Annotated in this window: 53 protein-coding genes, 1 tRNA gene, 1 other RNA gene and 1 pseudogene (2 of these 56 cut by a window edge); 34 read left to right on the top strand and 22 right to left on the bottom strand. The window is 39.7% G+C overall.

Translation table 11 applies throughout. From position 1 onward, the window contains the following. The 3 genes in view from EHQ59_RS08140 to EHQ59_RS08130 are tightly spaced (at most 6 nt apart) and all read left to right on the top strand, a layout consistent with a single transcriptional unit that may run on beyond the window. Window positions 1-428, top strand: the 3' portion of a protein-coding gene (locus EHQ59_RS08140) for a phosphoadenylyl-sulfate reductase (RefSeq protein WP_135619120.1). Its footprint begins 298 nt before the window's first position; only the last 428 of its 726 coding nucleotides appear in the window; its start codon lies beyond the left edge, outside the window; its stop codon occupies window positions 426-428. Between the two features lie 6 nt (window positions 429-434). Beyond that, a complete protein-coding gene (gene cysD, locus EHQ59_RS08135) occupies window positions 435-1,343 on the top strand; it encodes a sulfate adenylyltransferase subunit CysD (protein ID WP_135619117.1) in 909 nt (302 codons plus the stop codon). Continuing rightward, a complete protein-coding gene (locus tag EHQ59_RS08130) occupies window positions 1,343-2,575 on the top strand; it encodes a sulfate adenylyltransferase subunit 1 (protein ID WP_135619115.1) in 1,233 nt (410 codons plus the stop codon). The genes cysD and EHQ59_RS08130 overlap by 1 nt, the downstream gene beginning before the upstream one ends. A gap of 452 nt (window positions 2,576-3,027) precedes the next feature. Here the strand turns inward: EHQ59_RS08130 and EHQ59_RS08125 are convergent, their stop codons facing one another. Both EHQ59_RS08125 and EHQ59_RS08120 read right to left on the bottom strand, forming a co-directional pair. Beyond that, a complete protein-coding gene (locus tag EHQ59_RS08125) occupies window positions 3,028-4,695 on the bottom strand; it encodes an NADPH-dependent assimilatory sulfite reductase hemoprotein subunit (protein WP_135619113.1) in 1,668 nt (555 codons plus the stop codon). 7 nt (window positions 4,696-4,702) lie between these two features. Further along, a complete protein-coding gene (locus tag EHQ59_RS08120) occupies window positions 4,703-6,466 on the bottom strand; it encodes a diflavin oxidoreductase (RefSeq protein WP_135619111.1) in 1,764 nt (587 codons plus the stop codon). Between the two features lie 164 nt (window positions 6,467-6,630). On the opposite strand from EHQ59_RS08120, the gene cobA reads away from it, so the two are divergent. Then, entirely contained in the window at window positions 6,631-7,434 is an 804-nt protein-coding gene (cobA, locus tag EHQ59_RS08115; protein ID WP_135619109.1) for a uroporphyrinogen-III C-methyltransferase, read from the top strand. Next, window positions 7,431-8,018: a precorrin-2 dehydrogenase/sirohydrochlorin ferrochelatase family protein gene (locus tag EHQ59_RS08110; RefSeq protein WP_135619108.1), complete on the top strand. Its 588-nt coding sequence runs from the start codon at window positions 7,431-7,433 to the stop codon at window positions 8,016-8,018. Before cobA ends, EHQ59_RS08110 begins: the two co-directional genes overlap by 4 nt. 3 nt (window positions 8,019-8,021) lie before the next feature. Here the strand turns inward: EHQ59_RS08110 and EHQ59_RS08105 are convergent, their stop codons facing one another. Beyond that, window positions 8,022-8,621, bottom strand: a complete 600-nt coding sequence (locus tag EHQ59_RS08105) for an LBF_1134 family protein (RefSeq protein ID WP_208652341.1) — start codon at window positions 8,619-8,621, stop codon at window positions 8,022-8,024. A gap of 44 nt (window positions 8,622-8,665) precedes the next feature. On the opposite strand from EHQ59_RS08105, the pseudogene EHQ59_RS17995 reads away from it, so the two are divergent. Beyond that, window positions 8,666-9,055, top strand: a pseudogene (locus EHQ59_RS17995) (nuclease-related domain-containing protein); the annotation flags it as partial. 1,151 nt (window positions 9,056-10,206) lie between these two features. On the opposite strand, the gene rnpB reads toward EHQ59_RS17995, so the two are convergent. Further along, window positions 10,207-10,558: RNase P RNA component class A (gene rnpB, locus EHQ59_RS08095), an RNA gene on the bottom strand. 105 nt (window positions 10,559-10,663) lie between these two features. On the opposite strand from rnpB, the gene EHQ59_RS08090 reads away from it, so the two are divergent. Continuing rightward, the gene (locus EHQ59_RS08090) at window positions 10,664-11,110 is read left to right on the top strand and encodes an LEPBI_I1174 family sigma 54-regulated protein (protein WP_135619107.1); all 447 of its coding nucleotides are present in this window, start codon (window positions 10,664-10,666) and stop codon (window positions 11,108-11,110) included. Window positions 11,111-11,162: 52 nt separating this feature from the next. On the opposite strand, the gene msrB is transcribed toward EHQ59_RS08090, so the two are convergent. Beyond that, the gene (msrB, locus tag EHQ59_RS08085; RefSeq protein ID WP_135619106.1) at window positions 11,163-11,543 is read right to left on the bottom strand and encodes a peptide-methionine (R)-S-oxide reductase MsrB; all 381 of its coding nucleotides are present in this window, start codon (window positions 11,541-11,543) and stop codon (window positions 11,163-11,165) included. 108 nt (window positions 11,544-11,651) lie between these two features. Here msrB and EHQ59_RS08080 point away from each other — a divergent pair, with 108 nt between their 5' ends. The 7 genes from EHQ59_RS08080 to EHQ59_RS08050 are packed head-to-tail and all read left to right on the top strand — an operon-like array spanning window position 11,652 to window position 19,867. Then, on the top strand, window positions 11,652-12,530 hold the full coding sequence (locus EHQ59_RS08080; RefSeq protein ID WP_135619104.1) for a glutamyl-tRNA reductase: 879 nt from the start codon (window positions 11,652-11,654) through the stop codon (window positions 12,528-12,530). Beyond that, entirely contained in the window at window positions 12,523-14,058 is a 1,536-nt protein-coding gene (hemC, locus tag EHQ59_RS08075) for a hydroxymethylbilane synthase (protein ID WP_135619102.1), read from the top strand. The genes EHQ59_RS08080 and hemC overlap by 8 nt, the downstream gene beginning before the upstream one ends. Then, complete coding sequence (hemB, locus tag EHQ59_RS08070; protein ID WP_135619101.1) at window positions 14,055-15,008, top strand: porphobilinogen synthase; 954 nt, start codon at window positions 14,055-14,057, stop codon at window positions 15,006-15,008. The genes hemC and hemB overlap by 4 nt, the downstream gene beginning before the upstream one ends. Continuing rightward, complete coding sequence (gene hemL, locus EHQ59_RS08065; RefSeq protein WP_135619100.1) at window positions 15,005-16,282, top strand: glutamate-1-semialdehyde 2,1-aminomutase; 1,278 nt, start codon at window positions 15,005-15,007, stop codon at window positions 16,280-16,282. Before hemB ends, hemL begins: the two co-directional genes overlap by 4 nt. A gap of 2 nt (window positions 16,283-16,284) precedes the next feature. Next, window positions 16,285-17,328, top strand: coding sequence for a uroporphyrinogen decarboxylase family protein (locus EHQ59_RS08060; RefSeq protein WP_135619097.1), 1,044 nt, complete (start codon window positions 16,285-16,287; stop codon window positions 17,326-17,328). Further along, entirely contained in the window at window positions 17,325-18,665 is a 1,341-nt protein-coding gene (gene hemN / locus EHQ59_RS08055; RefSeq protein WP_135619095.1) for an oxygen-independent coproporphyrinogen III oxidase, read from the top strand. The genes EHQ59_RS08060 and hemN overlap by 4 nt, the downstream gene beginning before the upstream one ends. Beyond that, window positions 18,662-19,867 carry a protoporphyrinogen/coproporphyrinogen oxidase gene (locus EHQ59_RS08050; protein ID WP_135619093.1) on the top strand — a complete coding sequence of 402 codons (1,206 nt, stop codon included), beginning with the start codon at window positions 18,662-18,664 and terminating at the stop codon, window positions 19,865-19,867. The genes hemN and EHQ59_RS08050 overlap by 4 nt, the downstream gene beginning before the upstream one ends. Here EHQ59_RS08050 and hemH read toward each other — a convergent pair. From hemH to EHQ59_RS08025, 5 genes are all read right to left on the bottom strand, one after another. Then, window positions 19,844-20,929 (bottom strand): ferrochelatase, encoded by a 1,086-nt coding sequence (gene hemH, locus EHQ59_RS08045; RefSeq protein WP_135619163.1) that lies wholly within the window; start codon window positions 20,927-20,929, stop codon window positions 19,844-19,846. The genes EHQ59_RS08050 and hemH overlap by 24 nt on opposite strands. Then, the gene (gene topA / locus EHQ59_RS08040) at window positions 20,919-22,835 is read right to left on the bottom strand and encodes a type I DNA topoisomerase (RefSeq protein ID WP_244245445.1); all 1,917 of its coding nucleotides are present in this window, start codon (window positions 22,833-22,835) and stop codon (window positions 20,919-20,921) included. The genes hemH and topA overlap by 11 nt, the downstream gene beginning before the upstream one ends. A 68-nt stretch (window positions 22,836-22,903) precedes the next feature. Further along, window positions 22,904-23,818: a cysteine synthase A gene (gene cysK / locus EHQ59_RS08035; RefSeq protein WP_015677941.1), complete on the bottom strand. Its 915-nt coding sequence runs from the start codon at window positions 23,816-23,818 to the stop codon at window positions 22,904-22,906. A 66-nt stretch (window positions 23,819-23,884) separates the two neighbouring features. Next, a complete protein-coding gene (locus tag EHQ59_RS08030; RefSeq protein WP_135619089.1) occupies window positions 23,885-24,769 on the bottom strand; it encodes a HEAT repeat domain-containing protein in 885 nt (294 codons plus the stop codon). A gap of 42 nt (window positions 24,770-24,811) precedes the next feature. After that, a complete protein-coding gene (locus tag EHQ59_RS08025; protein WP_135619087.1) occupies window positions 24,812-25,360 on the bottom strand; it encodes a polyhydroxyalkanoate synthesis regulator DNA-binding domain-containing protein in 549 nt (182 codons plus the stop codon). A 57-nt stretch (window positions 25,361-25,417) separates the two neighbouring features. Here EHQ59_RS08025 and EHQ59_RS08020 point away from each other — a divergent pair, with 57 nt between their 5' ends. Then, window positions 25,418-26,287, top strand: a complete 870-nt coding sequence (locus EHQ59_RS08020) for a hypothetical protein (protein WP_135619085.1) — start codon at window positions 25,418-25,420, stop codon at window positions 26,285-26,287. 61 nt (window positions 26,288-26,348) lie between these two features. On the opposite strand, the gene EHQ59_RS08015 is transcribed toward EHQ59_RS08020, so the two are convergent. From EHQ59_RS08015 to EHQ59_RS07995, 5 genes are read right to left on the bottom strand one after another with little or no spacing between them, the layout of a single operon-like run. Further along, window positions 26,349-27,122, bottom strand: coding sequence for a hypothetical protein (locus EHQ59_RS08015; RefSeq protein ID WP_135619083.1), 774 nt, complete (start codon window positions 27,120-27,122; stop codon window positions 26,349-26,351). A 17-nt stretch (window positions 27,123-27,139) separates the two neighbouring features. Beyond that, on the bottom strand, window positions 27,140-27,649 hold the full coding sequence (locus tag EHQ59_RS08010) for a TlpA family protein disulfide reductase (RefSeq protein ID WP_135619080.1): 510 nt from the start codon (window positions 27,647-27,649) through the stop codon (window positions 27,140-27,142). A gap of 5 nt (window positions 27,650-27,654) precedes the next feature. Continuing rightward, on the bottom strand, window positions 27,655-28,554 hold the full coding sequence (locus tag EHQ59_RS08005; RefSeq protein WP_135619078.1) for a decaprenyl-phosphate phosphoribosyltransferase: 900 nt from the start codon (window positions 28,552-28,554) through the stop codon (window positions 27,655-27,657). Further along, window positions 28,551-29,564: a hypothetical protein gene (locus tag EHQ59_RS08000; RefSeq protein WP_135619161.1), complete on the bottom strand. Its 1,014-nt coding sequence runs from the start codon at window positions 29,562-29,564 to the stop codon at window positions 28,551-28,553. Before EHQ59_RS08000 ends, EHQ59_RS08005 begins: the two co-directional genes overlap by 4 nt. A 60-nt stretch (window positions 29,565-29,624) precedes the next feature. Further along, entirely contained in the window at window positions 29,625-31,151 is a 1,527-nt protein-coding gene (locus tag EHQ59_RS07995; protein ID WP_135619076.1) for a TrkH family potassium uptake protein, read from the bottom strand. A 126-nt stretch (window positions 31,152-31,277) separates the two neighbouring features. Here EHQ59_RS07995 and fusA point away from each other — a divergent pair, with 126 nt between their 5' ends. From fusA to prmC, 7 genes are all read left to right on the top strand, one after another. Then, window positions 31,278-33,395 carry an elongation factor G gene (fusA, locus tag EHQ59_RS07990; protein ID WP_135619074.1) on the top strand — a complete coding sequence of 706 codons (2,118 nt, stop codon included), beginning with the start codon at window positions 31,278-31,280 and terminating at the stop codon, window positions 33,393-33,395. A gap of 101 nt (window positions 33,396-33,496) precedes the next feature. Further along, window positions 33,497-34,138, top strand: coding sequence for an LIC_10271 family cell wall hydrolase (locus EHQ59_RS07985; RefSeq protein ID WP_135619071.1), 642 nt, complete (start codon window positions 33,497-33,499; stop codon window positions 34,136-34,138). Continuing rightward, entirely contained in the window at window positions 34,135-35,364 is a 1,230-nt protein-coding gene (locus EHQ59_RS07980; RefSeq protein WP_135619069.1) for an amidohydrolase family protein, read from the top strand. Before EHQ59_RS07985 ends, EHQ59_RS07980 begins: the two co-directional genes overlap by 4 nt. 25 nt (window positions 35,365-35,389) lie before the next feature. Continuing rightward, window positions 35,390-36,442 carry a tetratricopeptide repeat protein gene (locus EHQ59_RS07975; RefSeq protein WP_135619067.1) on the top strand — a complete coding sequence of 351 codons (1,053 nt, stop codon included), beginning with the start codon at window positions 35,390-35,392 and terminating at the stop codon, window positions 36,440-36,442. Window positions 36,443-36,453: 11 nt separating this feature from the next. Then, window positions 36,454-37,086, top strand: coding sequence for a Crp/Fnr family transcriptional regulator (locus EHQ59_RS07970; protein WP_039928954.1), 633 nt, complete (start codon window positions 36,454-36,456; stop codon window positions 37,084-37,086). Between the two features lie 2 nt (window positions 37,087-37,088). Then, window positions 37,089-37,161: transfer RNA gene (locus EHQ59_RS07965), tRNA-Arg, on the top strand. Between the two features lie 6 nt (window positions 37,162-37,167). Further along, window positions 37,168-38,055, top strand: a complete 888-nt coding sequence (gene prmC, locus EHQ59_RS07960) for a peptide chain release factor N(5)-glutamine methyltransferase (RefSeq protein ID WP_135619065.1) — start codon at window positions 37,168-37,170, stop codon at window positions 38,053-38,055. Here prmC and EHQ59_RS07955 read toward each other — a convergent pair. Beyond that, window positions 38,003-38,458, bottom strand: a complete 456-nt coding sequence (locus EHQ59_RS07955; protein WP_135619063.1) for a MarR family winged helix-turn-helix transcriptional regulator — start codon at window positions 38,456-38,458, stop codon at window positions 38,003-38,005. The genes prmC and EHQ59_RS07955 overlap by 53 nt on opposite strands. 135 nt (window positions 38,459-38,593) lie before the next feature. On the opposite strand from EHQ59_RS07955, the gene EHQ59_RS07950 reads away from it, so the two are divergent. Then, a complete protein-coding gene (locus EHQ59_RS07950) occupies window positions 38,594-39,448 on the top strand; it encodes an alpha/beta fold hydrolase (protein ID WP_135619061.1) in 855 nt (284 codons plus the stop codon). 156 nt (window positions 39,449-39,604) lie between these two features. Here EHQ59_RS07950 and EHQ59_RS07945 read toward each other — a convergent pair whose 3' ends face one another. Both EHQ59_RS07945 and EHQ59_RS07940 read right to left on the bottom strand, forming a co-directional pair. Then, complete coding sequence (locus EHQ59_RS07945; RefSeq protein ID WP_135619058.1) at window positions 39,605-40,588, bottom strand: malate dehydrogenase; 984 nt, start codon at window positions 40,586-40,588, stop codon at window positions 39,605-39,607. 31 nt (window positions 40,589-40,619) lie between these two features. Beyond that, on the bottom strand, window positions 40,620-41,669 hold the full coding sequence (locus EHQ59_RS07940; RefSeq protein ID WP_135619056.1) for a DsbA family protein: 1,050 nt from the start codon (window positions 41,667-41,669) through the stop codon (window positions 40,620-40,622). A 165-nt stretch (window positions 41,670-41,834) separates the two neighbouring features. Between EHQ59_RS07940 and EHQ59_RS07935 the strand changes: the two genes are divergently transcribed. Together EHQ59_RS07935 and EHQ59_RS07930 are read left to right on the top strand one after the other, a co-directional pair. Further along, window positions 41,835-42,146, top strand: a complete 312-nt coding sequence (locus EHQ59_RS07935; RefSeq protein ID WP_135619054.1) for a hypothetical protein — start codon at window positions 41,835-41,837, stop codon at window positions 42,144-42,146. Between the two features lie 2 nt (window positions 42,147-42,148). Further along, window positions 42,149-42,787 (top strand): hypothetical protein, encoded by a 639-nt coding sequence (locus EHQ59_RS07930; RefSeq protein WP_135619052.1) that lies wholly within the window; start codon window positions 42,149-42,151, stop codon window positions 42,785-42,787. Between the two features lie 51 nt (window positions 42,788-42,838). Here EHQ59_RS07930 and thrB read toward each other — a convergent pair whose 3' ends face one another. The 3 genes from thrB to EHQ59_RS07915 all read right to left on the bottom strand — a co-directional run bounded on the left by thrB (window position 42,839) and on the right by EHQ59_RS07915 (window position 46,583). Then, window positions 42,839-43,792, bottom strand: coding sequence for a homoserine kinase (thrB, locus tag EHQ59_RS07925; RefSeq protein ID WP_135619050.1), 954 nt, complete (start codon window positions 43,790-43,792; stop codon window positions 42,839-42,841). Between the two features lie 34 nt (window positions 43,793-43,826). Further along, a complete protein-coding gene (locus EHQ59_RS07920; RefSeq protein ID WP_135619048.1) occupies window positions 43,827-45,335 on the bottom strand; it encodes a phytoene desaturase family protein in 1,509 nt (502 codons plus the stop codon). A 63-nt stretch (window positions 45,336-45,398) separates the two neighbouring features. Next, complete coding sequence (locus EHQ59_RS07915) at window positions 45,399-46,583, bottom strand: acyl-CoA dehydrogenase family protein (protein WP_135619045.1); 1,185 nt, start codon at window positions 46,581-46,583, stop codon at window positions 45,399-45,401. 373 nt (window positions 46,584-46,956) lie between these two features. On the opposite strand from EHQ59_RS07915, the gene EHQ59_RS07910 reads away from it, so the two are divergent. Further along, window positions 46,957-48,429: an HD domain-containing phosphohydrolase gene (locus tag EHQ59_RS07910; RefSeq protein ID WP_135619043.1), complete on the top strand. Its 1,473-nt coding sequence runs from the start codon at window positions 46,957-46,959 to the stop codon at window positions 48,427-48,429. Between the two features lies 1 nt (window position 48,430). Here the strand turns inward: EHQ59_RS07910 and EHQ59_RS07905 are convergent, their stop codons facing one another. Then, a complete protein-coding gene (locus tag EHQ59_RS07905) occupies window positions 48,431-49,780 on the bottom strand; it encodes an adenylate/guanylate cyclase domain-containing protein (RefSeq protein WP_208652342.1) in 1,350 nt (449 codons plus the stop codon). 84 nt (window positions 49,781-49,864) lie between these two features. Between EHQ59_RS07905 and EHQ59_RS07900 the strand changes: the two genes are divergently transcribed. From EHQ59_RS07900 to EHQ59_RS07865, 8 genes are all read left to right on the top strand, one after another. After that, window positions 49,865-50,701, top strand: a complete 837-nt coding sequence (locus EHQ59_RS07900; protein ID WP_135619041.1) for a prenyltransferase — start codon at window positions 49,865-49,867, stop codon at window positions 50,699-50,701. Between the two features lie 17 nt (window positions 50,702-50,718). Continuing rightward, complete coding sequence (locus EHQ59_RS07895; RefSeq protein ID WP_135619039.1) at window positions 50,719-51,018, top strand: LIC10362 family protein; 300 nt, start codon at window positions 50,719-50,721, stop codon at window positions 51,016-51,018. Window positions 51,019-51,085: 67 nt separating this feature from the next. Next, window positions 51,086-51,847 carry an electron transfer flavoprotein subunit beta/FixA family protein gene (locus tag EHQ59_RS07890; RefSeq protein ID WP_100727621.1) on the top strand — a complete coding sequence of 254 codons (762 nt, stop codon included), beginning with the start codon at window positions 51,086-51,088 and terminating at the stop codon, window positions 51,845-51,847. A gap of 10 nt (window positions 51,848-51,857) precedes the next feature. Next, window positions 51,858-52,817, top strand: a complete 960-nt coding sequence (locus EHQ59_RS07885; protein ID WP_135619037.1) for an electron transfer flavoprotein subunit alpha/FixB family protein — start codon at window positions 51,858-51,860, stop codon at window positions 52,815-52,817. A gap of 74 nt (window positions 52,818-52,891) precedes the next feature. Then, window positions 52,892-53,422 carry a LolA family protein gene (locus tag EHQ59_RS07880; RefSeq protein ID WP_425270134.1) on the top strand — a complete coding sequence of 177 codons (531 nt, stop codon included), beginning with the start codon at window positions 52,892-52,894 and terminating at the stop codon, window positions 53,420-53,422. A 2-nt stretch (window positions 53,423-53,424) separates the two neighbouring features. Further along, entirely contained in the window at window positions 53,425-55,383 is a 1,959-nt protein-coding gene (locus EHQ59_RS07875; RefSeq protein WP_135619033.1) for a hypothetical protein, read from the top strand. Beyond that, window positions 55,380-56,348 carry a tryptophan--tRNA ligase gene (trpS, locus tag EHQ59_RS07870; protein ID WP_135619031.1) on the top strand — a complete coding sequence of 323 codons (969 nt, stop codon included), beginning with the start codon at window positions 55,380-55,382 and terminating at the stop codon, window positions 56,346-56,348. The genes EHQ59_RS07875 and trpS overlap by 4 nt, the downstream gene beginning before the upstream one ends. Window positions 56,349-56,396: 48 nt before the next feature. Next, on the top strand, window positions 56,397-57,671 hold the 5' portion of the coding sequence (locus EHQ59_RS07865) for a ComEC/Rec2 family competence protein (protein ID WP_244245442.1). It continues 549 nt past the right edge of the window; the window shows 1,275 of its 1,824 coding nt (coding positions 1-1,275); it begins with the start codon at window positions 56,397-56,399; its stop codon lies beyond the right edge, outside the window.

The following is a 57,671-nucleotide window of genomic DNA, read 5'->3' as shown; positions in this document are numbered from 1 at the left end:
CCTATGGTCCCAATGCATTTTATGATTCACAAGAATTACGAAAGGAATGTTGCCGAATCAGAAAACTGGTCCCACTGGATTCCATATTACACGGGATGGAAGTTTGGGTGACTGGACTTCGGAAAGAACAATCCGGATTTCGAACGGAGATGTCTTTGTTTGAATCGGACCCTAGCAGAAATTTAATCAAATACCAACCACTCCTCCATTGGAGTTTTGAAGATACTTGGAAATACATTCGCGAACACAATGTCCCCTATAATGTGTTACACGACAAAGGATTTCCAAGCATTGGTTGTGCTCCTTGTACAAGAGCCATAGAACCAGGTGAGGACTTTCGCGCTGGCAGATGGTGGTGGGAAGAGGAAACAAAGAAAGAATGTGGGTTACATTGGGTAGATGGAAAACTCACACCAAAAAAAGGATAAGAAATTATGACTAGTACCCATCGACTTTCTCATTTAGACCAATTAGAATCAGAAGCCATTTATATCTTACGAGAAGTGGCAGCTCAGTTCGAAAGACCAGCTTTATTATTTTCAGGTGGTAAAGATTCCATTTGTCTTGTCCACCTGGCTCTAAAAGCCTTTCGCCCAGGAAAGTTTCCTTTTCCACTCGTCCACATTGACACAGGGCATAACTTTGATGAGGCGCTAGAGTTTCGTGATGCACTCGCAGAACGAATTGGAGAAAAATTAATTGTACGTTATGTACAAGATTCCATCGACCAAGGAAAAGCCGTTGAAGAAAAAGGAAAGTTTCCAAGTCGAAATGCCATCCAAGCGGTGACCTTACTCGATACGATCGCTGAGTTTAAATTTGATGCCTGTATCGGTGGAGCTCGTCGCGATGAAGAAAAGGCAAGAGCGAAAGAACGCATTTTTTCTGTCAGAGATGAATTTGGATCTTGGGATCCCAAACTCCAACGCCCTGAACTTTGGAATATCTATAATGGAAAAATCCATGTAGGGGAAAACGTTCGTGTATTTCCCATCAGTAACTGGACAGAACTTGATGTTTGGGAATACATCCGAAAAGAAAACATTGATTTACCTTCTTTATACTTTTCGCACCAACGAGAAATTGTTTGGCGAGAGGAATTGGTATTTCCTGTCTCTAAATTTATCAGTTTAGACAATTCCGATAAAGTAGAAACAAGAACCGTTCGGTTTCGCACAGTTGGTGACATGACTTGCACGGCAGCCGTCGAGTCGGAAGCCAATTCTGTGGACGATATCATTCGAGAAATTCAAATTTCCCGCACCACCGAAAGGGGTTCCCGTTTGGATGACAAACGTTCGGAAGCAGCGATGGAAGAGAGAAAAAAAGGTGGGTATTTCTAATGGACATTTTACGTTTTATTACTGCAGGAAGTGTGGACGACGGAAAATCCACTCTCATCGGACGATTGTTATACGATAGTAAATCAATTTTCCAAGACCAATTGGAAGCGATTGAACGCGCAGGCCAAGTAAATGGACAAATCAACCTTGCTCTTTTAACTGACGGCTTAAAAGCAGAACGAGAACAAGGCATCACAATTGATGTGGCCTATAAATACTTCTCCACTCCGAAACGAAAATTCATCATTGCGGATGCTCCGGGTCATGTGCAATATACACGCAACATGGTGACCGGTGCTTCCAATTCAGATCTTGCCATCATTCTCATTGATGCGAGAAAAGGTGTGATTGAACAAACCTATCGACATTCTTACATTGTATCTTTGTTACGACTTCCTTATGTCGTTGTTTGTGTGAACAAAATGGATCTTGTGGATTTTTCAGAAGAGGTATTCTTAAACATCCAAAAACAATATTTGGAATTTGCAAAAGACTTAGACTTAAAATCCATCCACTTCCTACCCATCTCGGCCTTAAATGGTGATAATGTAGTCGACCCATCTGCGTCTATGCCTTGGTGGAAAGGGAAATCCTTACTCCACTTTTTAGAAGAAATAGAAATTCATACTGAGGAAGAATCCCCTGCTCCCAGATTCCCTGTTCAAAATGTAATTCGTCCTCAAACGACAGAATACCATGATTACAGAGGTTATGCGGGTCAGATTCGAAGTGGTCACTTTGCAGTAGGAGATTCGATCACAGTATTACCAAGTGGACTCACTTCCAAAATCAAAGCCATTGATACCTTTGATGGATCACTGACCACTGCTTATGCACCTATGTCTGTGACCATTCGATTGGAAGATGAAATTGATGTGAGCCGTGGTGATATGTTAGTGGTGACAGGGAAAGAACCTACCATTTCCCAAGACCTCGAAGCTCATATCTGTTGGATGGACCAAAAGGTCATGACTCCAGGTTCCAAATACCTACTCCGCCAAACCACAAACGCTGTAAAAGTTTCGGTTCGTTCCCTCGAATACAGAGTGGAAACAAGCACTCACGAAAAAACAGAACAACCGAACCTTGGTTTGAATGAAATCGGAAAAGTCACTCTTCGCACCGCAAAACCTGTCGCATACGATCCTTATTCTAAGATCAGAGGTACGGGGAGTTTTATCTTAGTGGACGAAGGAACCAACCAAACCGTAGCCGCAGGGATGTTATTGTAGAGAATTTTGAGAATTGGAATCCAATGGTGGATTGAATTGATTTGAACTCATTGGTTTTCCAAGTCTCCAAGAGACCATTTCTACTCTTATGCATAGCAGTCTTGGTTCGGTCGGTTTTTGTTGGTTATACACTTCCAGTCTCAGAATCACCCGCAGGAGGATTTGCGCTTCTTGGGAATATGTTACTTTATTTCAGTTTCTCTCTAGTATTCCAAATAGTGCCGACTATTTTATTTCGAAGATTTTTCAATCAGATCAATCAAACTGAGCTTAGATCAAAATTCATTCATGTTTATACTTCATTAGGAATTCCAACACATCTCATCATTTTCTTTTGGTCTTGGCCAGACCCATTTCCTAGTCTCTGGTCTCTTCTTCCAGACTTAGTTCTATATTGGAAACATAGAAAGCCAATGGTGCATTAATTCAGAACCATTGGCCTCGTTTTGATCTTATTTCAGAATTCCAATTCGATTGATATAATCACCAAAGGACTCGTTCCCGTTACGTTCCTTGGAAAATTTACCAAACAGTCCATCTAACTCTTGCAAAATGGCAGACTCATCCAAATCTTCTTTGTATTTTCGATTGAGTCTGTAACCTTCCGCATCTGCTCCTAAATGGAGATTGTATTTCCCATAAGATGTTCCCACAAGTCCAATCTCAGAGATATACGGCCTTGCACAACCATTAGGACAACCTGTCATTCGGATGGAAATTGGTTCTTCTGAGATTCCATGTTTAGAAAGAATCGGTTCAATTTTATCGATGAGGCTCGGCAAATATCTTTGTGCCTCCGCAAGTGCCAAAGAACAAGTGTTTAATGCCACACAGGCGATGGAGTTTTTTCGGATAGGAGAGACTTCTCCTGTTTTTCTGTGAACACCAAACTTCACTAAAATGGATTCAATGAGATCTTTGTCTTTCGGAAAGATATCCGATAAAATCAAGTTTTGGTTACAAGTGAAACGAAATGTGGCACGTCTTGTTTTGGAAACTTCCAAAAGAGCCGTTTTCAGATTATAACCATGTTCATCACACACTCGGCCATTTTCCACAAACACTGTATAATGCCAGTTGCCCGCTACATCTTGTTTCCAACCAAAATCATCAGACCTTTGTGTGAATTGAAAATCCTTTGCCGGTTCAAAACTAATGCCGGCACGTTTTTCCACTTCTCGTTTATAAAACTCAACACCTAAACGGTCCAATGTGTATTTCAAACGAGATAGTTTTCGATCTTCACGATTTCCAAAATCTCTTTGGACTGTGACAATTTCATACACAACTTTTAAAATATCTTTTTTGGGAATAAAACCAAATACAGTTCCCACACGAGGATACGTATCTGGATTGCCATGGGTGGTTCCAAGACCACCACCAACTGCAATGTTAAATCCTAATAACTGTCCATTTTCAATGATCGCGATGAGCCCTATGTCATTGGTGAATAAATCGACATCATTATATGGTGGGATCGCAATCGCAATTTTAAACTTACGAGGAAGATATACATCTTTATACAAAGGATCTTCTGGTTCTTCTTTTTCTGCCAAAAGATTTTCATCTAACCAAATCTCGTAATAAGCTCTGGTTTTGGGGAGTAAAGAACGACTGATTTCACCCGCATACCCAAACACTTCTTTGTGTAAGGGACTTGCTGCTGGATTAGAAGTACAGGTGACATTACGATTCACATCCCCACAAGCAGCGATGGAATCCAAAAACACAGAATCAAACGCTTTGATGGTTGGTTTGATTTTGGATTTTAGAATCCCATGGAGTTGGACAGTTTGTCTTGTCGTGATTTTGATCGTTCCTGTAGAGTTTTCACCAGCTACATTATGAAGTGCTTCCCAATGGACAGGGCCAATCATCCCACCAGGAATCCGTAAACGGATCATAAAAGAATACAAACGTTCCAATTTCTTTAACGCACGTTCGTCTCTTCTATCTCTATCGTCTTGTTGGTACATCCCATGAAATTTCAGTAATAACTGATCATCGGAACGCAAAGAACCAGTATGTTCGTCTTTTAAACTGTCTGCAAGTGTACCTCGAAGGCCACGGCTAAGTCTTTTTACTTTTTCAGCGAGTGTTTCTTTTTTAGTTTCTGCCATGATTTCCTCAGTAAACGTCCTTGATGTAACGGCCGGACTCTTCTAATTCTTTTAAGTATTCAGAAGCTTCTTTGCCTGTGTCAAAAGTTCTTTCCGATAGTATTTCGATTAATTTGCGATCGACATCCTTACTCATTGGATCTTTGGAACCACAAAGGTAAATGATGGCACCGTTTTCAATCCACTTGAGTAGTTCCAAAGCATTTTCACCCATTCGGTCTTGGACATACACTTTTTGTTTGGTATCACGCGAAAACGCCGTATTCAATTTGTGTAATACACCTGTGTCCATGAGTTCCAAGAGTTCGGTTTGGTAATAAAAATCCGAGACAAAGTTACGTTCTCCAAAAAATAACCAATTTTTTCCGTTCCCACCAGCTTGTTCTCTTTCAAATAAAAAACTTCGAAATGGTGCAATCCCAGTTCCTGGTCCAATCATGATGATATCAGTATCAGGACTTGGCAATCGAAAGGAATTGTTTCTTTGGATGAAAAAAGGAACCTTATCTCCTTCCTTTAAATTGGAAAGATAACCGGAACAAAACCCTGATTTTAATCCAGTAAAGGTTTCGATTTCCACTTCTGCTACTGTTAGGTGAACTTCCTCTTCCCCGTGAGCAGTAGGACTGGAAGCAATTGAATAATATCTAGGGACAATCGGTTCCAAAATATCAACCAAGGCCTGCACATCCAGTTTTGTTTCCGCAGGGTAAAGCGTTAATAGTACATCTAAATCCAATTTTCCCGCGGGAACTTCTCTTTTAGAAAGAGCCACATACTTTTGAATCACACGGTCTGGTAAAAACCGAATCGAAACTTTTTTTTGGAGTAAATCATAAAACATCCATGTTTCGCCTTTGTAAGTGACCCGAGTTTCTCTGTCTGTTTGTAATAAACCTAAAATACGATTCACTTCCTCTTCACGGTTGTATGCTAAAAATCCAGCACTGTCCCCAGGTAAATAATCGATTGGTAAAGTGGATTTGATTTCAATATGACGAGTAGATTTCGATGCACCAACATCATTTAACACAAGATTGGTGACAACAGTACCTTCATATACTACTTTGCCACCTGAACTTGGTTTTGGAGTCGCTGTTTGTGATTGTTTCGAAACTTGAGTCGTTGCCGTTTTGGAAATGGTATTCAGTTTGGAAATGAGTTCTGTCATCCAAGGTTTGGAAACTTGTTCAAAATCCACATCACATTTTCCGAGATCGTGAATTCGTTCTGCACCGAGTTTTTCGAGCATGGAATCCACATCAATTCCCGTTTGGCAAAACAGTGGATAACTGGTATCACCTAACCCAAGAACGGCGAATTTGACCTTCGCTAAGGAATCTTTGGATTCGGATAAAATTTGAATGAACGGTTTGGCTGCTTGTGGTGGTTCTCCGTCTCCATGAGTGGAAACGATCACAAATAAATACTCTTCTTCTTTTAGGTCTTTTGCTTTGTATGTGTCTGTGCTTTTTAATTTCGCTTGGACACCGAGTTCTTTTAGTTTTTTGATGAGTTCGGTTCCCAGTTTTTTGGAATTTCCCGTTTCGGTTCCATACACAACGCTACATTGGATGGGAGCTGCCTTTAGATTTCCATTGGAGGAATCACTGGAGGAGATACTTACTGGTGGACTGAGGGAGACGTCCACACTGCCCCCGATGCTTGCTTGGGTGAGGGCTGAAAGATAACCCGACATCCATACCCACTCATCTTTTGTGGATTCTTTTAATAATTGTAAAAATCGATTGCGTTTGTCATCGGATAACATAAAAACCTATGCTTGTGTTGGATTCCAGTAAAACATCCAAAAAGTCTTATAAATTGAATCTTTTCCTGAGGTTAGAGACGAGTAAACTAAAAAAATGGAGATTTTGTAGAAATAATTAGCCAATCACTTGACTATTTCCAGCAGGATTGCAAGGTATAACAGATATGTCCTCCAATAAGACAGAACAGGGTTTCGTCAGTTTCGTGAGCGGTGGTCCAGGTCCCATTGACCTTTTGACCCTTCGTGGCAAATCACGCATTGAATCGGCCGAGGTGATCCTCTATGACGCCTTACTCGATCCTAGTTTTTTAGATATTTTTCCCGAGTCAGCCCAAATCCTGTATGTGGGAAAGCGTTCAGGAGAACATTACCGCACACAAACCGAAATCAATTCCCTCCTCGTGGAACGAGCACGCCAAGGGAAAAAAGTAGTTCGCCTGAAAGGTGGAGATGCGTCCATCTTTGGTCGATTGTCAGAGGAAATCCAAAGCCTAGAGGCAGCCTCCATTCCCTATGAAGTGATTCCAGGTGTGAGCTCAGTGACCACGGGAGCAGCGGAAATGGGAATTTCGCTAACAGTGCGAGGCATCGCTCGTCAGATCATTATCCTCGATGGGCATACCATCCTAGAAGATGAAAAAAGTTGGATCGGAATGGAAAATTTTCCTGGCACCATTGTCATTCTCATGGGAAGCCAAAAAACAAAAGAACTAGCAGAACGTCTCGTACAAAAAGGAGTTCCACCTACCACACCGATTGTCCTGTTAGAAAATGCGGGTCAAACCAATGTTACTTACACCGCCTCCACTCTCGCCAAAACCATGTTAGATGGCATAGAAAAACAAACAAAAGGCCCTGGCATTTTATATGTGGGAGAAGTGGTTCGTCCTTTATTATCCGAAACAAATTCTTTAACAAAATCAAATCTCCTAACATCTTCCCTTTTAGACTTAGGGAATCTCGTGTGAAAAAATATCCGATCTTTCTCAATTTAGAAGCTAGGAACATTCTCATTGTGGGTGGTGGGAATGCTTGTTTGGAAAAATTGATGGGACTCGAACATACGGGTGCCCATCTTCACTTGATCTCGCTCTCGTATAGCGAAGATGTTTTAGCATTTTTAGAAAGATATCCTACCATCAAAAAAGAAACAAGAGCAGTCACAGAAGACGATCTCAATCATCGAGATATTATTTTTTTAGCAACAAGTGATCCTAAGACGAACCAAGAATTCCGAACCCTGGCCAAACAAAAAGGGATTTGGGTGAATTCAGTGGATGATCCGAAAAACTGCGACTTTTATTCCTCTTCTACGGTGACTGTGGGTCCCATCCAATTTGCCATTTCCACCGATGGTATGTTTGCTGGTGTATCCTCAACTCTACGTAAACTTTTTGAAGAAGTTTTACCAGAAGAAGATCATGAACTCCTAGAAACTATTTTCACCATGAGACGGAATTTAAAAGAACTGCTTCCGAACCAAGAAGAAAGACGAAAGGTTTTAAAAGACATCGTCCATAAATTGAATTCGGAATACTTTCACAAAGCTTAATCTTCACTCGGGAACAATCTGCACAATCGTTAACGCGTGTTCTCCAGCCCATATAGCATGCAAAGGAATATTGAGAACCATTTTGTTTGGACTATCCAAACGAACCGTCCACTCACCCGCAGTCCTAGGTTCTGTAAATTTTACTTTTTGAATTGAAAAAGGAAACTGCACTTCCATTTGGATGAATTCCACAAGGGTATTGAATCTCAGTAAGTCATCACGTAGTTTAGCTTCTTGTAAGATGGAACCAATTTCTTCTTTGTGAATCTCTAATGCTTTGAGTAAGGCAGAGTTTTGGCTTGTATCGATGGCAAGTTGGATCTCAGCTGTTTCCCCTTCTGTGAATTGGATGAATCGAAATCCAGGAGGTGACATTTGGGTATAGTTTCCAAACTGATAGGATCTTTCTTTTAAAGTGATGACTACCTCTCCTCGATCGGTAAGTCCCGTACCCAAATAACTCCCCTTCGCTTTTTTTGAGATCGTTTTTTGGTAGATGATCAAATCACCAGATAGGTCCGAATTGATCTTTATTTTGATATTTCCGCCCGCGCAGGAACAAAACAATAGGCAGAATAACAAGGTCTGTGGTATCCGTTTCATATCGTCATTAGAACAAACAAGACGATGTAAATTGAACTAAAAAAATGATTTATCCGAAACAGTTTCACGGAAAAACGAGAGATATCTCACTCGAATCCCATTATTACCAACGTTTTTCTAAAGAAATCGAAATCCCTTGTAATATCTATTATTCCCTCACCCTCATCACACCCGATGTTCCCATGCGAGAAATTGATTTCCTTGTCGTTTCCCCATATGGAGTCATCACCATTGAATTAAAAAATGGGAGGTGGAGACAAAAAAAAGGGGAATGGGAATTTTATAATGTACGGGGAAGAGAATGGGAGCCTGTCGAAGGCAAATCCTATAAAAACCCGATCGAACAAGTGACCACACAAAGAGAAATCATTCGTGAGTTTTTTAAAAACCACAACCAACTTGTGGATTTATTTCCCAAGGAATACTATGATAGTGCCATTTTCTTTTTAAAAAACGAAAGGAAAGAATTCCATCTTCCGAAAGACCAAAACTTATTTGTGTTTGGTGGGAAGGAAGTGGGAGACGAAACAAGTCTCAACTCCGTATTAGAATCCATTTTTTACAGGTCTGGCAGAGAGCCCTTACCAGATTCTGTAATGGTAAAAGCACATGAAATCATCAAAAAAAATCTCAACTTCTTTCAAACCTTTCGTTCTCATAAAGAAAAAGAAGAAGAGAATCTTTTGTTTTTGACAAAAGAACAATTTTCCCTTGTCCAAGGCATTACCAAATATTCGCATAATTTAATTTATGGAAGTCCCGGTTCTGGGAAATCCATTTTATGTGGAGAACTTGCCTTACAATATGCCAGAAAAGGTAAAAAAGTTTTATTATGGCAAGGGGCAAAAGCCTTGTACGAAATTTGGAAGGAAGAACTTTCCCAAATCCCAGAAAAAAACAATATCGAACTGATCTCTCACTACAAAGAAATCAATCATAACCATATTGATATCCTCATCGCTGATGGAATTGAAGAGTCACTCAAGGAAGAACCAAACAAAGGCATTTTATTGTACCTTTCCAAATTCTTTTGGGAAGAAAAAGAATGGATTCTTTTTGTCTCCAGACGACTCAAATACACATCCATTCCTTTTTTGGATTACATTCAAACTTTACCTCAACATGTCTGGGACATCAAACGAAACATTCGAAATTCACCTGAGATCGTCAATTTTGCCAATGCACTCCTAAATGATTTTTCAGAATCACCAGTGCAGAATAATTTGTCCGACATTCAATTCATCAAAAACGATGAGGACCTAACAGATCAAATTCGGTGGTGTTATGGATATGCAAAAAAAGTCTTAGAAATTGAAAACGATGAGATTGTTGTTTTGTATCGGTCGGAAGAATCCATCCAAACCAATGGTCTAAAACAATTTTTAACAGAAAACGAGATGCGTCATTATCATTACAAAGATTTTGCAGGAATGGAAGAAACCTGTGGGATTTTGATTGGTTTTGAAGATTGGCACCTAACGGAAACCAAAACAATTTTAGCAGAAACCATTTTGAAAATTAGAAGTTTGGTTTGTGTTTTTTATCCACCAAACGAAGAAGATGTGATCCAAGGCATTTTAAAAAAAAGTGACTCTGGCCCGTAAGCCGGATTCTGTTTTAGGCGATCATTTATCTAATGCTCTCTACCCACAACCTGGCGGGACAGGCTCATAACGGTTGTTTACTTGAGATTGCACATCGGAGGGTTTACCAAGCCTTTGTTTTTACAAACAAAGCGGTGGGCTCTTACCCCACCATTTCACCCTTACCTACCAAAGAGTAGGCGGTATTCTTTCTGTTGCACTTTCCGTCCCTTCCTTCCTATTTCTAGAAAGAAAAAGCCCAAGCATTACTTGGTCCGATTGTCCCCTAGTGTCCGGACTTTCCTCCCCCTTCCTTCCAGTGGGAAGAAAAAAGGCGATCGCTCGGCCAGAGTCTCTTTCATAGAATTGCACATTCTTTCGCCGTCGAGGAGTATTTCGAACCATTGGCACAATTTATGCAATTTGATCAGTGAATTGAAAAAGCCAAGGACCAAGCGTATGAAGATTACCCATTTCGCACTTTTTTTCATCATTTCCCATGGATTGTGGGCAGACACAAGCCTAGACCAAACCGTTTCGGAAATCTTGGAACAAACACGTCTGTCACGGATTCCTGCTGTCATTTCCCAATTGGAAGAAAGATCCTCTCAAAAAGTAAAAACGGGGGATTACCTCTCTGCCAGAGAGGATTTAAAGAAAGCCATCCTCCTGAAACAATCCATTGGTATGAAAGATTCGGAAGGCAACGCACAGTTATTATTCCAAATGGCAAACTTAGAAACAAAGTTAGGCCATAGTTGCGAAGCCCTTCATTATTCGTCCCTTGCCAAACAAATTGTCCGCAAAGTAAACCTTCGGGGAGAGATTTCCTCCTCTACCCTAAACCGAGGACAAACAGCAGGCAAATGGGAAAGTTGTGAAGAAGTATCTTGGTTACAAGACTAAAAACAAATCGGTAGTGTTGTCACTACCGTACGTTTTGTTCAAATGGATCGATTCAGTCCGCTTTTTGAAATTTTAGGGAAGCAGAATTCACACAATAACGAAGTCCCGTCGGTTGAGGTCCATCAGGGAACACATGACCCAAATGGGCTCCACAATTTTGGCACATGATTTCGGTTCGCACCATCCCATGAGTTTTGTCGGTTTCGGTAGCTATGGCTTCTTTTCGAACTGGTTCATAATAACTAGGCCAACCACTGCCTGAATCATATTTGGTATCAGAGGAAAACAAAGCTTCTCCACAACAAACACAAAGATATGTACCTTTTTCTTTGTGTGCATAGTATTCGCCAGTGAACGGCCGTTCGGTGCCTTTTTCTCTTGTCACTTGGTATTGCAGAGGGGTTAGATTCTTTTTCCAATTTTCTTTTTCCATCCGATTCTCCTTCTAGTAATTGAGATTTAGTATCAATATCGCATTTTATTTTTTTAGGAACTGACAATCTTGTGACAGTTACAAGATTGTATTTGATAGAATAAAATTATGTGGTCAAACCTGATTCTACTCCATACAACTGATCCGAAACCCAAAACCTTAGACGATTCTCGCCTAGAGGTTTGGCAGACATGCCAGCGGACTCTTGTTTTCACGGATAAGAGGATTTTTCCCTTGGAAGAAGGAAGGGAACGATTTTTGGATGGATGGGAAATTTACCACGGTTACGAAGCCTATCGCTTTTTATTGGAAGTGGTTGCAGGTTTACGTTCCAAACTCTTGGGAGAATCCGAAATCCAAGCTCAGTTTCGCGATCGTTTCCGCGAAGAAAACACTTGTGGTTCCACGTTTGCATTGTCTCTTCTTCGCTTGCGAGACCAAATCTTAGAACAAACAAAACAAATTCGATCCAAATACCTTACCGGGATTGGAAGACAAACTTACGGAAGTGTTACCGAGTCTTATTTACAAAATCATAAAGTTGTCACACTCCTAGGAACGGGAAAACTGGTGGACTCCATTTTACCTTACCTTGTCTCCAAACAAAAACAAGTTCGTTTGATTGGTAGAAACCAAAATCGATTAACAGAACTAAACCAAATCTATCCAAACATTACTACCTATCATTGGGAAGATTACCAACCGAAAAATGAAGCCATCGTGATTGCTTCTAGTTTTTTACCATTTAACTGGGATGAGATGATAAAATCTTCCTCTCTCATCCTTGACTTTAGAGAAAATTCGAGTGAAAACAAAGGATATGATCACTATATCCCTCTTTCCCAAATTCTGAATGACTTACAAGAAACTGACGAACAAATTCAATCTGTGAAAATGGATTTACAATACTTTCTGACAGAACTCACAAGAGAACGGGAAGAAGAACAAATACATATTATGAATGGATGGGAAGATTTACTTGTCTGAAACAATCAAAATAGGAGGAAGATCCTCCCTACTCTCTCGCATTCAAGTTCACACTGCCACCTATGCTTTAAAAGAAAAAAACAAAGACCTAAATTTCGAAACTGTTTTTCGGGAATCCACGGGAGACAAAGACCTTACCACTCCTCTTTGGCAATTTGCGGGACAAGGGATTTTTACCAAAGATTTACAAGAAGACTTACTACAACATAAAGTTGATATTGTGATCCATTCATTTAAAGATATGGATCTTAAGGAAAGAAAAGAAACGACTCTGATACCAATTCTCCGAAGAGAAGATGTAAGAGATGTCCTTCTTTTCAAAAAAAATAAATGGATCAACTTACCAAATGAAATCACCATTTTAACTTCTTCACCAAGAAGAGAATACCATATCAAAGAATTTTTAAAAAACTACTTCCCTACTCCCATCAATCAGTTTGAACTCAAAATCGAATCCGTTCGAGGAAATATCCAAACAAGGCTTCGTAAGTATTTGGACCATGAATCGGGTGGGATTTTAGTCGCAAAAGCTGCCTTAGATCGCATCTTAAATTTCCAAGACAAAGAAAACCTCTTACCGGAACTAAAAGAGATCAAACAACTAATCCGGGATACATTAAATCTTTCGCTGTTTATGGTGTTACCTTCTTCCATTTTTCCAAGTGCTCCCGCACAAGGAGCGTTATGTGCAGAAATCAGAAAAGAAGACAAACATCTAGAAACGTTATTACGAGAAATCTCTGATCCAGAATCTCAACTAACAGCGGAAGAAGAGAGAAAAATTTTATCCGAGTACGGTGGGGGTTGCCACCAAAAAATTGGAGTCTCCGTTTTACAAAGGGATTATGGAAAAATCACTTTTATTCGAGGGATTACAGAAGATGGAAAAGTCCTATATACCAAAGAACTTTCGGATAGCCCAAAACTATCTTTCTCCAAAGAGGAAGTTTGGCCACCTAACGCTAAAATGGCGGCTAGACAAAGAGAACGACTCACCTATTCGATTCCCAAAGATGTCGATGTATTTGTATCTCGAGGGTATGCATTTCCTTTAGATTTATCAGTCAATCCAAGTAACCAAATCCTTTGGTCCGCTGGTCTTTCCACTTGGAAGGACCTTGCACTTCGGGGTTTTTGGGTGAATGGAACCTGTGATGGTCTAGGCGAAAGTGAACCTCCCGAAATTGAATCCATCTTAGGGCGAAAACCCAAGTTTGTTAAACTCACCCATATGGATTCGGATCAACATTCCAGTGTTTATCCCGTGGTTCCCACTTACTTTGTATCGGCACCTGAAATCCCCATTCCCTTTGATCCATCTAAGATCAAAGCAGCTTACTGGAGGAGCGGATCCGAATTTGATATCGTGACCAAACGTTACCCTGAACTTTTGAATGTCATTCATTTCGTAGGACCAGGTTCTACATTTCATAAAATAAAACACGCGCTAGGTGAAGAAGGCTCCAATAACAAAGTTTTTGTTTCCTTATCTTTTGAATCTTGGGTGGAAAGGTATATCAAACCATGAAAAAACATACTCTTCGTTTACGTTCCAACAAATTCCTTCGCCATTTGAGTGAATCTGGTTCTTTAAATGCTAACAAAATGATCCAACCTCTTTTTTTAGTGGAAGGTCTGACAGAAAAAGAACCCATCAAAGGTTTACCAGAAGTGTATCGGGAAACAAACAAGTCGATCTTCACACAAATCGAATCTGATCTAAAAGCTGGTGTTTCGCAATTTTTGCTCTTTATGGTACCAAGTGCGAAATCTGATACAGATTTCTCCAAAGAGTTTTACCAAACAAATATCAGTGCGATTAAAAAAACTTTTCCAGAAATGTTTTTATGGTTAGATACCTGTATCTGCTCCGTGACAACAACAGGGCATTGTTGCCATTTTCATCCACAAGGAACCATTGATTTAAAATTAACCTTACATCGGTTATCCGAACTTGCTTTAATTTATGCAGATGCTGGTGCTGATGGTATTGCACCGAGTGATATGATGGATGGAAGGGTGGCATCTCACAGAAAGATATTAGATGAAAACAACCATTCTCATGTTCCCATCATGAGTTACTCCACCAAATTCAAAAGTCATTTTTATGGCCCATTCCGAGGTGCTGCCGACTCCTCACCACAGTTTGGCGACAGAAGTGGTTATCAATTGGACGTAAGAGATAGAGATACCGCCATTCATACATCTATTCGAGATAAAGAAGAAGGTGCTGATTTACTCATGGTAAAACCAGGTATGACAGCTATTGACTTAATTGGTCCTATCAAAGAAAAAACTGGACTCCCAACTGGTGCTTACCAAGTGAGTGGAGAGTATGCTAGTTTAGTGTATTTAGCCAAAGAAGGTTTTTTAGATTTTGAAGATGGTCTCAGAGAAACTTGGGATGTGTTCCGTAGAGCAGGTTCTTCTTTTCTCATCACATATGGTGCAAGGATTGCACAAAGGATGTATTCATGAATTCGGAAGATTTATTCCAAAGATCCAAACAAGTAGTTCCTGGTGGTGTACATAGCCCCGTTCGTTCTTTTTCCTCTGTGGGTGGCACTCCGATTTTTTTTAAAGAAGCAAATGGCGCCTATCTCACGTCAGTCGAAGACAAAAACTACATCGACTATTGTTTGAGTTTTGGCCCACTCCTTTTTGGTCACAGGAATCCTGAGATCCAAGAAGTGGTAGAAGACACAGTCAGGAAAGCTTGGTCGTTTGGAGCCTGTGAGCCGTATTCATTGGAACTTGCAGAATTCATTACCGAACGTATTCCATGGGTGGAAAAAATTCGTTTTGTGAACTCTGGCACAGAAGCCGTCATGAGTGCACTTCGTGTGGCAAGAGCCGCCACGGGTCGGAACAAAATTTTAAAGTTCGATGGTTGTTACCATGGCCACCTCGATCAACTTTTGGTGAAATCAGGATCTGGCCTTGCAGGACTTAGTTCTAGCGATAGCAAAGGGATTGGACCTGAAATCATCCAAAACACTCTTGTCCTTCCTTTAGATGATGAAACAAAGTTAGAAGAGTTGTTTCAAAGAGAAGGATCCAATATCGCTTGTTTGGCGATTGAACCTCTTCCAGCCAATTATGGCCTACTCCCACAACGAATTGAATTTTTAAAAAAATGTCGTGAGTTAACCACAAAGTATGGAGTATTATTACTCTTTGATGAAGTGATCTCGGGTTTTCGAGTTTCCTTCCATGGAATGGCAGGAATCACAGGCATAGTTCCTGACCTCGTATGTTATGGAAAAATAATAGGTGGTGGTTTTCCTGTTGGAGCCTATGCTGGAAAAAAAGATCTGATGGATCTTGTTGCACCCAGTGGCCCCGTGTATCAAGCGGGTACTCTGTCAGCCAATCCGATTGGTATGCGAGCAGGTCTCAAAACTCTGACCAAAGCATGGAACGAAAATCCTTACCCATGTTTGGAATCTACCACCAAACAATTAACAGATGGAATTTTAAAACTTTTAACAGAAGCTGGGGATCCCAATTGGGAAGCCGTAACTTTTGGAAGTTTATTTTGGCTCAAAGGCAAAACAGAAAAACCGATCAGGACAATCGCAGACATTCCGAGCACTCACAAATCTAATTTTGCGACTCTTTTTCATAAACTCCTCAAACAAGGTGTATATTTAGCACCCAGTGGTTATGAAGTTGGATTTTTATCCACAGCCCACACCAAAGAAATCATCGATCTCACACTTGAAAAAACCAAACAAGCATTACAGGACTAAAAATGATCACTACAAAATACCACAATGAAAGATTTGCAAACGCGATTCAATTAGTCCCTCAAAATGTACCACCCATTTGGTTTATGCGCCAAGCGGGTCGTTACCATTCACACTACCGTAAACTAAAAGAAACACATAGTTTTATGGAACTTTGCAAAGTGCCGGAGCTGGCTGCAGAAGTGGCCCTTGGCCCCGTCAAAGAATTTGGCTTTGATGTGAGTATCTTATTTTCTGATTTACTTTTTCCTTTAGAAGCCTTAGGGATGGGACTTACATACGATCCAGGCCCTAAACTATCTTTTTCACTCACCTCCATTTCGGATTTAAACAAACTAAAACCTGTAGAGGAAGCGATCGAAGGATTATACTTTCAAAAGGAAGCAGTCATTCGGACAAGAGAAGTCTTACCGAAAGATGTATCTCTCATTGGATTTGTCGGTGGTCCGTTCACACTCATGACCTATGCAAGCATTGGTAAACATGATGGAAACTTATCCTTTATCAAAACCAACCAAAACTTTGTAGACCAGTTTTATACAATTTTACTTCCTCTTCTCAAAAAGAATATCGAGTTACAGTTGCAAGGTGGTGCAGAAGTCGTTATGATTTTTGACACGGCGGCAGGCATGCTCGATCCAAACAATTTTCGGCGGTATGTGACTGATCCCATTACGGATCTCACAAAAACGTTTCCCAATCAAATTGGTTATTATGCAAAAAATTCCACAGAATCACAAATCCGACAAATCCATTCTATATCCCAATTAGTTGGATTTGGAGTTGACCATCGATTTCATATGGAATCCGTATTACAAGAATTTGGTGGAAAAGGATTTCTCCAGGGCAATTTTGACCAGGAACTTTTATTTGCTGATCAATCCACTTTGAAACAAAAAATCCATGAGTATCTTTCTCCAATCAAAGATATGGATCCAAAAGATAGAGTTGGTTGGGTGGCAGGTCTTGGGCATGGGGTTTTACAATTCACACCAGAAGAATCTGTGCATTTACTCATCGAAACAACAAGAAAGGTGTTTAACACATGAAACACTTACTAGAAAAATACGACACCCCTGCACCACGGTACACCAGTTATCCAACAGTGCCATATTGGACAGATTCTCCCACTACCGAAGAATGTATAGAGTCCCTAGATAAATACCTCTCTCCGAAAGAATCAAAACTTGCTCTTTACCTACATATCCCTTTTTGTGAAACACTTTGTACATTTTGCGGTTGTAATACCTCGATTACAAAGAACCATTCTGTCGAAGAACCGTATGTGACTGCCATCCAAAAGGAACTGGCTTTATACATCCAAAGAGTTCAAAATCTAAAGGGAAAAGAATTAAGTGAACTTCACTTAGGTGGAGGAAGCCCCACCTATTTATCCGATTACAACCTTCAGTCCACCATTGAATTCATATTAAACCAATTGGCTCCTGCAAACGACCCACAGTATTCGATTGAAGTGGATCCGAGAAGAACAAGAGTTTCTCAACTTGGTTTATTACATAAATTGGGTTTCAAACGAATTAGTTTAGGAGTGCAAGATTTTGATCCCGAGGTCCAAAGACTTGTGAATCGAATCCAACCTTTTGAACTGACAGAGAATATCACCTTAGAAGCAAGATCCCTTGGATTTGATTCGGTGAACTTTGATTTGATTTACGGTTTACCCAAACAGTCACTCGATTCCATGAAATACACAATGGAAAAAACCTTAGAACTCAAACCAGATCGTATCGCGTTTTATTCCTATGCCCATGTCCCATGGATTAAGGCATCACAGCGACTCTTCACAGAAGCAGATTTGCCTGAGCCAACACTCAAACGAGAGTTATATGAACTCGGCAGATCCATTCTGGAAAAGGAAGGATACCGGGAAATTGGAATGGATCACTTTGCCCTACCCCATGATAAATTGTGGAAAGCATTTCATTCCAAACAATTACACCGAAACTTTATGGGATATAGTGATTCAAAAACAGATGTGATGTTAGGTCTCGGTTCTTCTGCTATTTCCGAAACACCCAATTTATTTTTCCAAAACATCAAACTTGAAATGAAATATCGTAAGTCTTTAGTGGATGGCAACTTACCGATTTTTCGAGGTCACAAACTCACAAACACCGACCAATTGAGAAAACAATTGATTTTGGATCTAATGACTTCTTGGCAAGTGGTTGTCCCAAACGATTTACAAAACCATGTGAAAGGTTTTTTACAAGAGATGGAGTCTGACAAACTAGTTACTTGGAAAGAGGGAACACTTATTGTCACAGAATTGGGAAAACCATATTTACGAATTGTCGCGATGGCCTTTGACGAAAAACTCCAAAAAAGCCAACCTACAGGTCCTGTGTTTTCCAAAGCGATATGAAAGAAGAAGTTCATATTTTTGGGGGAGGCATTACAGGTCTTTTTTTAGCTTACCACCATGTCAAACAAGGGAACCTTGTCACTCTCTATGAGGAGAATGAAACTCTGGGTGGTGTCATTGGAACCAAAAAGGAACGGGAAGGACTTGTAGAACAAGCTGCCAACGGAATCCTTTTGACAGATGACATCAAATCTATGTTAGATGACATAGGACTCAGACCTGTTTTCCCTAAAAAAGCTTCTAAACGAAGGTATTTTTGGACTAACCAAAAACTCTCTCAATTCCCCATCTCAATTCTTTCGGGAACCAAACTACTGTATTCTATTTTTCTCAAAAAACTGAAATTTGATCCCAATCTTAATTTTGAAGAATGGGGAAATCAAATGTTTGGTTCCTCCGTGACAAAAAACATTATAGAACCAGCATTAGGTGGTATTTACGGAACCCGTTTGCAAGAATTACATGCCGAAACTATTTTTTCCAAATGGAATGGAGATGGCAAAAGCACCATTTTCCAAGAAATCAATAAACACAAAAAGGAAACCTATGGAACTGTATCGTTTCCAAATGGAATGGGCGATTTAGTTTCCCATTTGGTAACCTATTTATCTCCAAAAATCAAAATTCAAACTGGTTTTACTTTATCAAATTTATCTCAAATCCAAACTCTAAAAGGTTCCATTCGCATCTGTATTTCTTTAAAAAAACTAATCCCTGTTTTAGGTTCTCTCTTAAAACCAGAAGTGATACCCAATTTACTATCCATTTCCACCATCACAAGGTTTGGTGAAACAAAACTTACAAAAAAACCTTGTTTTGGAGTCTTGTTTGGAAAAGGAGAAGGCATTCAGGCATTAGGAGTCCTTTGTAATTCGGATATCTTTGATGGGAGAGTGAAAGATGGTTTCCATTCCGAAACTTGGATTTATCCAAACCTTTCCGGATTCGATACAAAACAAATCGAATCCATCTTAGAATCAGATCGGACAAAGATCACAAAACAAGCGGAAACGGCAAAAGCAATATACAAAACCACTTGGGAAGGGGTTTTCCCCGCTTATGATCGAAAATTATTTTTATTTAACCAAACATTGGATCAAATCGAATCTGATTGGCAAAAAAATGGTTTGGACATCAAGTGTTTTGGGAATTATCGAAAAGGAATCGGACTTAGATCCCTATTTGAATCGACAATGATTTAACGACTCCCCTCCTCTTTCTTTACAAATACAATGATGAATTGATTGATCAGCTTCTAACACTCGTTCTGCTAAAAAAGTCAGAAATGGTTCATAGATTCCCAAAGCAGGAATTCTCACAAAAGACTTCCCTCCCGATACTAAACATAGTTCTTTGAATTGTTCACCGATTTCTTCTAATGTTTCTAAGTGATCACTCACAAAACTAATCGGATAAACTGCGACGTGTTTTCCTTTGTTTGCTAATTCTGTTATTTTTTGGATGCTACTTGGCTCAGTCCACTTGGCAGGTCCCACCTTACTTTGGTAAGAGATATGAACTTCCCCTCTGTAACCAAATTTACGAAGTTCTTGTGTGATTCCACTCACTGAGGTTTCCACTTCTTCCATATAACGATCCCCTTTCTTAATGAGTCGCATAGGAACACCATGTGCAGAAAAAACTAAATCCAAATCTTTCCAATCACAGTTGGGAATCTCTTCGGGATAATGTAAAAATAAATCCTTTTGCAGTTTGTTTGTAAAAAACTCAAAGATAAACTGAGCTGTGATTTGGTGAAACTTTGGATCCAAGCCAAAATGTGGGATATAACCACCACTACCGACTGGGCACTCCCCAAATTTTGTTTCTAAAATGGCTAAAGTGGATAAAACGGTAGAACGAGAAAACTGTGGATATAAGGGTAAATAAAACGTATTGGCATTTGGTTTCGTAAATTCAGATTCTCTAATATTCGGATAACCACAAGCCATTGCCACTTTTACTTTCCAAGTTTTACCGGTCGTTTTTGTAAGAATTTTTTCTAAAATTTTTCCTTGTTTTTCTGTTTCATCCACAAGTGGGGAACCACCACCAAATCCCATCGATTCATATGTTTTTTGCACTTTTGGTGCTCTTTTTTTAGCGATGAAACGCGCGAGACGAATTCGAAAAAATTCAGGTAAAGGTAAATCAAATACGAAAGGATCAGAAAATAAATCCTTTAAAAAAACTTCTATTTCTTTTGAAGTTCTCGGACCTCCTAAGTTGACTAGGATCAGTGTATTTTCTTGGTTAGTTGTCATAGGTGATGTAGTCACAGTGCGGGTAACGAGAACAAAAATAAATGGTTTTTCCATTTTTCCCAAGTTTGGTTTTCACAAAACCTTCTTTACACTTAGGGCATTTTTGACTCGCACTTGTATTGAAACTTAGACTTTGTTTTTCATCCATTGGATTTCGTTTCGCTTGAAATGATTGTTTCTGGTCTTCTTTTGTATCCGAAAGAATTCTTTGTTTGGTTCCCTTTGTCGTTTTGGAGGGAGCTTGTGAATTCTGAGTTTCCTCTTCTATTTTTTTTCGAGGCGATTTTAGAATCTTTTGAAGGTCTTCATAAAATTTAGTTACAAGACTCACTCTTGATTCTTTTTCTTCCGTAATTTGGTCAAGTTGTGATTCTAATTCTTTGGTAAACGACTCTCCAATCATTTCCTGGAAATTTAAGAATAGATACGCATCCACTTTCAAACCTAATCCAGAAGGTCCGATGTTCTTTTGGTATTCGACGATGTATTTTCTTTTGAGTAAAGTTTCAAGGATCGTAGCATAGGTGGAGGGACGACCAACACCAGTATCTTCCATCTTTTGGATCAACTTTCCCTGTGTATAACGAGTAGGTGGTTCTGTTACTTTTTCTTCCATGGAAAAAGTTTGGTAGTGAAACGGATCTCCCACTTTGGCTTCTGGGAATTCTCTGTGCCGTTTTTCTACTGGCTTTGGAAACTGTTTGAAACCAGAATCAAAAATTGTTTCGGAAGAATAGACAAAGAGATGGTTTCCAATCGGGAACTCAAACACAACTTCTTCGCCTGTTTCTGGTTTCATGAGAGAAACCAAAAAACGTTCCCAAATCAATTGGTAAAGTTTAGCTTCATCGGTATTTAAAAACGATCGGATTTTATCTGGTGTGAAATGAGGATTAATCGGGATGACCGCTTCATGGGCATCTTGGGAAAACTTTTTTTGTTTGGACTGATCCCTTTTTTTTTCAGAAACTAGGTTTGGGTAATTTGTTTTTAAATAATCTTCACCTAACTTACGTTTTGAATCAGAAACCCGAGTGCTATCGGAACGCATATAGGTAATGAGTCCTACCGTTTCTCCCGTATTTAATTTTTTTCCCTCAAACAAACTTTGAGCGAGCCTCATTGTTTTTTTAGAATCAAATTTTAAAGTTCGGAAACTGGATTCGAGTAAACTAGCAGTCGAAAATGCCTTGGGTGGATTTCGATTAATTTTTTTGGTTTTGATTTTGGATAATTTTAAAGTCTCTAGACGAGAAGGTTCGGGTTTAATTTGAATTTCGTTTAGAATCGAATGGATATCGTTTTCTTTTAGTTTCTCTTTTGATTGGTATTTCAGTTCTATCTTCTGACCGAGGAAACTTCCCTGTAATTTCAGTTGAAAATAGTTTTCCTTGGAAAAATTTTGGATCTCTTTTTCTCGTTCACATATCCAATGTAATACGGTAGATTGGACTCGTCCTGCGGAAAGAGATGGAATTTTTAACCTTCTCCACAAATCCGGAGAAACCTCAAATCCAAAAATACGATCTACCACACGTCTAGCGATTTGAGATTCAACAGCTTGCCAATCGAGACCAACCTTTTTTTGTAACTGAAGCCTTAATTCTTCTTTTGTGATCTCTTTTAATCGCAAACGATACATTGGTTTTTTTAATTTCCCAAGTTCATCAAAACAATGTTTGGCGATAATTTCCCCTTCTCGATCAGGATCACTGGCGATGTAAATCGAAGATGATTTTTTGGCTTTGGTTAAGATCGTAGAAAAAAGATTTTTTTTTCCTTTGAGCCATTCATACTCTGGTTCAAAAGAATTTGCAAAGTCCACCCCATAAGATTTAGATGGCAGGTCTTTGATATGACCCTTGGTGGCAACAACCACCCAATCCTTACCTAAGTAAGAAGAGATGGTTGCCGCTTTTGTTGGTGATTCGACAATTAATAGATTGGTGATTTCAAAACCTCACTTAACAATCTTTAAACGAAAAGACCTTCAACAGATAAATATCTTTCTCCTGTATCGTAACAGAATGTAAGAACCTTAGAACCAGCAGGAATTTCTTTTAATTTTTTAGAAACTGCCGCAAGACTTGCTCCGGAAGATGTTCCAATAAAAATCCCTTCTTTTTTAGCAGCAAGAACAGCCATGGTAAAAGATTCTTCTTTTCCTACAGTGATGATTCCATCAAGTAATTCTGTTTTACAGTTTTTAGGAATGAATCCAGCACCAATCCCTTGTAAGGGGTGTGGGCCTGGTTTTCCACCACTGAGAACAGGAGAACCTTCAGGTTCCACTGCGAATACTTTGAGTTTTGGAAATCGTTTTTTTAAGTTTTCAGCACAACCAGAAATATGACCACCAGTCCCTACTCCTGTGATGATGTAATCCAAACCATCTGGGAAATCTTTTGCAATTTCTTCCGCAGTTTTTTCTCTGTGCACTTGGATATTGGCTTCGTTTTCAAACTGTTGAGGCATCCAAGCATTTGGATTGGCCGCTACCATTTCTTGCGCTTTGGCAATGGCACCTGGCATTCCTTTTTCTCTAGGAGTGAGTTCAAATTTAGCACCATAGGCAGCCATAATTCGGCGTCTTTCCACAGACATGTGTTCAGGCATCACAAGAGTGATCGCATAACCTTTGACAGCTGCAACCATCGCAAGACCAATTCCTGTATTTCCAGATGTTGGCTCCACAATGATGGAATCTTTTTTGAGTTTTCCTGATTTTTCTGCATCTTCGATCATCGCAAGAGCAATCCGATCTTTTATAGATCCACCTGGATTTTGTCTTTCGAGTTTCATATAAACTTCGTGATCGGTTCCAAATAAACGAGACAATTTTACATGTGGTGTGTTGCCAATGGCATCTAAAATACTATTAAATTTCATAATTTCTCCGTTTAGATCACATTTTTAAAAAAAATCTAGATTTGTCCACAATGAATTCATGGATCTTTACGGGTTACGAAATGAAATTAGGTAAGAGTAATCTTCTTTCATTTGTGATAAAACAATGGGGTGGTTTTCTACTTGAATCGCCTTTTCCAAGTAAGGTGCTGCAATACGAAGGTCCAATCGACGTAAGGCTTCAGAAGCCTTTTTTCGAACTTCGGGATCAATATCGGAAAGTGTTTCTGTCACTGTCCTAAAATTTTGGTTAGGAAGTCGTTCTATCCCAACGATGGCAGAAAGCATGGATATTTTTGCATAAGGATTTTGTTCTTTTCCAAGACTTTCCGAAAGTGTGGATAAAAATTCTTTGCGATTCGATTCGTACATGGCATCCGCAGAAGAACTTCGGATATAAAAATTGGGGTGTGCCAAAGCTTGTTTGAGGGTAGTTTCCGTTGCCTCTGAAAAGGTCAGAGAACCTAATGCCCGTAAGATCTCACCACAAGCCAATACCATTGAAATCTCCCCATCTTCATAAAAATAAGGACTAGAATTGGAATGGCGGCCAGAAACTCCATCACTGATCTTTCTTGGTTTTGTGACGTTGTGTTCTACAAGATTTGGTGATTCTTTTTGGAAGGTTTTGATGAGAACAGGGACCGCGATTTTATCTCCTTTTTTGGCCAAAGCTTTGGCAGCATAAAATTTAACCGCAGGTGCATTGGTTTCACTTGTTGGAAAATTGGGTGTTCCTTCCAAGGCAGAAAGAATGTCACGAACACCTCTATTAGACTTAATGAATGTTAATCGATCAATGGCATCTCTGATTTCAAAAATGTCTGAGGAATTTAATCGTTTCCTTTGTGTTTCAAAAAAGACATCGTTTTGTTCGGAATACAATCCTAGCGATAACAAAAAAAAGAGACACAGAACATATTGGAATTTCATTCATTCCCCCCTGAAAGTGGAGAATAGTGTAACCGATTTTGGTTAATTTTCTTTTAATTTTTCTGCGACTTCTTTTAATTTTTCGGAAAGGTCGCCTAAGGTTGCCTTGTCTTCTTCCAAAATGGATTGGCTGAATTTTTCCAAATCCTTTTGGATTTGTTCCTTTTTTTCACTCGCGCGGGAAGCCATTTTGCGTAGTAAATCCTCTCGGTAGAGGCTAAAATCCACTTCCTTCAATTCCCCAAGTTCCACCATGGAATTGACAATTTTCTCCAATCGTTCGCGGGTGAGGTAGTTGGCACCAATTCCGCCGAGGACTAGACGTTCAAAAAGACCAGAAATATCGCGGCCAGTTTCCCGAATGAGTGCCGTTAACATAAAATTGGAAAAATCTTCGTTTCGTTGTCCAAGGCTCACTTTGAGAAAGGTTTGTCCGAGGATCTTGGGTGTGATGTCTTCCCCTGATAAATTGTCTTGGACTTTGATTTCTTCTCCTCCAATGATCATCTTTGCCACATCTTCCAGAGTGATAGTAGAACTAGTTTCTGGATCATAAAGTCGGCGGTTGGCGTATCGCTTGAGGAGCTTCATTGGAGATGCTTTTTAAAATGACTTTCAAGCCTAGGGGGTCAACTAAAATACAATCGTATGGACTCACTATTCGGTGCCGTTTTGACACAACTTCCAGAACGAGAAAAAGAACTTTTAATTTCTTGGTTACAAGTGAATGGACTCGTAGTGAAAGAATGTACAAACAAAAACTGGAAAGACTTTCCTGATTCCATCAAAGTTTTTGCCAAACCAACATCGGAACTAACAAAAGAACTATTAGATTGGAGCATAGAACCAATCTTATGCGGAATGTTTACCAAAGAAGAAAAAGATTCCTATCAAAAAACGGGAGTTTCCTTACTTTGGGACAAGGCTTTTTCCCAAATCCATAGCCTTCCCATTCGTCCATTACCTGAAAAAAAATTAACATGGATTGTTTGCACGAAAAATCCAACCTTCGACCAAAACATTTTGAAATTTTTAAAATCATTAGGATATCAGGTTTATGCAGAAGCCAATCCCGAATTTTTAGTCAAAAGATTGTTAGTCGGCCCTTGTCATGTTTTAATTTTGGATTGGGACATGTTGGATGCAAAAACTCTTGTTCCTACTTTGCAAAAAATAAAAAATGAAAAGCCATTTCTTTCCATCGGAATCAAAGATTTTAACAAAGAACATTTGTATAGAGATCTCAAGATGGGAATGAGTAGTATTTCGGAAGTGCTGATTGGCGGAAATGAGTTTTGGAAAGTATTTTTAGATAGTTTTCCAATGTCGGAAGAAACAAGTGAAAGGAAATATTGGAAAGAATCTTCCCAGGCTCTTTCCAAACTGAGTTTTACCTTTCAAGAAAAACGGATTCCAGTCTCGATGAAAATCAGTGAAACAACGATTGTATCGGCAATTCCAGAACATACGGAACTTTTCCATTGCATCGATTTGTTTCGTTGGTTATCAGTAATATAATCCATATAATTTTGGATTATAAGTTTTAGCTAGGGAGAGATATCTTTTTTTAGTGAATTCTTCATTCAAATAACAACATATCATCACTGGAAAGTTCCCCTGCCCCACGGTTAGGAAAAGCTTGTTCAAAAAATAAAGCTGCTAGTAAATCAAAGTCCTCATCTTCCTCTCGCCCTTCTAATTCCCAAAGTTCGTTCCTCCGTTTGATGAGAAGTGACACAGTTGCATCTTCTAAGGCAAAATCAATTTTCAAACGATTGAGGGTACGAATCCAATAATTCAAATTATAGATACTATAATCTCGAAAGTAAGTAAGACCTGCAATGGTGGGTTCATATTTAAGAAGTGCTTCAGTTAAGTAACAAGCAGTTTTTAAATCTTCGGTTGCACCAGTTTCTTTGTAGTTACGATAGATATGATGAATGGTTTCATGCATCGACATTGTGGAATGATAGGAATCTTCAATGAGGCGGATGGACTCAGGGTTCGATTCCATATACGCAAAGATGTCTACAATCTCACCTTTTTCCTTGGCTTCTTTTCTTGCTTTGTCAGAGGATTCTTCTGTGACCTCTGGATCCACAAGGTAAATAAATAGATATTTGGTTTCGAAAGCAAATCTGGATTCTTTGGGAATGTAATATTCAATCCAAATTGGTTCTTTGTAATAGTCGATGGATTCTTGGAAACTGAGTTCGGGAGTGACTTTGAGGGACTTTAGTTTTTTGACGTCATCAGTGATGACTTTTTTTCCTTCAACCCTGGTTTTACTTCGTTTGATTTGGCGAAGTTCCGACTTATTTAAAAGTGGCTTGGGTTTGAAGCTCGAGTCCATGTTATACTATCGACATTTTAAAAGAATCGCAAAAGAAAAGTGCGGATCCAAAATCCAATGGGACTCAGAATTCCAGAATCGGCAAATACAACCTTTCCCTCTCCATTCAAAAATAAGGTAGTGGGATAAGCAGAAACCCTCCACTCTTTTAACATCCGATAGTCTGCTGTGTATAGGGGACGAGAACTATCTTTAGAAAGATTGGCAAACATCTCTTTCATCTCGTCCGAATCCTCAGATTCCAAAACCGACAAAAACATCGTATCTTTTGGCAAAAACTTCAAATTGGCTTCGAGGATGGGGGCGTAGGCCTTACAAACCGTACACCAAGTCGCCCAAAAATAGACTACCTTGGGATGGCCTTTCCAGGAATTGGCCTCCGTTGGAGTGGTCGCTAAGGCTTCTATTGGGATACTAGGTCTTGTATCTCTTGCTTTGAAATAGGCAAAGCCCAGGGTCGTTGAAAAAAAGAAAACAAAGGCAAATACGACCTTCCAACCATAAGGCAACTGTTTCCAGAATTTCATCATCTCTACTGGTAGACTGGTGATTGGCCCGATAAGTTCCCAAACATTAAAAATAAGATGAGTATTAACCAAATCACACCCGAAACAAGAACACTGACATCTGTCAGAATGGCCCTTGTTGGGTTATGGCCCATATTTTTGATGTAGATAATATAGAGAGAACGAAAAATCGCATAGACCACAATCGGCACTGTATACACCATATAAGGTGTTCCTAAACTTTTGGCCGTTTCTGGACTCACTGTATACATCACATAACTAACAAGAGTTAAAGTGGCAACAACCGCCATCATCAAATCCAAAAATTCAATCGAATACTCTTCTAAAATTTTTCGGTGTTTGCCTGCCTCGTTTTTCAGGATATTGATTTCCCCTCTTCGTTTGGAAAATCCCCAGAATAGAGCTAACATAAAAGTACAAAGTAACAACCAATGGGAAAACTCAACACCAATGACAACGGCACCCGCAATCGCACGAAGTACAAACCCAATGGAGATACTCATTACATCTAAGATTACAATATGTTTTAAAACCTTACTATACAACATATTGAATAATAAATAAAAGATCGTGAGATAAAAGAAAATGGGAGAAAGTTTATAAGAACCAATGAGAGCAATGGGTAAAATTACCCCTGTAATGGCAAGGGCGATCCCAGAATCTAAGTCACCACTGGCAAGAGGTCTGTGTTTTTTTTCAGGATGTGTTGCATCTTCTTTTTGGTCGAGAAAATCGTTGAATACATACTGACAACTTGCCACCAAAGAAAAAAACAAAAACGCCAAACAAACTTTTGTTAGAGATGGGACATCAAAAATTCGTTTTGAAAAAATCAGTCCCGCAAATAAGATCACATTTTTGATCCACTGCGGGATCCTCATTAGTTTTAGGTATAGATATATCATTTTTTCTTCAATTTATGTGCTTCGATGTATTTCATCTTCATCTTAATTGTTTTGGCACCTTCCACTTGTGGGAAAACCAAAAGAATTTGTGGATCTCTACCGGTGGTCACCATTTCCACAAGTTCCCCAGGTTGTTGTTTGCCTGCCGTTTTGATATCAGTGATTTTCAAAAAGTCTTGGTAATCTTCTGGGAGAAGGTTTTGGCTTACGACGATTTTTTTGGTATATAAGCTTTTCCCTTTACCATCCAAAATTTGAAACTCATCCAAAACAAAATGAATCCCTCTTTGTTCTAACGGATCAATCCGAATCCCACCAAATTTTGCCATTGTTTCCGGTAAGGTAAATTCATACTCATTCCATTCCCCAATTTTTTGTTTGGATACAGGTAAGGAAACCATAGCCGACTCCGATGTTTGTGGGTGGTCTTTGTCGGCAAAACTATAAAGTTTGATGGATTGGTCTTTCATCACTGGGAATTTGTATTGGTAATAAAAAACACCAAACAGAGTCAAAGAAAGGACAGACGTGATGAAGATGATACGAATTTTACGAATGGATTTAAAATGATCCAAACTTGTGAACCATTTGGATTTAAACTCTGTTTTGGATTCCTTCACTAAAAAATCATAGGTCGATAGGCAAAACTCGAAAAGATCGTTGAACTTCGATTCGTCGGTGATCTCTTCTTTTGTATAGGTAGAAAGGAACTGAAATGCTTTTGTTTTCGATTCAGGGATCACAAACGTAGACAAATCCCCGTCCCAAGGGATTTGTTTGTTTCCTTTGAGAGATTGGTAGTAATTTACCAAATCATACACAAGGTATTTCATCAAAATATTTGCATCTTCTAATTTATCATTGGAAATCAGAATCTCAAGAGTCTCCAATCGAGATTCCATTTGATTTAGTTTATGTTTCTTTTCTTTTTTTTCTGCCTCAAACTGAGTTTCTTCTGGGCTCAGATTTGGGGATTTCCACTTCGAAAGCAAAATATCTTTGAACGTCATTTTCACAACTACCAATCCTTCTTGTACCTAAAATTACTAAAACTGCTTTTTTGTTCCATTTTACCCAACTTGGATTTTTACGCCGTCATCCACCGTTCCCATTTTTGGAACACCAGAATGGCCGGTTGCCGCAATGAGAACCGTAAAAATTCCAACACGTCCTACATACATCACTGCTGCATAAAATAGTTTTTCAATATCACCTAATTGGGAAGTTAGATTCAAACTAAAACCAACAGTGGAAAAGGAAGAAATCAATTCAAAGAAAATCACATGTAAGGAATGTTGATTTTGGTCTAAAATCCCGAGTAAAATGAATACAAATGCAAGAGAAACCGTTGCTAAAAAATAAACTCGAATCGCAACTGCCACGGAATTTTTGGATACCGTTTCTCCGAATAACATGACTGGTTTGGAGGGTTGGATTACGTTTTTTAAATACGCGAGTAACAAAACAAAGGTGGTAATTTTAATACCACCTGCTGTTCCTTGGGGACCACCACCGATAAACATGAGTACGGTGATAATGATGACAGTGGCATCATTCAAATGGCCTAAGTCCATCGTGGAAAAACCAGCTGTTCTAGAACATACCGACATAAAAAACGCATTCGAAATTTTATCCACAAATTCTAAATTATGAAATGTATGAGGATTACTTCTTTCTAAAAAATAGATTCCAACAAAACCAAAAAGAAGTAAAGCGAACGATCCGTACACCAACAGCTTGGATTGGATCCGAGTTGTTTCTCCTCGTAAGTGTTTGTTATATTCTTCGATTCGATTTTCTAATATGGCAGAAAACTGAGCTGGTAATAATAAAAACCGTGGTACATTTCCAGTTTTTAATGCTTTCTCCATCATCAAGGTCTCTGCGAGGACTTCAATCCGGTAAACAATACGAACAAAAATAGTAAGTAAAATCTTTTCCAGTAATATGATCACAGGAAATCCAATCCCTCCAAAGATCACAAGTCCAGAAACAATATAGAGGGAAAATGGATCCAGACGCAGTGCACTTAAATCATCCGTGATCGAAAAACCAGCATTATTAAAAGAAGAGACAGCTGTAAAAAGAGAATAAAACCAACGAGTATTTTCCCCTTCCACACCTTCTGGCATGTGAAGATACAAACCGATGGCTCCTAAGATTTCGAGTGTGAAAGAGATGTTGATGACCGAAAGCAAAATCCGGTTCACTTCATTGGTTTCCAATGACTCCGTTTCCGCTTGGGTGTCGATGGCCGCACCGACAAAGGCATTAAAGCGCGCATTTCTAGAAATCCCTTTGGAGATGAGAAATCCAACGATCACGGTAAAACTGATGATTCCGAGGCCCCCCAGTTGGATGAGAAATAACATGATCCAATGGGTGGAATGGTTGAGTCCCGAAAGGGGGACGGGAGAAAGACCCGTCACACAAATCGAGGAAGCCGAGAGGTAGAGACTATCCACATACGACAACTCCGCCTCCTCAGAAATATAGAGGGCAAGGGAGCCAAAAATAATGGCCGCAAAAAAACCCAGACATACCACACGGGCAAATGACAAGGTTTTAAAAAATCGTTTGAAACGAGCGATTGGCATATTTCCCTATTCTCTACTTTCTCCAGGATTTTCCCTCTAAGCAAAAATCCCAAGTACTTTACAAACGCAGTCCATCTCAGATTTTGGTAGAATCAATTCAACTTTAACCTTATTTTTGAGGAAAATATGACCTCTGCGACAGAAACTAAACGCGACCCTAAATTGGATAGAATCCGTAATATCGGAATCTCTGCCCACATTGACTCTGGAAAGACAACTCTTACTGAACGTATTTTATTTTATACGAACAAAATCCACGCCATCCACGAAGTACGTGGAAAAGACGGTGTGGGTGCCACTATGGACAGTATGGACCTCGAAAGAGAAAGAGGGATCACGATCCAGTCAGCGGCAACGTATGCCACTTGGAAAGACATCACGATCAACATCATTGATACTCCGGGCCACGTAGACTTCACGATCGAAGTAGAACGTTCCCTTCGTGTCCTTGACTCGGCGATTATGGTTCTTTGTGGTGTAGCGGGAGTTCAGTCTCAGTCTATCACCGTTGACCGCCAAATGAAACGTTACAACGTTCCACGTGTTGCCTTTATCAACAAACTCGACAGAACAGGTGCAAACCCATGGAGAGTGATCGATCAACTCCGTGAAAAACTCCACCTCAATGCCCACGCTGTACAACTTCCTATCGGACTCGAAAACGATCTGAAAGGGATTGTAGACCTCGTGGAAATGAAAGCGTATTATTTTGAAGGTCCTAACGGACAAGATATCAAAATCACTGACATCCCAGAGGAACTAAAAGACCAAGCGAACGAAAAACGTGAGGCCCTTCTCGATGCAGTGTCACTCTTCAGTGACGAACTCACAGAAGAGATGTTAGAAGGAACTCCTTCTGAAGCTCGTGTCAAAGAAGCAATCCGTCGCGGTGTTCTTGCACTTAAATTTGTTCCTGTGTTTATGGGTTCTGCCTTCAAAAATAAAGGAGTTCAAAGACTTCTGGATGGAGTAGCAGACTACCTTGCATCTCCTTATGATGTAGAAAACACAGCAAAAGAGATTGGAAACGAAGAAAACGAACTCATTTTGGATTCTGATCCAGAAAAACCATTAGTATGTCTTGCCTTCAAATTGGAAGACGGACGTTACGGTCAGTTAACTTACGTTCGTGTTTACCAAGGTAGACTCGAAAAAGGGATGACGATTTACAATTCATCTAACAACAAACGCCACAACATTGGTCGTCTTGTTCGTATGCACTCCAATGAAATGGAAGATATTTCCAAAGCGGAAGCGGGAGATATCGTTGCTCTATTTGGTATCGATTGTGCATCAGGGGATACATTCACTGATGGAAAAACAAAACTCACGATGGAGTCTATGTTTGTTCCGAATCCGGTGATCTCTTTAACCATCGAATGTAAAGAGTCAAAACAACTTCCAAACCTTGCGAAGGCTCTCAACCGATTCACAAAAGAAGACCCAACCTTCCAAACAGAAATTGATAAAGAATCTGGCCAAACCATCATCAAAGGGATGGGAGAACTCCACCTTGAAGTTTACATCGAAAGGATGAAACGTGAGTATGGTGTGGATTTAGTAACGGGAGCACCGCAAGTAGCTTACCGTGAAACCATCACAAAATCAGCAGAATTTGATTACACTCATAAAAAACAAACGGGTGGTCAAGGTCAGTTCTCTCGTGTGGCTGGTTACATTGAACCAATCCCACAAGAAGAAGGAAAAGATTACGAATTCGTAGATAAAATCGTGGGTGGATCCATCCCTCGCGAATACATCGGATCTTGTGATAAAGGTTTCCGTTCTTGTTTAGAGAGAGGATCTCTCATCGGATTCCCTATCATCGGAGTTCGTTGTGTAATCAATGATGGTGCTTACCATGATGTGGATTCATCTGATATGGCATTCCAGATTGGAGCTCGTTACGGATTCCGCCAAGGTTTTTCCAAAGCGGCACCCATCATCCTCGAGCCAATCATGCGCGTAGAAGTAGAAGGACCAACAGAATTCCAAGGTGCGATCCTTGCGTCTGTAAACCAAAGACGTGGTATGATCTTAAACACAACTGAAGAGAACGGTTATGCTAAAATTGAAGCAGAAGTTCCTCTTGCTGATATGTTTGGATACTCTACTGTGCTTCGTTCTTCTACCCAAGGAAAAGCAGAGTTTGCTATGGAATTCTCCAAGTATGCTCCTGTTCCAAGAAACGTAGCAGAAGAGCTGATGAAAAAATACAAAGTCAACAACAAAGACGAAGAGTAAAACTTCGTTTTTTAGTTTTGTTCTCTTTGGAAAAGGCGGGTTCTCCCGCCTTTTTTATTGCCCTCTCTCTTTTTCATGTCGATACTTGCCTTAGGGATTGTATGCGAAAACACCTTCTTACCCTTCTATTTTGTTTCTTTTGGATTGGTTTTCCCCTTGTTTCCAAACAAAATCCCAAATCCATTCCTCCGACTACATACAGAGTCATGAAAGGTGATTCTTGGTATGGCATTGCCCGCAAAATGAAGGTATCTCCCGATGCCTTGGCAAAGTTAAACGGAAGGACCATCACAGAAAATTTATACGAAAACGAAAAATTACGAATTCCCGGTTCCAAAGAATCCATCACCCTTTCTGCAGATACCAAGGTAAAGGAACGATTCGCTTATCCTCTTCATCCCAAAGAAAAAGTGCAAAAAAAATTCTCTGAACTCACCTATGACCCATACAAAGGCATACAATTCCGTAGAGGAAATTCCTCTCTCGTTCGAGCAAGCGCCAGTGGGAAAGTAGTTCACGCGGATTACATGGATGGGTATGAAAATTTTGTGATTTTGGAACATGAAAATGGACTCTATTCGGTTTATGGAAATTTAGAAAGGATTCAAGTCACAGAAGGACAACAAGTGAAAACAAAAGATCGATTGGGAATCCTTGCCAAAGACAAAGGACTTTATTTTCAAATCAACCAAAACAAATCCATTTTAAATCCCGAATTGGTTTTAGAACGGGGCGCTGAATGACAAGACCCATTCTACTACAATCAGCATCCCTTTATCAGAATGGAAAAATGGAAACCATGGATTTGCTTTTTTCTGGAGAAAAAATCACAAAGATGGAGTCCTCCATTCCTACTAACAAAGAAATGTTTACCATTTCCTTAGTTGGAAAAAAACTCTATCCAGGTTTTATCAATTCTCACGACCATCTTCTTGCTAGTTACTTACCCAAAGTAGGTGGAACAGAAAAACACCTATCTTGGTTATCCTATGATAATTTGTATAAAAGTTCAGGTGTCTTTGCAGAACGCCAACAAATTGATCCTGAAATTTTATATTACTTAGGTGCTTATAAAAATCTATTTGCAGGTGTCACATCTGTCTTCGATCACATTCCTCATTTTGTTCAAAATCCATTCCGTGGAATTTTACCAGTCAAATTGATTTCCGATTATAGCTTAGCACATTCGGTAGGAAATTATAGTTTGAATTGGGGAGAAGGTCCTGCATTAGAATACCGAATGGCAGAACATGCAAACCTTCCTTTTGTGACTCATCTTGCAGAAGGATTAGATGATGATTCTAAACAATCACTTCGTATGTTAGAAAAGATGGATGCTCTAGGGCCTCATTCTGTTTTAGTCCATTGTTTGCCATTTGGTCCAAAAGAAGCAGATAAAATCGCAGAAAAAGCCGCCTCAGTTGTTTGGTGCCCTACTTCTAACCTTCATATCTTTGGTAAAACTACCAACATCAAACTCTTTTTAGAAAGAGGAGTTAACGTTTGTTTGGGGACAGATTCTTCCCCAAGTGGATCCAATCATTTATTAGAGGAACTAAAAACAGCAAAATCCATTTATTTTGGATTATACGGTGAAGAGTTACCCGAAGAAACATTATTCCAAATGATTACGGAAAATCCAAGAAAAGCATTTCGAAAGGGAAATCCAAATTCTCTTATGCCTGGTCTGAGTTGTGATTTTGTGGTTGTGAATGATGGAAAAAAATCTTCTGAACTGAATGTATCCGATTTAAATTGGAAACACATTGATTTGGTTGTGATTGATGGTTATCCTATTTATGGATCCGTTGAATTTTTGTCACTCTTCCAAGAGTTTGGATTGGGTACAGAAGAATTTTCGATCGATGGGAAAAACATGTTGGTAGCAGGTTCGCCAAAAAAACTCATGAAACAAGTTTCTGACAGTGTCGGTTACAAAAAGAGTTTGGCTTTTTTACCTAATTTTTGAAAATGAAGCCCAAGCGAGGGATGAGTTGTCAGGTCCTATAGTACGAAATTACAAAGGTGGTTCGATTGTCTACTTCGAGAAAGATAAGGCAGAGGATATCTTTGTACTACAAAAAGGCCGAGTTGTACTAACTTATACCAATATCAATGGTGTGGAACTCAAAGAGGATGTCAAACTCGGTGAGTTTTTCGGTGTAAAGAGTGCCATTGGTCGTTATCCCAGAGAAGAAACGGCACAAGTGATCGGAGCGGCGACAGTTCTTGTCTTCAAAGTGCCCGAATTCGAAAAATTTGTCTCAGACAAAACCCATCTCATCATCAAAATGCTCAAAGTGTTCTCAAGCCAACTGCGGCAAGTGCACAGACAAGTTAGGGAAATCCTCGGACAAGGGGAAGCAAAGAACCCTGCGTTTGAACTCATGAATGTGGCCGAAGTATTTTATAAAAATGGAAACTTCGAACACGCAGCATATGCTTTTGAAAAATACATCCAACATTATCCGGACGGAATGTACATAGACCGTGCCAAACAACTCATCGATTTGGCTCGTAAAAAAACACCATTCCCTCTCACCATACAAGAGTTAGTTTACAAACCAGAACCAGGATCTCAAACGGGCAAACTGCAAGAGATGTTAAAAACTATGGCAGTGCCTGCCTCAAGCACAACATCCAGTGTGGATCCTAACTCCATCCTTTCTCAGTATGACAAAGCATCAACTCTCATGAATGCAGGAAAGTATGCGGATGCCATTGCTCTCTTTAAAATGGTTTCGGAACGCACTGACTCCGTTACCCAAGAAGAAGAACAGTTTGTGGAAAATTCTCTTTTTTACATGGGAAAATCTAGTTTTAAATCCAAAGACTATCCAAGTGCCATTTCTCATTTTTCTAATTTTATCAAACGTTACCCAAAAGGACTACTGCTCAAAGAGAACCTTTACCATTTGGCTCTTGCTACGGAAGCCTCAGGGGACAAAGAAAAAGCAAAACAACTTTTCCAAAAAGTAACACAAATGCCTCCGATGGATGACAGTATCTCAGAAGATGCCAAATCCAAACTCAAAGGAGGAAGATAGTGAACGACCAAATGTTAGAAGCAATGTTTGGAAAATTTGGAAAGGTCTTCCAACCAAACGAAGTTTTATTTTGTGAATATGAACCTGGGAATGATTTTTACCTCATCAAAGAAGGAAAAGTCAAAATCACAAAAACCATTGGAACAAGCATAAAAACCTTAGATGTTTTAGAAGCAGGTGATATCTTAGGAGAGATGGCTATTTTAGAAGAACAACCCAGGTCTGCCACTGCCATTGCGGTCACAGAAGTCAAAGCCCTCAATTTCAATCGTGCAAACTTTGAGATGCTGATGACAAAAAACCCTGCTCTTGCGATGAAATTATTACATATTTTTTCCTTCCGTATTTATGACCAAAAAAGACGCCTGATGATCTTACTTATGGATGACATTGTAGGAAAAGTATGTGACGTCTTTGTGATGTTATACGAGAAGCAATACAATAATGATGTTTATAACGAAATCATCCTTTCGGCTACGGTAGATGACATCGCTAATTGGTGTGCCCAACCTGTGGGCGAAGTCCAAAAAGTCCTCATGCAATATGTAAAAACTGGAAAACTTGACCTCTACCCGGACAAAATTGTTATTCACAATATCTCTGATTTCCAAAGGATAGTGAATCAGAAACGTAAACCTACGTAAAAGCTCCCATAGCTCAGGTGGATAGAGCACTAGTTTCCTAAACTGGGGACACAGGTTCGAATCCTGTTGGGGGCAAAGATTATGGCGGAACAACCAGGAACCTTACTGTATTATCTCAAACGATCTACCGAATTTCTCGAAAAAAAAGAAATTCCGAACCCTCGTGTGGATGCGGAGTGGCTTCTCTCTGACCTACTTGACCTTCCCCGCATCAAACTCTATTCTCAATTTGAAATGCCCCTTTCTCAAAAAGAAATCGATTTGTATCGGGAACGAATTGTAGAACGAAGCAAACGAAAACCTGTCGCATATATCACTGGGAAAAAAGGATTTCACCAATTTGATTATTTTGTCTCGGAAGATGTTCTCATTCCAAGGCCTGAAACAGAAGAACTGGTTGATTATCTATTCAAACAAAAAGAAACACTAAAAGAAGAATTTCCAGAGGGAATTCAAATTTGGGATTTGTGTTCGGGAAGTGGATGTATTGGGATCAGTTTAGCACAACTGTTAAAACCAAATACAGTTGTATTATCCGATATTTCAGAAAAAGCCATTGGCACAAGCAAACTAAATGCAGAAAAATATAACCTAACAGATATTCAGTTCTATGTAAGCAATTTAGATGAATCACTCCCAAATGATTTACAATTTGAAGTGATTGTCTCCAATCCTCCTTACATTCCTGAATCGGAAAAAGAGGACATTATGCCTGATGTGTTAGACTATGAACCACATTTGGCTTTATTTGTATCAGACATCATTGGCTTTCACCGCAGTCTTTTTTCCTCCGCCAAACAACGCATAAAACCAGGTGGTTGGTTCCTTTTGGAAACCCATCCATCATACATACAAGATTTGGAATCATTGGCGTTGTCGATGGGATTTCTCTCCCCAAAACGGATTTTGGATAGTTCTAAGAAAGAACGTTTTTTGTTTCTGAAAACTGAACGCCAGATTGAATCTTAAACAGTAGTAAAAATAATTCCTTCTCGTTTTCAACACTCAAATTCCGTTTAAACACCTCATCGGCCCCTCTCACCACAGGGATTCCCTTCTCCCAAATGGATTTTCCTTTGGTTGTGAATTTTAAAAACACAATCCGTTTGTCTTCCTTGTTTTGTGTTCGTTTCACCCAACCTTTTTTCACCCAACCATCCACTAACCGTGAAATGGTGGTTTTGTCTTTTCCTAACCTGTCACTCAGACTTTTTTGGTTTGTACTTTCTTTTTCCATCAAGGGGAAAAGTTGAATCCAATCTTCAAACCGCATCCCTATCTTTTGGGATTCAAATTCATTGGAGAGAAATTTTCGCATGAGAAGTAAGGTTTCACTCAATTGGATGCCTAAAAAAGATAAAATCTCATTCATTTCTCAAGGGAAAATCACTCTAGAAAATTTTGCAAGTTTTTTAGTTGCAGACTACAACCATATAGTTGTATATTGCAACTATCTAGCTTTTTACAAAAGGCAAACTGGAATCAAATAAAAAAATGAGGGAATGTTATGGAGTGGAAATACCTAACTATCGAACGAGATGGATTTTCGTTTTTAGTTGCAAGGAATCATATAGAGGGGCCCCATTTGTTTTGGCTCGGCAGTGCCTTATATTATCCAAGAGTGATCCGAGAGTCTCTTTTTTCTCGTTACAACATCACCATTGTGGATCACAGAGGATTTGCTAAACAGATCTCCCCAAGAGAAGAGTCGGAAAACCTTTACCACTTAGAGTCCATCCTTTCCGATTTTGCCTATTTCCAAGACTATTTGGAAATTCCAACCTGCACAGTCCTTGGTCACTCAGGACACGGATATATGGCACTTACCTATGCGGCCAGATTTCCAAAACAGGTGAGTGAACTTGTGATGGTTGCCACAGGCCCAAGCCATGGAGCACCACTTGCCGAACGAGATGTGTATTTCGAACGAATGGGATCAGAGGAACGAAAGGTAAAACACAAAGAACTTCAATCCTCGTTCCAAAAACAAATAGAGTCATATCCAGAAGGACTTCCTAATTTTTTCCAATTGTATTGCACAAGCCAAGATGCTTTGGGATTTTATGATCTAAAAACCAATTCTATACCCTTTTGGGAAGGAGTGAGAACCAACAAACTGGCGTTTGACTATCTATTTGGAAAGGTTTTTGCCGAAATCCAAGTGGAAGATTATTTATCGAAAGTTTTTATTCCGACAAAACTCATTTTAGGTCAGTACGACTTCCAAGTGGCACCATATTATACTTGGGATCCCATATTGGCAGAATTTCCAAACGTGAAACGAGTGGTGATTGACCAAGTAGGCCATTTGCCATTTTACGAAGACTCAAATCAATTTGTCCAAGTGATGGATTCGGAATGAAGACTGCGAAAATCAGTTAGTTTGTTTTTCGGAAATACCAAAACTCTGACACCAAATAATCATAAAAAAAGCCCACTTGCAATATTTGACCAAGTGGGCTTCGAATTAAGAAAAAATCCCTACAAGTCAATTCTGTAGGGAGTTTCTGTTTGGTTTTTAACCTAACATGTCTTTTACTTCGTTTCTTTCTTCTTTTAACTCATTGTGAGTGATATCAAATTTTTCTTTTCCGAACGCATTGATTTCAAGACCTGTTACGATCTCTACTTTTTTTCCATCGGATTTGAGTGGGTAACCAAAGATAAGACCTTTGTCTACACCATACTCACCATTGGAATGACAAGCAGCACTGAACCAATCTCCTGGTTTAGTTGGAGTCACAATATTATGCACTGTATCCACAACAGCATTGGCAGCGGATGCAGCAGAAGAAGCTCCTCTTGCAGCAATGATGGCCGCACCACGTTTTTGTACGGTAGAGATAAAATCACCCTTTAACCAAGCTTCGTCACTGATGAGGTCCGTTGCTGGTTTTCCTTTGATTTTTGCATTGTAAAAGTCAGGGTATTGTGTTGCCGAGTGGTTTCCCCAAATTGCAACATTGGATACATCTTTTACAAGAACTCCCGCTTTTTGTGCTAATTGAGTTTTGGCACGATTTTCATCAAGGCCTGTCATCGCAAACCATCTGTCAGACGGAACACCTTTTGCGTTGTTCATCGCGATGAGAGCGTTTGTGTTACAAGGGTTACCTACAACGAGAACTCTTACATCACTTGCTGCATTTTTTTCGATCGCTTTTCCTTGCGTTGTGAAAATACCACCATTGATTTTTAGAAGGTCTCCCCTTTCCATTCCAGCTTTTCTTGGAACAGATCCAACAAGAAGTGCCCAGTTGATGTCTCGGAACGCTTCATCTAAACTAGAAGTGACAGTGACTTTCTCGAGTAAAGGGAAAGCACAATCATCCAATTCCATAATGACACCTTTGGCTGCAGGAAGAGCTTGCTCTAATTCCAATAACTGGAGTTCTACGGCTGTGTCAGGTCCAAACATTTGTCCTGAAGCGATACGAAATAAGAGTGCGTATCCGATTTGTCCGGCAGCACCTGTTACAGCAACTTTTACTTTTTTGCTCATATTATTTTTCCTTTTCTTTGTTAATCAATCATTATTGTTTCAATTCTTTTTGGATGATCTCATCAAAGCTTTCAAATGGTAAGGCACCTGAAACAAAGATCCCATTGATAAAAAAAGCAGGAGTTCCGCTGACACCCACTTTCTGACCATCTTGGATATCGGCTTCGATTTCGCTTTTTAATTTTCTTTGGTCTCTCATACAATTTTGGTATTTTGCTTTGGAAACTCCTGTTCCTAGAACAAGGGAATCCACATTGGATTTACCTAAGTTACCACTGTTTTCAAATAAAACATTGAACACTTCCCAATACTTGCCGTCTTCCACAGAACAATTGGCTGCCATATGTGCATACATAGCATCTTGGTGAAATGGAAGTGGGAAGTCGCGGAATACCCAACGAATTTGACCTTTGTATTTTTCACGGAGTTGTCTGTTTACATCTTGGCTTCGTTTGCAAAATGGACATTCAAAATCTGAAAATTCGATGACAGTGATTTTAGCATCTTTTGGACCAATACTTGGATTATTTTTTTCATCTACCGTCACACGAACGATATCTGGTTCTTTGATGAGAAAATCCACTGGGTATTTTGTAATGATCTCTCTGTATTTATTTCTGCTATGTTCTTGTTCTTGTTGGTTTTTCAGAAATCCCACAATTTTTTCTCTAGTTTCGGCAAGGGACTTTCCACCTAACTGATCTTTGTTGGACATGTAAACATTTAATACATCTTCATCAGATGGTTCTCTTGCCACAAAACCTTCGTTTAAAACATCCGATGGTTTTATATTTTTTTCTTTAGCAACCAGTTCAAATAATTTGTCCTGCGCAAATTCTCCAAATGTGTTTTTGAGTAGGGATTTGTATTCAGATTGGAATTTGGAATACGCTATGGGAGATGACTCTCTGACATCGCTAATGTCGTATTTTTTTCCGCCGATGCTGACTGCATCTTGGGTGATGTGTTCTTTCACAAAGGAGGGGACACTGACAACGAATAACACGGCAAATAGGAAATTCGTTACCATGAAGATTTTGGAGATGGGGTTAGCCATCCAAGATTTAAAATTATTTTCCATCTCTGCCAGCTTCCCGCCCATAAAGCGGGCAATCAAACGGAAAAATCCTAAAAAAATCTTCGATTTTCGCTAAAGCGAACTGGGAAAAGACCGAAAATCTGAGGGAGGGAAAAGGAAAGTTTTTTCTCAAATGAGATCGATCCTGAACACGGAGGTTTGGGAATTATGAATACAATCAACACCCAAGGGAATGTCCACCAATCCGTTCCCCCTACTTTGCCAACCCAAACAGGGAAACAATCGGAGGAAGGAAAGGATTCTCTCCCCCAAAAAACAAACGAAAGAGTGGTAAAGGCAGAAACCAAAACAGAGCCGAAGGTAAAACCAGAGGATTTGGTTCTAAAACCGACTCCTGCTTCCTTGGAAGAAAAACTAAACCAAATCATTTCTCCCGAAGAAGTGAAAGATTTACTTTCTCTTGTGACAAGGACTCCTCTACCCGATTCTAATATCCATAAGGTTGATACAAAAAGGTAATTTTGTATTTAAGCATTGCCATCTTAGATAGTTTTGTCCTGGTCCTCAGTGGAGTGTTAACCATCTCCGTCTTAGGACTAGGATTTGTTGTGTACAACCAATTCATTCATCCCATATTTCTCCGTAAAGAATCGGATCGGTTTATCCCCGTCCAAACTGGTGATAAATACGATTTAGTTGTGGATGAACTCTCGCGTTTTGCCAGTTTTCATGTCGGTTGTAAAACAGGACAACTGGCTACGCGTTGTAATGCCATCACAGAAGACCACCTCATCTTCCAGTTTAAAAAAAGTAGAGATAGCGAAGATTATACGATCACTGTTTTAAAAAATGGACCAAGTTTCTACAAACCTCCACGAATGGAACATTATGGAAAAATGGAATCCAAAGAAACGTTTGATTCCTATGAAATCATTGGCCACCCTGCCGAATTTCGGATCTCTGATAAAATTGCAAAAGACCGGATGGTAAATTTTATTGAGATCTCCCTCACATCCTCTTTTTATTTCAACAGGTCGGGAAAGGAAAGGATGAAGTTTACATTTGAAGTGGGAAAAATCCAACCAGGGATCAACAGGAAAGTTCGTTTTAGAGGGGACGTGTATGGTTTTGGAAAAGAAGAAGGAGCAGACGAAGACTAAAAAAAAATTGTTCTCCGAAAGTTCCAAGGTTTGGAAATCACATTCCCTTTGTTATTTGACCTGAATTCTCACACCCATTCCATCTGGTTTGACCCGACGAAACTGGTAACGAATCCCCGCTTCCATCATCACTTTTTCTACTTTTCTTTCCAATTCGGTTTGTTTGGTTTTAACCACTTTCCGTTCCAAAAAGAGTAATAAACTCGGCCCTGAACCAGACAAACAATATCCAATCCCTTCTTGTTTTAAGGTATCTGCCAAAGGATACAGTGGAGAAGAACTGGGAATTCGATACGGTGTGTGCATCTTATCTTCCAAACCTACCAATAGGTCACCAAACTTCCGTTTGTCCAAAAAATGCATCCAAGCCCCAATTCGAGACAAGTTAAAAATCACATCCGACGTTACATAGGACTTAGGAAGTGTTTTTCTCGATTCTTCGGTGGAAACTGCAAATTCAGGAGTGAGAACAAAAATGGCAACAGAAGATGGGAATTTTTTACGAAAATAACGGATAGGTTCACCAAACGTGGAGTATGCGAAAACAAAACCACCTAGGTAAGCAGGTAAGGTATTATCAGGATGGCCTTCAAACTCTGCTAGATATTGTATAAATGCCTGCTCCGTAGGAAGACTTTCTTTATCCAAGCGTTTGTGCACTTCTTTTGCTAAACTGAGTCCAGCAACAATGGCAGAGGCGCTAGAACCAAGTCCTCCCTTTAAAGGAAGAGCCAACGTCATTTTACAATGATAAGCTGGGATATCCAGACCTGGTGCAAATTTTGAAAAATAAGAACGATAAGACTGTTCTACCAAATCTTCCTTTTTGGAAAACGGGAGAGGGTTTCCATTTTTTAATTCATTTTTTGTTTCTGTAATTTCTTTGGAGAATTGGAATTCAAATTCATTGTGAAGATCAAGGGCTAGGCCCATTAGGTCAAATCCAGGTCCTAAATTGGCGGATGTCCCTGGAACTTGGATGTGAATCTTAGGAAGGCGAACCATCGTTTCGCCCAGGCTCCTAGATTCGGTTCGGAAATCAACCGAACTTTCCTTCCATATATCGTTCCACCGTATGTAAGCCACCGAGAACCACTGCAGGAATTCCTTGCCCAGGATACACCGTATCTCCCGTTAACAAAAGATTGGGATCTTCCGAACGATTGGAAACCATCCGAAAGGGATTCAAAAAATACGAGGATGGAATTCCCCCCACTCGCCCCCATTTCCTTCCCGTCCAGGTTTGCCATGTAACAGGCGTTGCAGAGTGACTAAAAACAATCATTTCCTTTGAAAACCAAGGAAATGTTTTTTCTAGGGTGCGTATGAGGATGGATTCGATTTCTTTTTTCTTTCGTGGATAACTCTCATCCCGTTTCCAAGTTTCGGGACTAGCGATATGGGTGGAGAGAGAAAGAATTCGAATTCCCTCTTTCGATCGTATGGGGTCTTCTGGGTGAGACATCGAAACAAACACAGAATTTCCACCTCCGTATGGCAGTGCCTCTTCCAAATGGATTTGGTGGTGGAGGCATTCTCTGTCTTGCAATCGAAGGTCTGAATCCATTCGAAGGGCAATCCCCATGGTAAACGCACCCCAAATACCTTTTTCCATTGCATTTGATTTTTTTTGGAGTCGGGGTAAGGAGTCGGTAAGATTCACTAAGTTCCAAATTGGAAGATTCGAAACAAGAACCTGAGCGTGGAAGACTGAATCTTCCTTATGTTTTGTCATCACTTCCCAATGCGAGGACTGATTTTTCAGTTTTGTTATATTCACAACCTCTTGTTTCGAAAGAAACTCTCCACCTAACTCTTGCAAACGAGAGATCAGAACATGGGAAAGTTCCACCATTCCACCTGAAACCACATAGTTTTGTAAATTGGGGTATGTTAGGCCAGCTGCCGCCATCGAAAATGGAGCATTTTCCGATGTGGTTTGGTTTGTGATGAGAAGTTGTTCGTCTATAAACCGTATCCATTCCGGATTCCCATGCAGACCACAAATCTTTTGTACAAATCGTACGGAAAAAAAAGAAAGAAAAAACACGACTAAATCCAAAGGACGAAAGACGAGTAAGGTTTTCCAAACATCGCGAACATACCGAAAGGGAAAAAATTTGTATCGGCCTGACAAATCCCAAACCTTATCGGATAGAAAAAAACAAAGTTTCCAAAAGAATTTCATACGGAAACCACCACCAAACACTCGTATAACTTCTTTCATCCAAAGTTGCCTATCCTTATATCTTTCGATTCTGTGATTCCCTAAGTGTACCACCATGGAGCGTTCGATGGGAAGGAGTGGAAATTGGACACCTAGTTCTTTGACAAGACGGTCCATAGGAAGGCCAGGTTCAAAACCCACAAGGGTAGTTGCTCCTGATTCAAACAGGTATCCCTTTTTTAAAAAACTAGAAGCACAACCACCAGGAGAGATACTTTTTTCGAGGACTAAAACTCGTTTGCCTTTGTTTGCAAACGAAAGCGCAGCAGTTAAACCCCCAAGCCCTGAACCGAGGACAATGACATCCCATTCTCTTTCCATGTAACCAGTAGACTGATTCTGAAAATTGAATGGGAAAAAGTTTTACCTATCGCTCGGAATTCCTCACTCCGACCATAGTTTTTTTAAGTCACTGGCAATGTTTTTTTGCATGGCTTCGTTTGTTCCTCCACCAATGCTCAGTAGAATCGCATCCCTGTGGAGTCTTTCTACTGGGTATTCACGACAATACCCATAACCGCCTAATACTTGTATAGCGTTTCTAGAAACTCGTTCTGCCATTTGTGTGGCTACAAGTTTTGCTGAAGCCGCACCAAGGGAGTTACGAACATCGGGTCCAAGCTCACTTGCCACTTGGTAAACGAGGGCTCTTGCGGCTTGGTAGTCTGCATACGACTCTGCAACCAATCTTTGGATTTGACCAAATTCCATCAGTTTTTTCCCAAAAGCTTCCCTATGGCGAACGGTATAATCACACATAATGTCCACACAACGACGAGCAATCCCAAGAGACTGTGCAGCGAGCGTCACTCGTTCAATTTCTAAGTTTCGCATCATATGGGTGATGGCACCGTTTTCAACTCCCAAAAGATTTTCCTCTGGAACTTCCATATCTTCAAAAACAAGTTGTGTGGTTGGAGAAGAACGCATTCCCATCTTTTCTTCTTTTTTTCCGACCGAAAAACCTTTGTAAGACGACTCGATAATAAAGGAGGTCATTTTTTTAGCGTTTTTCTCTAACTTGGTATATAAGACGAACACTTGGCCTACGGAACCATTGGTGATGTATTGTTTGACCCCGTTAATGATATAACGATCTCCCTTTTTCACAGCATGAGTTGCCATCCCCAAAACATCTGTTCCCGCACCAGGTTCCGTCATACCCATCCCACCAATCCATTCACCAGTGATGACTTTGCTCAAGTATCGACTGCGCTGCGACGGATTCGAACTATAAAAGAAATTATTCACAAATAGAACTTCATGAGCCAAATACGATAACGTAAACCCTGGATCAAAACGACTCATCTCTTCATGAATGATTACGGAAGCAAGTGGATCGAGTCCGTGGCCCCCCTCTTCCTCTGGAACTGTAATCCCAAAAATTCCCAATTCCGATCCCAAACGTTTGAACAACATTTCATTAAACGATTCAGTTTCATCATTTTCCTTTGCTTGTTCATCAAGTTCACGTTCTGCAAAAGAAGCAACAGACTGCCTTAGGCTTAAGTGGTCATCTGTTGGATTGAATAAATCATAAGAAGATTTTTTGGTCGTAACAATACTCATAGAGAAGATTTTTTCGTACTTTTCCTGAAACTGTAAACGAAAAAATCAGAGGGAAATGCACTCAAATGTTCCAATTTGTCTCAAAAACGAACGTTCTTTTTCCGTCCCAACCAAAACAGTCACCGAACCTTTAGTAGATAATCTAACATTAATTAGCAGATGTTTCGAAGATGACACATCTATATACGATTCGTTTCAAAACTAATTGGAAACGAAACATCCACTACTTTAGATTGGGATTACTACTTACGGAAATTCCCTAAAAACTAAAATGAAACTCAAAACTTGGGAATGAATTTACAAATTAAGGAATAGATACCATCATCGCCTAAACATTCATAAAGTTTATTACGTCGAATGAGTTTAGTTTCCAATGAGCATAAATGATACAAATATAGTACCTAGAGAAAAGCTCGCAAAATTTGAGTTAACCGAAGAATCACTCAATAGTTTTCGTAAAAACCAAAACATCCCACTCGATTTATACAATAAAGACGGACAAATTTTAATTCATAAAAAAAGAAACCCAACAGAAGCAGACTTCGGTAAACTTTTGAAATTTGAAATGCAAGGGGTTTACTTTCTTATCTCTGAATTAAAAAAAACAAAACCAAATGGTGCCGATAAACCTTACTTAGAACCAGGCCGAACTACCAAATTATTTGATATTGAAAAAACTTCCCGATTTGCCAAACAATCACAGGCGTTAATCGAAGATTTACGAAAAACTTCCTTTTCCTCTGACCAAGCTGTCTTTGTACAAAACTCAGTGAATGAACTTCTCACTGATTTTACAAGTAACCCAGACTTTGAATTAGGGATTTTTAATATATTAGAAATCTTAAGTGTAGCAGGTGTTTCGGTTGAGTCGGAACTTATGACCAAACGAACTGTGGTTGCTATGGGAATGAAGGTTCGCACCCGTAAGATTGTGAATGAAGGAAAAGAAGAATCCAATAAAAAAGACCATTTGAGCCTTATGATGGCAAGTTATCTGATGGATGTGGGTTATTCTAGACTCGAAGTCAAACAAACTCCCAAACTCACGAAAGAAGAATATGCAGTTGTCCAACAACACCCGATCATCAGTTATTTGATGACCCTTCCTGCTCCCGAAATAGAATCTCATGTTAGGACTCTGATTCTAAACCATCACAGGCCGTATCGTGGGAATGGTGTGAATAATAATTTCCCTGATCCAAGATCCCTTTTCACCAAACTCATGTCAGTTCGTGATAAATACAATAGAGAAGTCGGAAAAGAAAGGATCACACAAGACATCGAACTCCAATTACACTTACAAGAAAACAATGTCACCTCTTCCAGTTTTGAAGAAGACATTGCCATTCTTTCTTTAGCCAGTGAATATGCGTCTCTCACTTCCAACCAACCTTGGAGGCCAGCATTTAAATCTTCTACTGCTCTTAAAATGATCTTAAATGATTCGTTTTTTTCTTATAGCAACAAAAACATACGCCACCTACTGGATTATGTAGGAAGTTCTCTTACCAATAACGAAAACATCATCAATTTTGGCGACTTCGTGATCACGGCTTCTGTGGATTCGGAAAGACGTGCCCATTTTGATATTTGCTTAGTACTTGATGTAGGTCGTTACCAAACAAGACCCAAACTCCAAAGGATTTGTAGCATCAACCCGGTCTTCCAAAAAGGGATCAAATTCAAAATCGCTGATTTTGATTTGAAAAGTATCAAAATCGATCGAAGGAAAGCGATTATGGATCTTGCCTTACAAGCGGGCACCACAAGAGTGATTTATATCATCGATCCAGAACTGCACCCCGCCTTACACGATGCAGTTTATAAATTAAACCTAAATATCTAAATCACAGGTTTTGGTAGGCATACAAATGAATTTTTTGTTCCCTTCCAGGCAATAGAACATCTTCGTATTTTTTCCAAGCTTCTGGACAACCAATTTCATTCCATACAACTTCTGAAATGAGAAGTGGGGAACCAATTTGTTTGCATGCTGATTCAATCCGTGATGCAGTATTCACAGTATCACCTATTACCGTATATTCCATACGTTCTTCCGATCCAATGCTCCCACAAAACACTTCTCCAGAATGAATTCCAATTCCAATTTTGATTTCTACCTGGCCTTGGGCCTTTCGTTCCTCATTCCATAGCCTAAGTTCATCTAACATTGCCTTGGCGGCATTCACTGCATTTTTTGTATCTTCCCCAGGAACTTCCGAAGGTAAGGGAGTTCCGAAAGTCACCATCACAGCATCCCCAATGAATTTATCCAAACTCCCTTTGTTTTGGAAAATCACCCGAACCATTCGCCTTCGAAATTCGGTAAGAAAGATGGATAATTCTTCTGGATCAAGCAGTTCAGAAAATTGAGTAAACCCACGGATATCACTGAAAAGGACTGTTACTTGTTGGCGTTTCCCACGTCCAATCACCTCTGGATCAGAAACAATTTCCGATACCAAATCTGGCGAAAAGTAACGGGAAAGTGTCGTTTTTTGTGTTTCCGAAGCGGCAAACTTGAGTAACATCCGAAGGCTACGAAAGATTCCATACGAGATCGCAAAAACAAGGATGAGATATATCACTGGTTTGGAAACAAGAGCATCTAGTAAAATAATTTCATCACCTAACACATAACTTGTCCAATCCAAACTCACAACGGCATCTGGGTCATGTAAAGCGGCCGCAATGAAAGAATAATAACTGAGTAGAAAACAAACAAAGGAAAAGACAACAAGGGAAAATCGATATTGGAACAAACACAAGGAGAGTGGAAGTAGATAATAAATAAGGAGAGGTGTTTTCACCAAAAAATTGGGATTTCCATTCCCTTTGATCCAATACCAATTGAGGATGGTTATGGTAATCAAAAGATTGTCAATGAGTAGACTGATGTAGTCATATCTAGATTTCCATTTGTTATTCTTTTGTTTCAGAATATGCAAATGGATAAATGTATTGATGAAATAAACAGTAATGCCAATAAAATTAACCAAATACCCCCAAATGGTTTCAATATTGCTAATATTGGCAATGGCGCTCGCAATGAGGGCAAACCCAATCACATACCGAAACCGAACTGCAAAAAGAGCTCCCAGGGCCTCTTCTTCCGAAAGAAGCTCCGACATGTATTTGGGGAATTGGTCACGGATACAATATACAGAATAAATGGCGTTTCGAAGTGACCTGAACATTGCCATACATTTGAGACTGTGAAAGTTTTTGTGGCAAGGGAATTTTCTTTTTGCCAAAGGATTCCTTTGTGGTAAGAGTGAACTATGTTCCAAACAAAAGAACCCAAGTGGACAACTTGGTTCTTCCAATTTGTTTCGTATGGATCGTTTGATGTCGTTGTCTCTGTAGGGGCCAACCTCAGTTTTTTAAGTCACTACTACCAAACACCACTTCGAGTTTCCCAAATTCTCTTTTATCTCGTTTCCGTTTGGGGGCTCTATCTTTTGGATCATCTCTGGGATGCGAAAAAAGAAATCGGAACTCCCACACTTCGTTCCCTTTTTTTTGGGGAACACCAAACCAAAATCAAATGGATGATTGTATTTTCTGTCGTACTTTCTTGTAGTTTCGTTCTCGTTTGGGAATGGAAGTTTTTATTCGCAAACCAAATCTTTTTAATCTCTTTTGGGGTTATCCTACTTCTTGTTGTGAAACGACTCTCTCCCTTTCCCAAAGAAATTTTGGTTTCAGTATTTTATACCTGGGGAATCCTGCTTCCTTTTCCTATGGGAACTCATACTTGGTGGGTGGCTTTTTTATTTTTCCAACACGTCTTTGCCAATGTTTTATTCACTTACAATCTTGACCGGGATATAGACAAAAGCCAAGAGACCTTTGTCTTGAGTCGCTTTCTTTCGTTGGAACAGATGCAGTTTTTTTCACGAGGTTTCCTTGGTTTTGGACTTTTGTGTCTTTCGCTTTCGTTTTTTTTCCAAACCATCCCCTTGGTATTTTGTTTGGGACTCTGCCTTTCCTACCTTTGGTTACTCACCACATCCTTTCTGAAACAAAATGCAACCACCCTCAAATCCTTGGCAGAACTTTCGTATCTACCGATGTTTCTCCCACAGATCATTTTTTTCTTCTCTGGACTTCGCTAAAAAATAAGCTTGGGTTTATGTTCTTTCTTTTTTTGCATTTCTCTCTTTTCCTTTTGTTTAGCCTTCTTTACTGGTTTCGTTTCCGATCCGAAGTGACAGGTCCAAAAGGGAACATCCTTCAGGAAATCCAAACGGCAAGCACCCAGTGGAAATCCAAACCCCACCTCATCCTTCTCCTTGCCTTTGTACTTTTCCTAACCTTACCACTCACAATCGGATTCCAGTTCTATCTGCGAAGTGACGCCAACGTGCTTGTGGTCATCGTTTGGATCATTTGGGCTTACAATTGGAGCAAATACAGCTTCTTTCGAGAATAAATTACTTCCCTTATGACTTCCCTCTCGTTTTCTGGTCTAAGGTAATCCACGAAAACGGGGTTAAGGAATGAAAATTGTTGTTCTAGTAAAGCAGGTTCCGGATACGGAAACCAATATCAAGGTCGGTGACAAGTCGATCAACGAAGCTGGCGTAAAATGGATCATCTCTCCTTATGATGAATTTGCAATCGAAGAGGGAATCAGAATTCGTGAAAAAAGCGGTGGAGAAGTCATCGCAGTGTCCCTCGGCCCGGACCGTGTCGTAGAAGCACTTCGCACTGCCTACGCTATGGGTGTGGACAGAGCCGTTCATGTAAAAGTGGATGACTATGTAACTTTTGACTCTACATACACTTCCGAACTTCTTGCGAATTTCATCAAAGCTGAAAATGCAGATGTAGTGATCGGTGGTCGTCAATCCATCGATACTGACAGCTCACAAGTAGTTGTTCAAATTGCAGAGAGACTCAATGTTCCTCACGTTGCAATGGCACTCAAACTTGAGTTTGATGGCAAAAAAGTAACAGCAACTCGCGAGATCGAAGGTGGAACTGAAGTGGTTGAAACTTCTGCTCCTCTTGCCGTGACTGCGCAAAAAGGTTTGAACGAACCAAGATACCCAAGTTTAAAAGGAATCATGTCTGCGAAGAAAAAACCAGTCGATGTGAAAAAACCAGAGGAACTCGGTGCTACTGGATCCAAACTCGAAGTTGTTTCTCTTGAACCACCTCCTCCACGTATCGCTGGTCGAAAACTGGAAGCAGCAGATGCACAAGGTTTTGCATCTCAACTTGTAAAAGCTCTTCGCGAAGAAGCGAAGGTCATCTAAGGAGACGAACATGGCTGATGTTTTAGTAGTTGGTGAATTAAAAAACGGCGAACTTAAAAAAATCTCAAAAGAACTTACCTCTGCAGGTCGCAAAATTGCGGATGCAATCGGTGGTAAGGTTCATACTCTCATCATCACTGACAACGTTGACGCGTTTGCTGGTGATTTGAAAGCAGTTGGTGCTGATGCTGTGATTGGTGCAAACCTTGGTGAATTTTCACCAGAAGGTTATGCAAACGGAATTTTTGCCGTGATCCAAGAGAAAAAACCAGCAGTGGTTCTTATGCCACACTCTGCTCAAGGAAAAGAATACTCTGCAAGAGTCGCGATCAAAGCAAATGCGGGAATCGTAGCAGATGCAGTGGGTCTTTCTGTTGATGGTGGTAAAGTAGTAGCAAAAAAACCAATTTACTCTGGTAAAGCGTATGCGAACTTCAAAGTGTCTTCTGACATTCAAATGTTCACTGTGCGTGCCAACTCACAAGAAGTAACTCCAAAAGAAGGAGCAGGTGCGGTTGAAAAATCTGGTGCAGCTGCTGGCGAAGTGAGAACAAAATCACTTTCCAAAGACCTTTCTGGTGGAAACAAAGTGCAGTTAGCGGATGCTTCTATCATCGTATCTGGCGGACGCGGAATCAAAGGACCAGAAAACTGGCCAATCATCCAAGACTTAGCAGACACACTCGGTGCAGCACTTGGTGCTTCCCGTGCGACTGTGGATGCGGGTTGGATTTCTCACTCACACCAAGTAGGACAAACAGGAAAAACTGTCTCCCCTAACTGTTACATCGCTTGCGGAATTTCCGGAGCCATCCAACACTTAGCGGGTATGGGATCTTCTAAATACATCGTTGCGATCAACAAAGACGGAGATGCTCCGATCTTCAAAGTTGCAACGTATGGTGTTGTTGCTGATTTGTTTGAAGTAGTGCCTGCACTGACTTCTGAATTCAAAAAAGTATTGGGTTAATTCCCAATACGAACCATCTAACTTTGAGAAAATACCTTCTCAAAATCCAGATCGTTCTCCTTTTCTCTGTCCAAATGGGTTCCCTTTGGGCAGAGGATGGAAGAGATCGTCTCAATGCCGTCATCGGCAAAATGAACTCCCTTGAAAGTTTTCGCGCCTCTGTCACTCTAAATGGTGGCCTCACTGGCGTGGTCTCTTACAAAAGCCCAAACCAACTCCATGTGCGTTTCAGTGACGGAAGGATCATCTCTTCGAATGGTCGCATTTTATGGTTTTATAATCCCGATTCCTCCATTGCAGGAAAACAAGATCTAAAGGGTGTTTCTGGGGGACTTGGTGGCCTACTCTCTGGTTATGAAAATGTAACCGTCAGTGGAAGAACGTTTCGCCTCACATCCAACACAAAACGTTATAACGAAATCATTTTGGTTGTCTCTGATAATGACCTCCCGCGCGTACTGAAAATGAAACGTTCCGATGATGAAATCACAGAAATCGCATTCTCAGGAATTGCGACTAATATTGGTCTTGGAACAGGACTATTTAACTTTCAACCTCCCACAAGCTCACAGATTGTTGAGAACCCTCTCAACCAAAAGGAGTAATTGTGACACCAGTTTCTCGTACAGAAGCACACCGTGTTTTTGCAGATTTATATCGTAAAACAAGAACACCGGAACACCAACAACTGATCGATGAAGCCATCTTAAAATCGAATGATGTCTTCATTCGGATTGATCTCATCCGGAAAGTGGACGAAGACTACGAAAACAAAAACAAACCTAAAAAAGAAGAGAGCCGCGATCGTGGCCTACCAGAAAGAGAACAACCGCGAAGAGAAGTTGTCTCACGCAGTGTTACTCCCGATCCCAAACCAAAACGATCGAGTGACCTAGTCACAATTGATAGTGCCAAACAAAAACAAAACCCGGCCAGAAAAAAGGCCATCGAACAAAGACAAGGTGGGGGACTACTCGCTGGACTTTTTGGTGGTGGAAACAATGCCAATAGTTCGATTGGAAAATTCGCCAAAGAATCTGGAACTATCGATATTGGATTATTTGGACGTAATCCCGCGATTTCCAATAATGTGGAAAAAATCTTTCGTGGATTAAAAGAAGACGTTCTCATCCCCACCATCCAAGCTCTTCGTGTTTCCGAACAACAAGGTTGGAGAATTTGGACTCCGCTCGTTTACAATATTATCAATAATTTTAATAAGTTTTTTAATGCCTTTGCATCACTTGATGCTCTCATCTTGGATAAAATTTCTGCGGATATCTTTTTAGAACGTTCGCTTAAGATGCAGATGTTTTATGTACGTTTTTTACAAAGAGATGATGCTAAAGATATCATTTTGTCGAACTTACCAGACATCGTCAAAATGGATGATAAACTCACACCTAAACTAAACAAAATCATGGAAGGTGTGAACTATGCTCTTAATTTAGAAAACAACAGACCTAAGTTATCCGACGCAATCACTGCTTTTTATATCGTTGCCAAAAAGAAAATGTTCACTTGGCCAGAAATTGTAGCTGATTTACGTGTTCCACCAATACAAGAACATAAATTCCAAGCAGCTCGCGAAATCCAAAAGGAAGTGGAAATCACTGTTGCTAAAATTTCCGACGATATCAATACAAGAACTTTCAAAAAAGAAGAATTACAAAACCTACGATCTCGCTATTTTTCAATTGATGACAAAGGGAAAATCAGTTTTGATTTTTTAAACCAAGTGGTAGACGATTACATGGCGCATCATATGCCAGAATCGGCAAAAAGCCAAACTGTCAAAAATAGTTACAAATCTCAACCACACCGGTTAGTGTATTTATTACTACGCGACTTACAAACAGTTTACATCAATGTGATTGAAGGTTACGTGCGGTTAGGTGACAAAAACCAAAACCAAGAACTTCTCCTCATCCAACCTGGACTTTTCCGAAACGAAATCGACGAACTCAATTCCCTTGTTCGAACCATTGATAATTTTAATAAAAAATTTCCAAGTTTCCAATATAGTTTTCAACAGTATGGAATGGATTATAGCACAGGAAATGCAGCATCCGACCAAATTGCAGGAACCATTGTGCAAGCTCTACAAGAAGCATCTGAATTTTTTGGAAGTTTTGCAGGGAAACTCAATATCATCGTTGAAAACCATTTGATGGCAAAGGTGACAGAATCCAAAGGGAAAGCAAATGACAAAATTGCTTCCACCAAAGACAAAGTGATCGAGGAAGTCAAAATAGCTCAAAGATTTATCCCACACTACGACAAAGCGGTTGTCGCAAAAGAAAGAATCAATGGGATGAAAGTGGAAGATGTTTTCATCCAGTTCACTAAGTATTTATATAATTATGCAGTGATTTTTAAAGATCCTACAACAACTTCGAAACTCACTGCTCATAGAAAAATCGAACAAGAACTGATCAAACTCAATAAAGAATACGAAAGGCTTACCTATTCCACATTCCACAAAGATAGTGGAAATCCAGAACCAACGGGTGAGACAAATAGTTCGGAAACAAACGAGACAACAGGGCAAGAGGAAAATACTTGAGAGTCCTTACTGGTTTACAACCTTCCGGCAAATTACATTTAGGAAATTATTTTTCAGCGATCAAAAAAATCTTAGATTACCAATCCAAAGAAGAACTTTTTTTATTCATCGCAAACCTACATGCTTTAACCACGTTTCGTTCCAAAGAAGAATTAAAAGACTACACCTTAGGTTGTGCTCTCGATTTACTCGCGCTAGGTGTTGATCCAAACAAATCTGTATTTTGGGTGCAAAGTGATGTGCCAGAAGTAACAGAACTCACTTGGTATTTATCGCAATCCATTACAGTTTCCCAATTACAATTGGCTCATTCTTTTAAAGACAAAGTTGCAAAAGGATTTGTTCCAGGAGCAGGACTATTTACCTACCCAATCCTTATGGCAAGTGACATCTTACTGTTTTCAGCTGAAAAAGTCCCAGTAGGCAAAGACCAAAAACAACATTTGGAATTTGCACGAGATATTGCAGAAAGGTTCAATGCACAATTTGGACCTGTTCTCACATTACCAGAACCTGATATTGATGAATCCACTGCAACAGTTCCAGGAATCGATGGAGCCAAGATGTCAAAGTCTTACAACAATACGATCGACTTCTTTGGAACTGAAAAAGAAATCAAAAAGAAAGTGATGGCCATTGTCAGTGATTCAAAAGCGATCGAAGAACCAAAAGATCCAGATACTTCGATCATTTACCAAATCCACTCTCTATTTTTATCTCCTTCCGAAAGAGAAACCCAAAAAGAAAAATACAAACAAGGTGGATTTGGCTATGGAGATCTCAAAAAAGACTTATTAGAATCCATCCTCACCCATTTTGCTCCTTTCCGATCCAAACGAGAAGAACTAACACAAAACTTAGATTATGTGCATTCTGTTTTGGCAAAAGGAAAAGAAAAAGCAAAAGAAGTAGCCCAATCAAAATTAACCGAAGTGCGAAAGACTTTGGGAATTTATCCTTTTTAATTTCTAAGAGACCAAAATACACAATCGAAAACCTCTCACTTCGTGAGAGTGAAAACAAAACTACTCCCGAATTCTACCTTTGGTTGGTTTGGATTAGGCATTTGTATTACTGGCGTCAGCTTTCGTTTTGGTAGAGAGATTCCTGGATTTTACTTATATCTCTTTTGTTTTTCGATCCTCAGTGTTTCCATTCTTTTCATTTTTCCACCTTTCTTTCCCAAAAAGTGGGAAACGAATTTACAATCATTTATGATTGCTACCCTGGTGTTTGTATTATTCGCAAACACAAACCATGTATCGGAGAAAAGACAAACGAGAACTTGGTTTCGTAGTTTGCTTGTGGATACCTGCAAACATTCTCACCTATCCCCCTTGGAACAAAGAATTGTGATTGGGCTTGTCACTGGTTCTACAAGTGAGATTCCAAGAGACTTTAAAGAAATTGCAAAGGAATCGGGAATCTTACACCTCTTTGCAGCATCTGGTTTACACTTAGGGATTTTTATTGGTAGCCTTCAATTTTTAGGAAACCTAATTTTTTCTAAACAGAGGTGGATTTCTATCCTACTCTCTCTGGGATTCGGTTGGTATTATTTGTATCTATTAAACTTTCCTGTTTCTTTTGTGCGAGCATACTCATTTGCTTTTTTCACCTTGGTTTCCTCACTTCTCTATCGCAAAATTGCTGTTAGTGATTTACTCATCATTTCTTCGGCAGCTATCACATTCTTTTTGTTTTCTGATTTTTTGAGTATAGGCTTTTTACTCTCGTTTGGTGCCGTGTTTGGAATTTTTTATCTCAAACCAAGTTTGGACCAAATGATTTTTCCGCATTCAAAATCCTTACTTAAAGAAAATTTGACTCTCACCTTGGTTTGTTCTCTTTGTAGTTTTCCCATTCTTGTTACCTACTTTCATTCTTTCTCCTATGGTGGAATTTGGATTAACTATCTTTTGGTTCCCTTGGCAGGAATTTTACTCCCTTGTATTTATATCACTTTGTTTTTACAAACCATCCTTCCGGTTCGTTTGGAAGTTGTTCTTTCCGATTGGATTTGGACACCAGTAGCATATCTCCTATCTCTTTTTTTGCGAATCTTCCAGTTCTTATCAGAATCAGGGAGGGGGTATCGAATTTGGGAGAAGGAGTCCTATCTCCTTGTTTGGTTTTCTTTGTTTCTCATTTTGATCCTTTGGTTTATCTATCGATGGGACTTTCACAAAATCAAATTCTTTCGCTGGATTTTGCCGAGTCTTCTCGTTTCGTTTTTTCCCTTGGGCTACTTTTTTCCCAAAAAAGAATCACTCCCTGTGATTTTCCAA

The sequence above is a fragment of the Leptospira kemamanensis genome (assembly GCF_004769665.1).
Lineage (GTDB): Bacteria > Spirochaetota > Leptospiria > Leptospirales > Leptospiraceae > Leptospira_A > Leptospira_A kemamanensis.
This window is presented reverse-complemented; position numbering and strand designations above follow the sequence as displayed.

What these genes read in the sequence shown, in the direction of transcription:
- EHQ59_RS08090 (WP_135619107.1), top strand. Translation starts at nt 10,664, where the DNA reads ATGAAGATTACCCATTTCGCACTTTTTTTCATCATTTCCCATGGATTG.
- EHQ59_RS07900 (WP_135619041.1), top strand. Translation starts at nt 49,865, where the DNA reads ATGTTCCAAACAAAAGAACCCAAGTGGACAACTTGGTTCTTCCAATTT.
- EHQ59_RS07950 (WP_135619061.1), top strand. Translation starts at nt 38,594, where the DNA reads ATGGAGTGGAAATACCTAACTATCGAACGAGATGGATTTTCGTTTTTA.
- hemL (WP_135619100.1), top strand. Translation starts at nt 15,005, where the DNA reads ATGAATTCGGAAGATTTATTCCAAAGATCCAAACAAGTAGTTCCTGGT.
- hemB (WP_135619101.1), top strand. Translation starts at nt 14,055, where the DNA reads ATGAAAAAACATACTCTTCGTTTACGTTCCAACAAATTCCTTCGCCAT.
- EHQ59_RS07970 (WP_039928954.1), top strand. Translation starts at nt 36,454, where the DNA reads ATGTTAGAAGCAATGTTTGGAAAATTTGGAAAGGTCTTCCAACCAAAC.
- EHQ59_RS08030 (WP_135619089.1), bottom strand. Translation starts at nt 24,769, where the DNA reads ATGAAATTCCAATATGTTCTGTGTCTCTTTTTTTTGTTATCGCTAGGA.
- EHQ59_RS08130 (WP_135619115.1), top strand. Translation starts at nt 1,343, where the DNA reads ATGGACATTTTACGTTTTATTACTGCAGGAAGTGTGGACGACGGAAAA.
- prmC (WP_135619065.1), top strand. Translation starts at nt 37,168, where the DNA reads ATGGCGGAACAACCAGGAACCTTACTGTATTATCTCAAACGATCTACC.
- msrB (WP_135619106.1), bottom strand. Translation starts at nt 11,543, where the DNA reads ATGGAAAAAGAAAATTGGAAAAAGAATCTAACCCCTCTGCAATACCAA.
- EHQ59_RS07920 (WP_135619048.1), bottom strand. Translation starts at nt 45,335, where the DNA reads ATGGAAAGAGAATGGGATGTCATTGTCCTCGGTTCAGGGCTTGGGGGT.
- cysK (WP_015677941.1), bottom strand. Translation starts at nt 23,818, where the DNA reads ATGAAATTTAATAGTATTTTAGATGCCATTGGCAACACACCACATGTA.
- cysD (WP_135619117.1), top strand. Translation starts at nt 435, where the DNA reads ATGACTAGTACCCATCGACTTTCTCATTTAGACCAATTAGAATCAGAA.
- EHQ59_RS07985 (WP_135619071.1), top strand. Translation starts at nt 33,497, where the DNA reads ATGCGAAAACACCTTCTTACCCTTCTATTTTGTTTCTTTTGGATTGGT.
- EHQ59_RS08000 (WP_135619161.1), bottom strand. Translation starts at nt 29,564, where the DNA reads ATGACGTTCAAAGATATTTTGCTTTCGAAGTGGAAATCCCCAAATCTG.
- EHQ59_RS08005 (WP_135619078.1), bottom strand. Translation starts at nt 28,554, where the DNA reads ATGATATATCTATACCTAAAACTAATGAGGATCCCGCAGTGGATCAAA.
- EHQ59_RS08080 (WP_135619104.1), top strand. Translation starts at nt 11,652, where the DNA reads ATGTGGTCAAACCTGATTCTACTCCATACAACTGATCCGAAACCCAAA.
- EHQ59_RS07995 (WP_135619076.1), bottom strand. Translation starts at nt 31,151, where the DNA reads ATGCCAATCGCTCGTTTCAAACGATTTTTTAAAACCTTGTCATTTGCC.
- hemH (WP_135619163.1), bottom strand. Translation starts at nt 20,929, where the DNA reads ATGACAACTAACCAAGAAAATACACTGATCCTAGTCAACTTAGGAGGT.
- EHQ59_RS08120 (WP_135619111.1), bottom strand. Translation starts at nt 6,466, where the DNA reads ATGTTATCCGATGACAAACGCAATCGATTTTTACAATTATTAAAAGAA.
- cobA (WP_135619109.1), top strand. Translation starts at nt 6,631, where the DNA reads ATGTCCTCCAATAAGACAGAACAGGGTTTCGTCAGTTTCGTGAGCGGT.
- EHQ59_RS08010 (WP_135619080.1), bottom strand. Translation starts at nt 27,649, where the DNA reads ATGAAATTCTGGAAACAGTTGCCTTATGGTTGGAAGGTCGTATTTGCC.
- EHQ59_RS07895 (WP_135619039.1), top strand. Translation starts at nt 50,719, where the DNA reads ATGTTCTTTCTTTTTTTGCATTTCTCTCTTTTCCTTTTGTTTAGCCTT.
- hemN (WP_135619095.1), top strand. Translation starts at nt 17,325, where the DNA reads ATGAAACACTTACTAGAAAAATACGACACCCCTGCACCACGGTACACC.
- EHQ59_RS08125 (WP_135619113.1), bottom strand. Translation starts at nt 4,695, where the DNA reads ATGGCAGAAACTAAAAAAGAAACACTCGCTGAAAAAGTAAAAAGACTT.
- EHQ59_RS08105 (WP_208652341.1), bottom strand. Translation starts at nt 8,621, where the DNA reads ATGAAACGGATACCACAGACCTTGTTATTCTGCCTATTGTTTTGTTCC.
- EHQ59_RS08025 (WP_135619087.1), bottom strand. Translation starts at nt 25,360, where the DNA reads ATGAAGCTCCTCAAGCGATACGCCAACCGCCGACTTTATGATCCAGAA.
- EHQ59_RS07905 (WP_208652342.1), bottom strand. Translation starts at nt 49,780, where the DNA reads ATGTTCAGGTCACTTCGAAACGCCATTTATTCTGTATATTGTATCCGT.
- EHQ59_RS07955 (WP_135619063.1), bottom strand. Translation starts at nt 38,458, where the DNA reads ATGAATGAGATTTTATCTTTTTTAGGCATCCAATTGAGTGAAACCTTA.
- thrB (WP_135619050.1), bottom strand. Translation starts at nt 43,792, where the DNA reads ATGGTTCGCCTTCCTAAGATTCACATCCAAGTTCCAGGGACATCCGCC.
- EHQ59_RS07890 (WP_100727621.1), top strand. Translation starts at nt 51,086, where the DNA reads ATGAAAATTGTTGTTCTAGTAAAGCAGGTTCCGGATACGGAAACCAAT.
- EHQ59_RS08020 (WP_135619085.1), top strand. Translation starts at nt 25,418, where the DNA reads ATGGACTCACTATTCGGTGCCGTTTTGACACAACTTCCAGAACGAGAA.
- EHQ59_RS07935 (WP_135619054.1), top strand. Translation starts at nt 41,835, where the DNA reads ATGAATACAATCAACACCCAAGGGAATGTCCACCAATCCGTTCCCCCT.
- EHQ59_RS07910 (WP_135619043.1), top strand. Translation starts at nt 46,957, where the DNA reads ATGAGCATAAATGATACAAATATAGTACCTAGAGAAAAGCTCGCAAAA.
- EHQ59_RS07945 (WP_135619058.1), bottom strand. Translation starts at nt 40,588, where the DNA reads ATGAGCAAAAAAGTAAAAGTTGCTGTAACAGGTGCTGCCGGACAAATC.
- EHQ59_RS07915 (WP_135619045.1), bottom strand. Translation starts at nt 46,583, where the DNA reads ATGAGTATTGTTACGACCAAAAAATCTTCTTATGATTTATTCAATCCA.
- EHQ59_RS07980 (WP_135619069.1), top strand. Translation starts at nt 34,135, where the DNA reads ATGACAAGACCCATTCTACTACAATCAGCATCCCTTTATCAGAATGGA.
- EHQ59_RS07885 (WP_135619037.1), top strand. Translation starts at nt 51,858, where the DNA reads ATGGCTGATGTTTTAGTAGTTGGTGAATTAAAAAACGGCGAACTTAAA.
- EHQ59_RS07880 (WP_425270134.1), top strand. Translation starts at nt 52,892, where the DNA reads ATGGGTTCCCTTTGGGCAGAGGATGGAAGAGATCGTCTCAATGCCGTC.
- EHQ59_RS07940 (WP_135619056.1), bottom strand. Translation starts at nt 41,669, where the DNA reads ATGGAAAATAATTTTAAATCTTGGATGGCTAACCCCATCTCCAAAATC.
- EHQ59_RS08060 (WP_135619097.1), top strand. Translation starts at nt 16,285, where the DNA reads ATGATCACTACAAAATACCACAATGAAAGATTTGCAAACGCGATTCAA.
- EHQ59_RS08015 (WP_135619083.1), bottom strand. Translation starts at nt 27,122, where the DNA reads ATGGACTCGAGCTTCAAACCCAAGCCACTTTTAAATAAGTCGGAACTT.
- EHQ59_RS08050 (WP_135619093.1), top strand. Translation starts at nt 18,662, where the DNA reads ATGAAAGAAGAAGTTCATATTTTTGGGGGAGGCATTACAGGTCTTTTT.
- fusA (WP_135619074.1), top strand. Translation starts at nt 31,278, where the DNA reads ATGACCTCTGCGACAGAAACTAAACGCGACCCTAAATTGGATAGAATC.